The organism is Streptomyces rugosispiralis, from assembly GCF_024505145.1.
GTDB lineage: Bacteria > Actinomycetota > Actinomycetes > Streptomycetales > Streptomycetaceae > Streptomyces > Streptomyces rugosispiralis.
In genome coordinates this window covers 1-55241 of record NZ_JANIAA010000046.1, presented here as the reverse complement: position 1 = coordinate 55241, position 55241 = coordinate 1, and the positions used below count along the sequence as shown (strand labels likewise).

General features: G+C 71.4%; 57 protein-coding genes and 2 riboswitches (1 of these 59 running past the window's edge). Of the genes, 25 read left to right on the top strand and 32 right to left on the bottom strand.

Features of this window, described 5'->3' with window-relative positions; all coding sequences use genetic code 11:
• A protein-coding gene (locus NP777_RS40395) for an FAD-dependent monooxygenase (RefSeq protein ID WP_256655157.1) crosses the window boundary here: on the bottom strand, positions 1-139 show its start. It extends 1061 nt beyond the left edge of the window; 139 of the gene's 1200 nt are visible here — the first part of the coding sequence; its start codon is at positions 137-139; the stop codon falls past the left edge of the window.
• Between the two features lie 86 nt (positions 140-225).
• Here NP777_RS40395 and NP777_RS40390 point away from each other — a divergent pair, with 86 nt between their 5' ends.
• The 13 genes from NP777_RS40390 (at position 226) to NP777_RS40330 (ending at position 13333) form a co-directional block, all read left to right on the top strand.
• A complete protein-coding gene (locus NP777_RS40390; protein ID WP_256655156.1) occupies positions 226-891 on the top strand; it encodes a TetR/AcrR family transcriptional regulator in 666 nt (221 codons plus the stop codon).
• A gap of 40 nt (positions 892-931) precedes the next feature.
• Positions 932-1438, top strand: coding sequence for a DinB family protein (locus tag NP777_RS40385; protein ID WP_256655155.1), 507 nt, complete (start codon positions 932-934; stop codon positions 1436-1438).
• Positions 1439-2015: 577 nt separating this feature from the next.
• Positions 2016-3047, top strand: coding sequence for a hypothetical protein (locus NP777_RS40380; protein ID WP_256655154.1), 1032 nt, complete (start codon positions 2016-2018; stop codon positions 3045-3047).
• A 31-nt stretch (positions 3048-3078) separates the two neighbouring features.
• Positions 3079-4350 carry an FAD-dependent oxidoreductase gene (locus tag NP777_RS40375; RefSeq protein ID WP_256655153.1) on the top strand — a complete coding sequence of 424 codons (1272 nt, stop codon included), beginning with the start codon at positions 3079-3081 and terminating at the stop codon, positions 4348-4350.
• 150 nt (positions 4351-4500) lie between these two features.
• Entirely contained in the window at positions 4501-5904 is a 1404-nt protein-coding gene (locus tag NP777_RS40370; protein WP_256655152.1) for an MFS transporter, read from the top strand.
• Positions 5905-5961: 57 nt separating this feature from the next.
• Positions 5962-6810: an FAD binding domain-containing protein gene (locus tag NP777_RS40365; protein ID WP_256655151.1), complete on the top strand. Its 849-nt coding sequence runs from the start codon at positions 5962-5964 to the stop codon at positions 6808-6810.
• Positions 6807-9179 carry a xanthine dehydrogenase family protein molybdopterin-binding subunit gene (locus tag NP777_RS40360; protein WP_256655150.1) on the top strand — a complete coding sequence of 791 codons (2373 nt, stop codon included), beginning with the start codon at positions 6807-6809 and terminating at the stop codon, positions 9177-9179. The genes NP777_RS40365 and NP777_RS40360 overlap by 4 nt, the downstream gene beginning before the upstream one ends.
• Positions 9176-9715, top strand: a complete 540-nt coding sequence (locus tag NP777_RS40355; protein WP_256655149.1) for a (2Fe-2S)-binding protein — start codon at positions 9176-9178, stop codon at positions 9713-9715. Before NP777_RS40360 ends, NP777_RS40355 begins: the two co-directional genes overlap by 4 nt.
• Positions 9706-10347, top strand: coding sequence for an SRPBCC family protein (locus tag NP777_RS40350; protein ID WP_256655148.1), 642 nt, complete (start codon positions 9706-9708; stop codon positions 10345-10347). Before NP777_RS40355 ends, NP777_RS40350 begins: the two co-directional genes overlap by 10 nt.
• Positions 10344-11051 carry an isochorismatase family protein gene (locus NP777_RS40345; RefSeq protein ID WP_256655147.1) on the top strand — a complete coding sequence of 236 codons (708 nt, stop codon included), beginning with the start codon at positions 10344-10346 and terminating at the stop codon, positions 11049-11051. Before NP777_RS40350 ends, NP777_RS40345 begins: the two co-directional genes overlap by 4 nt.
• Positions 11048-11899 (top strand): alpha/beta fold hydrolase, encoded by an 852-nt coding sequence (locus NP777_RS40340; protein WP_256655146.1) that lies wholly within the window; start codon positions 11048-11050, stop codon positions 11897-11899. The genes NP777_RS40345 and NP777_RS40340 overlap by 4 nt, the downstream gene beginning before the upstream one ends.
• Positions 11900-11935: 36 nt before the next feature.
• Positions 11936-12772, top strand: a complete 837-nt coding sequence (locus NP777_RS40335) for a maleate cis-trans isomerase family protein (protein ID WP_305890626.1) — start codon at positions 11936-11938, stop codon at positions 12770-12772.
• A gap of 81 nt (positions 12773-12853) precedes the next feature.
• On the top strand, positions 12854-13333 hold the full coding sequence (locus tag NP777_RS40330) for a MarR family winged helix-turn-helix transcriptional regulator (protein ID WP_256655145.1): 480 nt from the start codon (positions 12854-12856) through the stop codon (positions 13331-13333).
• 61 nt (positions 13334-13394) lie between these two features.
• Here the strand turns inward: NP777_RS40330 and NP777_RS40325 are convergent, their stop codons facing one another.
• Positions 13395-13859, bottom strand: coding sequence for a hypothetical protein (locus NP777_RS40325; protein WP_256655144.1), 465 nt, complete (start codon positions 13857-13859; stop codon positions 13395-13397).
• A gap of 262 nt (positions 13860-14121) precedes the next feature.
• Positions 14122-15111: a helix-turn-helix transcriptional regulator gene (locus tag NP777_RS40320; protein WP_391858673.1), complete on the bottom strand. Its 990-nt coding sequence runs from the start codon at positions 15109-15111 to the stop codon at positions 14122-14124.
• Between the two features lie 86 nt (positions 15112-15197).
• Between NP777_RS40320 and NP777_RS40315 the strand changes: the two genes are divergently transcribed.
• Complete coding sequence (locus NP777_RS40315; RefSeq protein ID WP_256655142.1) at positions 15198-15602, top strand: DUF3224 domain-containing protein; 405 nt, start codon at positions 15198-15200, stop codon at positions 15600-15602.
• A 44-nt stretch (positions 15603-15646) separates the two neighbouring features.
• Here NP777_RS40315 and ung read toward each other — a convergent pair whose 3' ends face one another.
• From ung to NP777_RS40275, 8 genes are all read right to left on the bottom strand, one after another.
• A complete protein-coding gene (gene ung / locus NP777_RS40310; RefSeq protein WP_256655141.1) occupies positions 15647-16327 on the bottom strand; it encodes a uracil-DNA glycosylase in 681 nt (226 codons plus the stop codon).
• A 139-nt stretch (positions 16328-16466) separates the two neighbouring features.
• On the bottom strand, positions 16467-17228 hold the full coding sequence (locus tag NP777_RS40305) for an SDR family oxidoreductase (RefSeq protein WP_256655140.1): 762 nt from the start codon (positions 17226-17228) through the stop codon (positions 16467-16469).
• Between the two features lie 18 nt (positions 17229-17246).
• A complete protein-coding gene (gene fabG, locus NP777_RS40300; RefSeq protein WP_256655139.1) occupies positions 17247-18008 on the bottom strand; it encodes a 3-oxoacyl-ACP reductase FabG in 762 nt (253 codons plus the stop codon).
• Positions 18009-18169: 161 nt separating this feature from the next.
• Positions 18170-18565: a DUF3037 domain-containing protein gene (locus NP777_RS40295; RefSeq protein ID WP_256655138.1), complete on the bottom strand. Its 396-nt coding sequence runs from the start codon at positions 18563-18565 to the stop codon at positions 18170-18172.
• Positions 18562-19386 (bottom strand): HipA family kinase, encoded by an 825-nt coding sequence (locus NP777_RS40290; RefSeq protein WP_256655137.1) that lies wholly within the window; start codon positions 19384-19386, stop codon positions 18562-18564. The genes NP777_RS40295 and NP777_RS40290 overlap by 4 nt, the downstream gene beginning before the upstream one ends.
• Before the next feature lie 86 nt (positions 19387-19472).
• On the bottom strand, positions 19473-20015 hold the full coding sequence (locus NP777_RS40285) for a haloacid dehalogenase type II (RefSeq protein WP_256655184.1): 543 nt from the start codon (positions 20013-20015) through the stop codon (positions 19473-19475).
• A gap of 241 nt (positions 20016-20256) precedes the next feature.
• Positions 20257-20901 (bottom strand): helix-turn-helix transcriptional regulator, encoded by a 645-nt coding sequence (locus NP777_RS48320; protein WP_256655136.1) that lies wholly within the window; start codon positions 20899-20901, stop codon positions 20257-20259.
• A 68-nt stretch (positions 20902-20969) separates the two neighbouring features.
• Complete coding sequence (locus tag NP777_RS40275) at positions 20970-21362, bottom strand: response regulator transcription factor (protein WP_256655135.1); 393 nt, start codon at positions 21360-21362, stop codon at positions 20970-20972.
• On the opposite strand from NP777_RS40275, the gene NP777_RS40270 reads away from it, so the two are divergent.
• A complete protein-coding gene (locus NP777_RS40270; protein WP_256655134.1) occupies positions 21333-21752 on the top strand; it encodes a hypothetical protein in 420 nt (139 codons plus the stop codon). The genes NP777_RS40275 and NP777_RS40270 overlap by 30 nt on opposite strands.
• Positions 21753-21928: 176 nt before the next feature.
• Here NP777_RS40270 and NP777_RS40265 read toward each other — a convergent pair whose 3' ends face one another.
• Positions 21929-23548, bottom strand: a complete 1620-nt coding sequence (locus NP777_RS40265; RefSeq protein ID WP_256655133.1) for an ATP-binding cassette domain-containing protein — start codon at positions 23546-23548, stop codon at positions 21929-21931.
• A gap of 144 nt (positions 23549-23692) precedes the next feature.
• Here NP777_RS40265 and NP777_RS40260 point away from each other — a divergent pair, with 144 nt between their 5' ends.
• Complete coding sequence (locus NP777_RS40260) at positions 23693-24199, top strand: Rieske (2Fe-2S) protein (RefSeq protein WP_256655132.1); 507 nt, start codon at positions 23693-23695, stop codon at positions 24197-24199.
• On the opposite strand, the gene NP777_RS40255 is transcribed toward NP777_RS40260, so the two are convergent.
• Positions 24183-24959 (bottom strand): cysteine hydrolase family protein, encoded by a 777-nt coding sequence (locus NP777_RS40255; protein WP_391858672.1) that lies wholly within the window; start codon positions 24957-24959, stop codon positions 24183-24185. The genes NP777_RS40260 and NP777_RS40255 overlap by 17 nt on opposite strands.
• Before the next feature lie 56 nt (positions 24960-25015).
• Between NP777_RS40255 and NP777_RS40250 the strand changes: the two genes are divergently transcribed.
• Positions 25016-25483: a pyridoxamine 5'-phosphate oxidase family protein gene (locus tag NP777_RS40250; RefSeq protein ID WP_256655131.1), complete on the top strand. Its 468-nt coding sequence runs from the start codon at positions 25016-25018 to the stop codon at positions 25481-25483.
• A 46-nt stretch (positions 25484-25529) separates the two neighbouring features.
• On the opposite strand, the gene NP777_RS40245 is transcribed toward NP777_RS40250, so the two are convergent.
• Positions 25530-26435: a LysR family transcriptional regulator gene (locus NP777_RS40245; RefSeq protein ID WP_256655130.1), complete on the bottom strand. Its 906-nt coding sequence runs from the start codon at positions 26433-26435 to the stop codon at positions 25530-25532.
• A gap of 73 nt (positions 26436-26508) precedes the next feature.
• On the opposite strand from NP777_RS40245, the gene NP777_RS40240 reads away from it, so the two are divergent.
• Positions 26509-27516 (top strand): DMT family transporter, encoded by a 1008-nt coding sequence (locus NP777_RS40240; RefSeq protein ID WP_256655129.1) that lies wholly within the window; start codon positions 26509-26511, stop codon positions 27514-27516.
• A gap of 147 nt (positions 27517-27663) precedes the next feature.
• Here the strand turns inward: NP777_RS40240 and NP777_RS40235 are convergent, their stop codons facing one another.
• Complete coding sequence (locus NP777_RS40235; protein WP_256655128.1) at positions 27664-28992, bottom strand: aminotransferase class I/II-fold pyridoxal phosphate-dependent enzyme; 1329 nt, start codon at positions 28990-28992, stop codon at positions 27664-27666.
• A gap of 36 nt (positions 28993-29028) precedes the next feature.
• Between NP777_RS40235 and NP777_RS40230 the strand changes: the two genes are divergently transcribed.
• Positions 29029-29730 (top strand): pyridoxamine 5'-phosphate oxidase family protein, encoded by a 702-nt coding sequence (locus tag NP777_RS40230; RefSeq protein ID WP_256655127.1) that lies wholly within the window; start codon positions 29029-29031, stop codon positions 29728-29730.
• A 94-nt stretch (positions 29731-29824) separates the two neighbouring features.
• On the opposite strand, the gene NP777_RS40225 is transcribed toward NP777_RS40230, so the two are convergent.
• The gene (locus NP777_RS40225; protein WP_256655126.1) at positions 29825-30814 is read right to left on the bottom strand and encodes an EamA family transporter; all 990 of its coding nucleotides are present in this window, start codon (positions 30812-30814) and stop codon (positions 29825-29827) included.
• A 43-nt stretch (positions 30815-30857) separates the two neighbouring features.
• Positions 30858-31373 (bottom strand): Clp protease N-terminal domain-containing protein, encoded by a 516-nt coding sequence (locus tag NP777_RS40220; protein ID WP_256655125.1) that lies wholly within the window; start codon positions 31371-31373, stop codon positions 30858-30860.
• Positions 31374-31609: 236 nt separating this feature from the next.
• Here NP777_RS40220 and NP777_RS40215 point away from each other — a divergent pair, with 236 nt between their 5' ends.
• Positions 31610-32038, top strand: coding sequence for a type II toxin-antitoxin system Rv0910 family toxin (locus NP777_RS40215; protein ID WP_256655124.1), 429 nt, complete (start codon positions 31610-31612; stop codon positions 32036-32038).
• 62 nt (positions 32039-32100) lie between these two features.
• On the opposite strand, the gene NP777_RS40210 is transcribed toward NP777_RS40215, so the two are convergent.
• Positions 32101-32772, bottom strand: a complete 672-nt coding sequence (locus NP777_RS40210) for a PadR family transcriptional regulator (protein ID WP_256655123.1) — start codon at positions 32770-32772, stop codon at positions 32101-32103.
• Between the two features lie 864 nt (positions 32773-33636).
• Here NP777_RS40210 and NP777_RS40205 point away from each other — a divergent pair.
• A complete protein-coding gene (locus tag NP777_RS40205; RefSeq protein WP_308405360.1) occupies positions 33637-34488 on the top strand; it encodes a class I SAM-dependent methyltransferase in 852 nt (283 codons plus the stop codon).
• Positions 34489-34985: 497 nt separating this feature from the next.
• Here the strand turns inward: NP777_RS40205 and NP777_RS40200 are convergent, their stop codons facing one another.
• The gene (locus NP777_RS40200; RefSeq protein ID WP_256655122.1) at positions 34986-35588 is read right to left on the bottom strand and encodes a hypothetical protein; all 603 of its coding nucleotides are present in this window, start codon (positions 35586-35588) and stop codon (positions 34986-34988) included.
• A gap of 203 nt (positions 35589-35791) precedes the next feature.
• Between NP777_RS40200 and NP777_RS40195 the strand changes: the two genes are divergently transcribed.
• Entirely contained in the window at positions 35792-36613 is an 822-nt protein-coding gene (locus NP777_RS40195; RefSeq protein WP_256655121.1) for a PhzF family phenazine biosynthesis protein, read from the top strand.
• 28 nt (positions 36614-36641) lie between these two features.
• On the opposite strand, the gene NP777_RS40190 is transcribed toward NP777_RS40195, so the two are convergent.
• Together NP777_RS40190 and NP777_RS40185 are read right to left on the bottom strand one after the other, a co-directional pair.
• Positions 36642-37382 (bottom strand): CPBP family intramembrane glutamic endopeptidase, encoded by a 741-nt coding sequence (locus NP777_RS40190; RefSeq protein ID WP_256655177.1) that lies wholly within the window; start codon positions 37380-37382, stop codon positions 36642-36644.
• A 147-nt stretch (positions 37383-37529) separates the two neighbouring features.
• On the bottom strand, positions 37530-39032 hold the full coding sequence (locus NP777_RS40185) for a glutamate--cysteine ligase (RefSeq protein ID WP_256655120.1): 1503 nt from the start codon (positions 39030-39032) through the stop codon (positions 37530-37532).
• Positions 39033-39479: 447 nt separating this feature from the next.
• Here NP777_RS40185 and NP777_RS40180 point away from each other — a divergent pair, with 447 nt between their 5' ends.
• Complete coding sequence (locus tag NP777_RS40180; protein WP_256655119.1) at positions 39480-40067, top strand: hypothetical protein; 588 nt, start codon at positions 39480-39482, stop codon at positions 40065-40067.
• A 263-nt stretch (positions 40068-40330) separates the two neighbouring features.
• Complete coding sequence (locus NP777_RS40175; RefSeq protein WP_037964925.1) at positions 40331-40537, top strand: DUF5999 family protein; 207 nt, start codon at positions 40331-40333, stop codon at positions 40535-40537.
• Between the two features lie 89 nt (positions 40538-40626).
• On the opposite strand, the gene gcvP is transcribed toward NP777_RS40175, so the two are convergent.
• Positions 40627-43542 carry an aminomethyl-transferring glycine dehydrogenase gene (gcvP, locus tag NP777_RS40170; RefSeq protein ID WP_256655118.1) on the bottom strand — a complete coding sequence of 972 codons (2916 nt, stop codon included), beginning with the start codon at positions 43540-43542 and terminating at the stop codon, positions 40627-40629.
• A 65-nt stretch (positions 43543-43607) separates the two neighbouring features.
• Positions 43608-43732, bottom strand: a riboswitch (glycine riboswitch).
• Between the two features lies 1 nt (position 43733).
• A riboswitch (glycine riboswitch) is annotated at positions 43734-43831 on the bottom strand.
• Between the two features lie 146 nt (positions 43832-43977).
• Here gcvP and NP777_RS40165 point away from each other — a divergent pair.
• Positions 43978-44295 carry a PRC-barrel domain-containing protein gene (locus NP777_RS40165; RefSeq protein WP_256655117.1) on the top strand — a complete coding sequence of 106 codons (318 nt, stop codon included), beginning with the start codon at positions 43978-43980 and terminating at the stop codon, positions 44293-44295.
• On the opposite strand, the gene NP777_RS40160 is transcribed toward NP777_RS40165, so the two are convergent.
• The 10 genes from NP777_RS40160 to NP777_RS40115 all read right to left on the bottom strand — a co-directional run bounded on the left by NP777_RS40160 (position 44271) and on the right by NP777_RS40115 (position 55096).
• Positions 44271-45875: a DNA polymerase IV gene (locus tag NP777_RS40160; protein ID WP_256655116.1), complete on the bottom strand. Its 1605-nt coding sequence runs from the start codon at positions 45873-45875 to the stop codon at positions 44271-44273. The genes NP777_RS40165 and NP777_RS40160 overlap by 25 nt on opposite strands.
• Before the next feature lie 105 nt (positions 45876-45980).
• Positions 45981-46607: a MerR family transcriptional regulator gene (locus tag NP777_RS40155; RefSeq protein WP_256655115.1), complete on the bottom strand. Its 627-nt coding sequence runs from the start codon at positions 46605-46607 to the stop codon at positions 45981-45983.
• A gap of 187 nt (positions 46608-46794) precedes the next feature.
• On the bottom strand, positions 46795-47268 hold the full coding sequence (locus NP777_RS40150; RefSeq protein WP_014058684.1) for a bifunctional nuclease family protein: 474 nt from the start codon (positions 47266-47268) through the stop codon (positions 46795-46797).
• A 52-nt stretch (positions 47269-47320) separates the two neighbouring features.
• Positions 47321-48073, bottom strand: coding sequence for a transcriptional regulator FtsR (gene ftsR, locus NP777_RS40145; protein ID WP_256655114.1), 753 nt, complete (start codon positions 48071-48073; stop codon positions 47321-47323).
• A gap of 17 nt (positions 48074-48090) precedes the next feature.
• The gene (locus NP777_RS40140) at positions 48091-48918 is read right to left on the bottom strand and encodes an FHA domain-containing protein (protein WP_391858671.1); all 828 of its coding nucleotides are present in this window, start codon (positions 48916-48918) and stop codon (positions 48091-48093) included.
• 130 nt (positions 48919-49048) lie between these two features.
• The gene (locus tag NP777_RS40135) at positions 49049-49942 is read right to left on the bottom strand and encodes a DUF881 domain-containing protein (RefSeq protein WP_256655176.1); all 894 of its coding nucleotides are present in this window, start codon (positions 49940-49942) and stop codon (positions 49049-49051) included.
• A gap of 563 nt (positions 49943-50505) precedes the next feature.
• Positions 50506-50838, bottom strand: a complete 333-nt coding sequence (locus tag NP777_RS40130; protein ID WP_014058688.1) for a small basic family protein — start codon at positions 50836-50838, stop codon at positions 50506-50508.
• On the bottom strand, positions 50835-51761 hold the full coding sequence (locus NP777_RS40125; protein ID WP_256655112.1) for a DUF881 domain-containing protein: 927 nt from the start codon (positions 51759-51761) through the stop codon (positions 50835-50837). The genes NP777_RS40130 and NP777_RS40125 overlap by 4 nt, the downstream gene beginning before the upstream one ends.
• A gap of 116 nt (positions 51762-51877) precedes the next feature.
• Positions 51878-54373, bottom strand: a complete 2496-nt coding sequence (locus tag NP777_RS40120) for a mannose-1-phosphate guanyltransferase (RefSeq protein WP_256655111.1) — start codon at positions 54371-54373, stop codon at positions 51878-51880.
• A gap of 114 nt (positions 54374-54487) precedes the next feature.
• Entirely contained in the window at positions 54488-55096 is a 609-nt protein-coding gene (locus tag NP777_RS40115) for a CDP-alcohol phosphatidyltransferase family protein (RefSeq protein ID WP_256655175.1), read from the bottom strand.
• Between the last annotated feature and the right edge of the window lie 145 nt (positions 55097-55241).

The following is a 55241-nucleotide window of genomic DNA, read 5'->3' as shown; positions in this document are numbered from 1 at the left end:
GGGAGATTCCGGCGCCGACCGGCTCGAGGCGGGCGGCCCGCTCCAGGACGGTGATGGACCAGCCGCGGCGGTGCAGGGCCGCGGCGGCGGTGAGCCCGCCGACTCCGGCACCGATGACGACGGCACGGGGCTGCTGCATGACTCCTCCAAAGACACTACAGGCGTAGTACTCACTTACGTTACTACATCCGTAGTGCGAGTGGCGGATGGGCTTAGGTTGGCCCCATGACCGCTGATCGAACCGCCGCCTCCGCTTCCGGCGCCGCCGCGGCCGGCACCTCGCCCGCCGCCGCGTCCGGCACCTCGCGCGCCGAGCTGATCGCCGACACCGCGCTGGCGCTGCTGGCCGAGCGCGGCATGCGGGGGCTGACGCACCGCGCGGTGGACGAGGCGGCCGGGCTGCCGCTCGGCTCGACCTCCAACCACGCCCGGACCCGCGCCGCCCTGCTCAAGGCGGCGGTCCGGCGGCTGGCCCAGCGGGAGGCGGAGGTACTGGCGCCCGACGAGATGCCGCGCCCCGCGGGCGCGGCACCGGACGAGGCCGATCCGGTCGCGGAACTGGCCGACGCGCTCACACTCGCCCTGCACCGCTCGCTCACCACTCAGCGGGATCTGCTGATCGCCCGCTACGAACTCGCGCTGGAGGCGACCCGCCGCCCCGAGCTGCGGGAGTTCTACGACGCCACGGGACGCGGCTTCCGGGAGCCGCTGGAGGCGATGATGACGGCGCTGGGCTCCACCGAGCCCCGGCGGCACGCGCGGTCGCTGGTCGCCTGGTGCGAGGGGCTGATGTTCAGCTGCGCCGCGGGCGCCGACCACGACGCCGTCCCCGGCCGCGCGGCGCTGCGCACCGGCTTCGAGGAACTGCTGCGCGGAATGCTGCACGAATAACGCGTGGCGGTCCGTCCGGCGGCGCCGCATCATGACCGCCATGACAACCACAGAACGCCCCGATCCGCCCCGGACCGCCGATGAACGCACCAGCCTGGAGGGGTGGCTGGACTTCCACCGCGCGACCCTCGCCCTCAAATGCGAGGGGCTGGACGACAAGCGGTTGCGCGAGGCGTCGGCGCCGCCGTCCGGGCTGACCCTGCTCGGCCTCGTACGGCATATGGCCGAGGTCGAGCGGAGCTGGTTCCGGCGGGTGCTCGCCCGGCAGGACATAGCGCCGATCTGGTACAGCGACGAGGACCCGGACGGGGAGTTCCACCTCACCGACGAGGACACCCCGGAGGCCGCCTTCGCCATCTGGCGGGAGGAGATCGGCAAGGCCAAGGAGGCCGCCGCGGGGCACTCCCTGGACGAGGTCGTCAGCCGTCCCGGCCGCGGGGACTACAACCTGCGCTGGATCTATCTGCACATGATCGAGGAGTACGCCCGCCACAACGGTCACGCCGACCTCATCCGCGAGCGGATCGACGGCGCCACCGGCGAGTAGTGACGCCGCGTCAGCCGGGGCCGCGGAGCACCTGCCCCGCGGCCCTCACGCGTTCCCGCGAGGGCACCGGTCGGGTGCGGTGACGCGACAGGGTCCCGCACACCGCGACGACGGTGCGCGAGGGGCGCCGGGGGTGGCCATCGGAGCCCTCCTTGGAGGCGGCACGCCGCCGAGAACCAGCCATCGCGGGGCAGTCCAGGGCGCGCGATCCGGATGCGAACAGAAACCATCCGAGCACGTACGAACTCTCGGCGCAAGACTTCGCACCAGCCGCCATCATCTCTCGTTCATCTTCGTGAAGCCGGGAAAGACGGCCGACCCCTGGGGAAAAGACGAGGTCAGCGAGCGTGTTCCGGCCGCCGCGACCACCCCGGGAGGCGGAGTGATCACAAAAAAGTTTGGCCGCACCCCTTGCCAGACCCAGATCGTACGCGTTCGGATTAATTACGTCGGCGGCACTCGTGAGACCCACGTCTCCGCATGAAGCCGCCTGGCCACCTGGCTGGATCTATACCCCTACGCCTGCCCGGACCGCGCGGTCGCCGTCTGCCACCTTCCCCTTCCCCAGGAGCGAGACATGCTCGACCTCACCTCCGTTGACCTGCTCGACGCGTTCACCCAGGAGCTGAAGCTGTGCAAGCTCAAGCCCGATGAGCACGTCGTCGTCCTGTCCGAGCCCACCAGCCGCGGCGACTATGTGGCGGCCGCCTTCGGCGCGGCCAAGGCCTGCGGCGCGCATGTCATCGCCGCCACGGTCCCCGGTGGCAACCCGTCGCCTTCGGACAGCACCCGCACCGGTGCCGGCCCCGGCCTGAGCGCGGTGCTCGGCGACACCGCCGCCCAGGACCTGCTCAAGGCCGCCGACCTCGTCGTGGACCTCACGCGGGAGGGCTTCATCCACGCCCCGCTCCAGCAGGAGATCATGCGGACGGGCACCCGCATCCTCTTCGTGTGCGACGCCCCCGACGTACTCATCCGCAACCTGCCCAAGCCGGAGGACAAGGCGGAGGTGCTCAAGGGCGTCAACCTGCTGAAGAGCGCGTCCGTCATGCGGGTGGTCTCCGAGGCGGGCACCGACCTGACCATCGAACTGCCGGGCTCCAAGCCGGAGTTCCAGGTGGGCTTCGCCGACGACCCGGGCCGCTGGGACCACTGGCCGAGCACCATGGTCCTGTGCTGGCCGCGGTTCTCCGAGGGCCGGATCGTGCTCGCCGAGGGCGACATCCTGCTGCCGTTCAAGGAGTACGTGCGTCAGCCGGTCACACTGGAGATCGCGGGCGGGAACATCGAGAAGGTGTCCGGTGGCGCCGAGGCCCACCTGCTGAACACCTTCTTCGACGACGCGGACGACGAATGGGGCCGCAGCCTGTCCCATATGGGCTGGGGCCTGATGCGCACCGCCGACTGGTTCGCCACCGCCCTGTACGGCAAGGAAGAGCTGATGGGCATGGACGCGCGGGCGTTCGCCGGGAACTTCCTGTGGTCCACCGGGCCCCACCCCGTACTCGAGCGCGAGTCGTATGCGCACGTCGACATCGCCATGCGCGGCTGCACGGTCTCCGTCGACGGCCAGGAGGTCGTCACCGCGGGCCGACTCGTCGACTTCTGATCCCGCCGCCGCACCTGCATCTGGAGAGAAGATGGCATCCACCCAATCCCTCGACGTCGTCATCGTCGGCGGCGGGCTCGGCGGAATGACCGCCGCGCTGTCGCTGCGGCAGCGCGGCCACCACGTGACCGTGCTGGAGCAGGCACCGCGGTTCGGCGAGATCGGCGCGGGTATCCAAACAGCTCCCAACGCGAGCCGAGTCCTGCTCGGGCTGGGGCTGCGCAAACAACTGGAGGCCATCCACACCGAGCCCCAGGACCAGGTGCGGCGCCGGTGGAAGGACGGCAGCATCATCGGGCTGACCCAGCTCGGTGACCACTGCAAGCAGCAGTACAACGCGCCGTACTGGCACTACCACCGGGCCGATCTGCACGGTGTCCTCACCGACGCCTGCGTCGAGCCGGCCGGCCCCGGCCCGGTGGTCGCGCTGCACACCTCGAGCCGGGTGGGCGAACTGGACCGGAGCGACCCGCGCCGCCCCGCGGCCGTGACCGAGGACGGCCGGCGCTTCGAAGGCGATGTGCTGATCGGCGCCGACGGCATCCGGTCCCGGGTCCGCGACCTCATGGGCCTTCCGGACACCCTGCTGTTCTCCGGCGAGATGGCCTTCCGGGCCCTCATCCCCGGCGACCTCATCGCCGCCGACCCGGCCACGCGCTTCCTGATGGACCGGTTCCAGAGCACCATCTGGTACGGCCCCGACCGGCACCTGGTCCACTACATGATCCGCGGCGGCGAGTACCTCAACGTCGTCGGCTGCGTCCCGTGCACGGACGAGGTCGCCGAGAAATGGACCGGCTCGGCCACCGCGGAAGACCTGGTGAACGCCTACGAGGGCTGGGACGACCGGGCGGCGGCGATGCTGTCCAAGGCCAAGGAGGACGTGCTCTCCTTCGCCCTCTACCACCGCCGCCGCGACCCGGTCTGGATGGACGGCCGCACAGCCCTCCTCGGCGACGCCTGCCACGCCATGCTGCCGTACCAGGCCCAGGGTGCCTCCCAGGCCATGGAGGACGCCGCCGTACTGGCCGAGGAACTGGGCCGGATCACCGCCGACGGCGTCGAGGGCGCGCTGCGGGCTTACGTGGACCGGCGAGCCAAGCACGCCGGCATGGTCCAGGACGCCTCACTGCAGAACAAGACCTTCTACCACTACCCCGACGGCCCGCAGCAGGAGGCCAGGGACGCCCTGCTGCGGCGCGGCTTCGACGGCGAATCCGACGTCTCCTACCACTGGTTGTGGAGCGGCAGCCCGCTCGAGGACCCGGACCTGGGCGCCTTCGACTACCGCTTCGCCCGCTGACCGGACCCTCCACTCCCCCTCCCCTCACACCCCTCCCCGTCTCCCCACCCCCCATCCCGCTCATCACTCGCCCCCTTCGGGCCACTTCCCGCTCATCCACCTCGGTGTCGCCCCGCGCGGGCACATCCCCGAACACCCCGTGGAGCGACAGTGAAAACAGGCGACCAGATCGTCCAGGACCTCCCATGGAGATGGGGGGTCCAGGGCAGGATCTTCATCATCGGCGGCCTCGGCTACCTCTTCGACGCCTATGACATCGCCCTCAACGGCTTCCTGATGCCGCTGCTGGGCGACCACTTCCACCTCTCCCTCTCCCAGCGAGGTCTGGTGGCCACCGCCAATCTGGTGGGCATGGCCGTGGGCGCGGTGACCTGGGGCGCCATCGCCGACCGCATCGGACGCAAGAAGTCCTTCAGCGTCACCCTGCTGATCTTCGCGGTGTTCTCGGTGGCCGGTGCCCTGGCCCCGAACTACGGGATCTTCCTCGCCCTGCGCTTCATCGCCGGTGTCGGACTGGGCGGTTGTGTTCCCGTCGACTACGCCCTGGTGGCGGAGTTCTCCCCGACGAAGTACCGCGGCCGCGTACTGACCGCGCTGGACGCCTGGTGGCCGATCGGCGTCACCCTGTGCGGTCTGGTCTCGACGGCCATGCTGTCCATCGAGGGCAACTGGCGGTGGATGCTCAGCGTGATGAGCGTTCCGGCGCTGCTGCTGTTCTGGGTGCGAAGGGGTGTGCCCGAGTCGCCCGTCTACCTCAGCAGGAAGGGCAGGGAGGCCGAGGCGCGGGAGGTCATCGACGATCTGGTCGCCCGCACGGGCGCGCCTGTCGAGCCGTACGTCATTCCCGCCCCGGTGCACGAGGCCGGGGGGAACGGCCCGCGCGCCGCGCTCGAACAGCTGCGCGCGGTCTGGAAGTTCAGCCCGCGCGTCACCTCCGCCGCCTGGCTGCTCTTCGCCACCGTCATGCTGGTGTACTACGCGGCCCTGAGCTGGCTGCCGTCCATCCTCAAGGAGGAGGGCCTCGGCGACACGGCCGCCTTCATGAGCACCACGCTGATGAGCGCGGTCGGCATCGTCGGCGTCCTGACCTCCACGATGCTGGTGGACGCGGTCGGCCGGAAGTGGCTCATAGGGGTCTCGGCCCCGGTCGCCTCGCTGGCACTGGTGGTGTTCGCGCTGGTGATGCGCATGCCGACGGGTTCCGTCGTGGCCATCGGCGTCTTCGGCTTCCTGATGCAGCTGACCATCCCCGCCATGTACGCCTACGTCTCCGAGCTGTACCCGACAACGCTGCGGGCCAGCGGCTTCGGCTGGGCGTCCTCGTTCAGCCGGGCGCTCACCGGCTTCGCCCCGATGCTGTTCGGCTCGGTGATGTGGCCGCTGCTGGGGCTGCCGCTGACGTTCGGGGTGCTGGCCGTGGCCGTCCTGGGGGCCGTCGTCTGGACGGCGTTCGCGGCGCCCGAGACCAGGGGACGCGACCTCGACGAGGACGACCCGACCGCGGTGCCCGCCCCCGCGTCCCCGGAACCGGCCGTCGGTCAGCCGGTGCGCTGAAGGGCGGCCCGCCCCGACCGGACCGCCCGGACCGGCCTTCGAAACGACAGGAGAAACATGAAGCCCGCTCCCTTCCAGTACCACCGGGCGCGCGACGTCGAGGGCGCCACGGCGCTCCTGGCCGAACTGGCCGACGAGGCCAAGGTCATCGCCGGCGGCCAGAGTCTGGTCGCGATGATGAACTTCCGGCTGGCCCGGCCGGGGCACCTGGTCGACATCACCGGTCTGCGCGAACTCGACCAGCTGGGCGTCGAGGCCGACGGCGGGCTGCGCATCGGTGCGCTCACCACCCATCACACGGTGGAGACCGCGCCCGCGGACCGGCTCGGGGCGGGTTTCGAGGTCATCCGCGATGCCATGCGGTGGATCGGCCATCTGCCCATCCGGACCCGCGGCACCGTGGGCGGCAGCATCGCGCACGCCGACTCCACCGCCGAGTGGTGTCTGCTGGCCGTGCTGCTCGACGCCGAGTTCATGGCCCACGGCCCGCGCGGGCGGCGGCGCATCCCGGCCGGTGAGTTCTTCTTCGGCTACTACACCACCGCCCTGGACCCCGACGAGATCCTCGTGGAGATCGTCTTCCCCCGCCCCGCGCCCCATGCGGCGCTCACCGAGTTCGCCGAGCGTCGCGGAGACTTCGCCATCGTCTCCGCCGCGGTCGATCTGGCAACCGAGGGCGAGGACGTCCTCGGCGGCCGGGTGGCGCTGGGCGGGGTCGCCGCGATGCCGGTACGCGTGCCCGAGGCGGAGGCCGTGCTGGCGGCCGGCGGCTCGTTCCGGGACTGCGCGGAGGCGGCGGCCGCCGCCGTGGATCCGCCGAGCGACGGACACGGCAGCGGCGACTACCGCAAGCACCTCATCCGCAATCTGATCGAGCGAGCCTGTGAGGAGGCGATGTCACGATGACGTCCGCCAGGGACGACCGGCTGGTCGGCCGGTCGGTGGCGCGCCGCGAGGATCCCCGGCTGCTGTCCGGACGTGGCCGTTTCGTCGACGACATCGAGCTGCCCGGCATGCTGCACGCGCAGTTCGTCCGCAGCACGGTGGCCCACGGGACGATCACCGGGATCGATCTGACGCGGGTGCGTCAGGTCCCGGGTGTCGTCGCCGCGTTCAGCGCCGCCGACCTGGAGCTGGGTGACATCACCGCCCAGCTCGGCCGCCCGCTCTCGGAGTTCGTGCCGACCGCCATGCCCGTCCTCGCCCGCGACCGGGTCCGCTACGTCGGCGAGCCCCTCGCCGTGGTCGTCGCCCGCGACCCCTACCTCGCCGAGGACGGCCTGGAGGCCGCCAAGGTGACGTACGCGCCCCTCCCGCCCCTCACCTGCGAGGAACAGGCCCTCGCCGCCGACGCGCCGCGGGTGCACGCGGAGGCCGCCGGGAACACCCTGGTCGACGTCGGCCTGTTCGCCACCGAGGGCATCGACGAGATCTTCGACCGGGCGCCCTACGTGGTCCACGTCGATGTGCGCACCGGCCGGCAGAACGCCCTGCCGCTGGAGACGCGTGGCGCGGTGGCGCAGTGGGACGCCCGGGAGGAGCAGCTCGTCCTGCACACCTGCACCCAGACTCCGCATCAGGTGCGGACCGTGGCCTCCCGCTGCCTGCGGCTGGACGAGCGCGCGGTGCGGGTGATCGTCCCGGACATGGGTGGCGGCTTCGGCCTCAAGTGCGTGGTCGGCCGCGAGGAGATCGCCACCGCGGCGGCCGCGCTGCGGCTCGGCCGGCCCGTCAAGTGGATCGAGGACCGCAAGGACGCCCTGTCCGCCTCGTTCCTCGCCCGGGAGCAGCACTACACCGCACGCGCCGCCTTCGACGCCGACGGCCGGATCCTCGGCCTCGACGCGGACGTGGTGTGCGACATGGGCGCCTACTCCTGCTATCCGTTCACCGCCGGTATCGAGCCGCTGATGGCCTCCGCCGAGATGCCCGGCGTCTACAAGGTCCCCGCCTACCGGGTGCGCGGCCGGGCCATCACCACCAACAAGGCGCCCACCGCCCCCTACCGGGGCGTGAGCCGCCCGCAGTACGTCATGGCCATGGAGCGGCTCATGGAACGCGCCGCCCGCGAACTGCGCCTGGACCCGGTGGAGATCAGGCGCCGCAACGTCATCACCGACTTCCCGTACACCGGCGTCAACAACATCACCTACGACCCCGGCTCATATCTGGAATCCCTCGACCTGTGCGAGCGGGCGGTGCGCGAGGCGGGCTGGTACGACCGGCAGACCGCGGCCAAGGCCGAGGGCCGGCACATCGGGATCGGCTACAGCTGCTTCAGCGAGCGCACCGGCTACGGCTCCGCCGCCTTCGCCCAGCGCAAGATGGAGGTCGTTCCCGGGTTCGACCTCGCCGAGGTCCGCATGGACACCAGTGGCGCGGTCACCGCCACCACCGGCACCATCAGCCACGGGCAGAGCCATGAGACGACCATGGCGCAGATCGTCGCCGACACCCTCGGCCTCGACATCGCCAAGGTCAAACTCCACCAGGGCGACACCGACCGCATCACCTACGGCTGGGGCACCTTCGCCAGCCGCTCGATCGCGGTCGGCGGCAGCGCCGTACGGCTGGCGGCGGGCAAGCTCGGCGACAAGCTCCGCGCCATCGCCGCCGCCGAGTGGGGCATCCCCCCGGAGGAGACCGAACTGGACCGGGGCCGGGTCCGCCGACGCGACGACCCGGATGCCACGCTCGGCTACGAGCACCTGGCCGACATCGCCTATCTCAAGTCGCATCTGCTGCCCAAGGACATCGACCCGGGCCTCACCGCCACCGCCGTCTTCGACGTCCACAACGACGGCACCTTCTCCAACGCCACCCACGGGGTGGTGGTGGAGCTGCACGAGGACACCGGGCAGGTGGAAATCCTCGCCTACTTCTGCGTCGAGGACTGCGGTGTCGCCGTCAATCCGCAGGTGGTGGAGGGGCAGTGCCGGGGCGGTATCGCGCAGGGCATCGCGGGGGCGCTCTTCGAGCAGATCACCTACGACGCCCAGGGCGAGCCGTCGGCCACCAGCTTCATGGACTACAAGGTGCCCACCGCCCATGAGATCCCGGAGGTGGTGATCCACCATCTGGAGACCCCGTGTGCCTTCACCGCGACAGGAGCCAAGGGCGCCGGCGAGGGCGGCACCATCGGGGCCCCCGCCGCCGTGCTCAACGCCGTCAACGACGCGCTGCGGCCCACCGGCGTCGAACTGGACGACACGCCCATCACACCGGAGACCGTCCACCGTGCCCTGACCCCCCGCACACCGGAGCAGACACCATGAACGACACCACCGGCCTGGGCGACGACGTCCAGCTCATCACGCTCGACGTCAACGGCGCGTCATACGAGGTGATCACGGCGCCGCGCCGCACCCTGGTGGACGTGCTCCGCCACGATCTGCGGCTGACCGGCACCCACGTCGGCTGCGAGCACGGGATCTGCGGCGCCTGCACCGTGCTCGTCGACGGGCTCCCGGTCCGGGCCTGTCTGATGTTCGCCGCCCAGGCGGAGGGGGCGCGGATCACCACCGTCGAATCCCTCGCCGACTCCGGCACCGGCGAACTCAGCGATCTTCAGCGGGCCTTCACCGAACACCACGGCCTGCAGTGCGGCTTCTGCACCCCCGGCTTCCTGATGCTGGCCCAGGGCTTCCTCGCGGAGCGGCCGGAGGCGACCAAGGAGGAGATCCGGGAGGTCGTGGCCGCGAACCTGTGCCGGTGCACCGGCTACCAGACCATCGTCGAGGCGATCGACGCCTGCGCGACCGCCCGGCGCGCTCAGCGGGCCATGGGCGCCGAGGAGGACTCATGCAACTGATCAACACCGTTTCCGTCAAAGCCGAACCCGACGCGGTGTTCGCGCTGCTCGGCGACGTCCAGAGGGTGGCGTCCTGTATGCCCGGCGCCTCTCTCGAAGGCCGTGACGGCGATGCCTGGCGTGGCGCGGTCAAGATCAAGGTGGGCCCGATCTCGGCCGCCTACGCCGGTACCGTGCGCTTCCTGGAGGTCGACGCCGAAAAGCGGAGGCTGCGTGTCCACGCCAGCGGCGCCGACACCCACGGCAGCGGCGACGCCGAGGCCGAGGTCTCCCTGGAGGTCGTCCCGGCCGAGGACGGCGCCCAGCTGAACCTCGCCACCGACCTGGTGATCCGGGGCAAGATCGCCCAGTTCGGCAAGGGAGCCATCGGGGCCGTGTCCGACAAGATCCTCCAGCAGTTCGCCCAGAACCTCGGCAACCTGCTCCTTCAGCAGGGCGGCGCGGAAGCGCCCCCCGCCTTCGGCGCGGCGCCCGCCGCGTCCGCTCCCGCGGCCGGCGCACCCGCCGAGGCGCCCGGTGAGCTCAACGGAATGGTGCTGATCGCGGGCCCGCTGCTGAAGAAGTACGGCCCGGTCGCGGCCGCGTTCCTGCTCGGGTTCGTCCCCGGCTGGCTGCTGGGGAGGCGCCGATGAGCGGCGGACTGTACGGCGCCACCACCAACCGCACCTACCAGCGGGCCGGGTTCGGTGCCACGGTGCGGCGCGGCAGCCGTCCGGCGATCGTCGTGGTGGACCTGACCCGGGGTTTCACCGAGGACTCGTACCCCTCGGGTGCCGACCTCTCCGAGGTCGTGGCCGCCACCACCCGCCTGATCGAGGCGGCCCGGCCGGTGGAGGTGCCGGTGATCTTCACCGCGATCGCCTACACCGAGGCCGAGGCGTCCGGTGACGCGGTCGCCTGGCTGCGCAAGGCTCCCGGTCTGCGCACCCTGGTCGAGGGCAGTGATGCCGTGGCCATCGACCCGCGGCTGCCCATGCGGCCGGGACACGATCAACTGGTGGTGAAGAAGGGGGCCTCGGCCTTCTTCGGCACGAGTCTCGCCGCCACCCTGACCGGTCTGGGCCGCGACTCCGTCGTGGTGTGCGGCGCCACCACGAGCGGCTGTGTGCGGGCCACCGTGGTCGACGCCGTCCAGTCGGGCTTCCCGGTGCTGGTGCCCCGTGCCTGCGTGGGCGACCGGGCCGAGGGACCGGCGGACGCGGCGCTCTTCGACATCCAGGCCAAGTACGGCGACGTCGTCACCCTCGAGGACGCCGTCGGCTACATCACCTCCGTTCCCGCCCCGGCGGCTCCTGACGCGGCCCGGCGTTCCCATCGACGAGGAGACAGCACATGACATGGCGTTCGGTCCCGCAGAGCGCGCTCGCCGATCTGGCCGATGTGCCGGCCACGAGCCGGTGGGCGCGTTCCGGAGAGGTGCGGCTGCACGCCCTCGACTACGGCGGCGACCTGCCGCCGCTGGTCGTCCTGCCCGGTATCACCAGTCCCGCGATCACCATGGACTTCGTGGCACGCGAACTGACCGGCCTGGTCAGGCCGGTGGTGCTGGACGTGCGCGGCCGGGGCCTTTCGGACGAGGGCGACGGCTACGGGCTGGAGGAGTACGCCGAGGACACCGAAGCCCTCATCGCCCACCTCGGCCTCGACCGTCCACTGCTCCTCGGCCACTCCATGGGCGCGCGGATCGCGGCGGCCGTCGCCGTGCGCGCCAAGGTGTCCCCGCGCGGCACCGTGCTGGCCGACCCGCCGATGAGCGGCCCGGGGCGCGGACCCTACCCCACCACCCGGGAGGTGTTCCTGCGGCAGCTCTCCGAGGCGCGGCGCGGAACGGACGCCGACGAGGTGGCCGCCTCCTGGCCCACCTGGCCGCGAAGGGAACAGGAGTTGCGGGCCCGCTGGCTGTCCAGTTGCGCCGAGGAGGCCATCGTGGCCACCCACCACGGCTTCGAGCACGAGGACTTCTTCGACTGGTGGCCCCGGGTGCCCGGACCGGCCCACCTGCTCTACGGAGCCGACAGTCCCGTCGTGACGGCGGAAGGGGCGCGGGAGGCCGCGGAGAGCAATCCGGCGGCCCCGCTGCACAAGATCCCCGGCGCCGGCCACATGATCTTCTGGGACGCCCCGGCGATCGCCACCGCGACACTCCGCGACGCGCTGCGGACCATCCTCTCCCCGGCCGCCTGACCGGTGCCCGCTGTCCCGTTTCGGAGGACCAACCCCATGGCAGACCATCACATCGGGCTGATCGTGCCCAGCTCCAACCTGACGATGGAGACCGAACTTCCCCGGATGCTCAACGCGCGGGCGGCCATCGCGTCCGACGACCGCTTCGTCTTCCACACCAGCCGGATGCGGATGAAGCACGTCACCCCGGACGAGCTGCGCCAGATGAACGCGCAGACCGAACGGGCCGCCCTCGAACTGGCCGACGCGCGGCCGGACGTCGTCGCCACCGCCTGCCTGGTCGCCATCATGGCGCAGGGGCCGGGCCACCACTGTGTGGCGGAGGCCGGCATCACCTCCGCGCTGCGGGCCGAGGGCTCCCGGGCGCCCGTGGTCTCCAGCGCCGGCGCCCTGCTCAGCGGGGTCGAGGCGGTCGGCGCCCGCCGGGTCGCGATCATCACGCCGTATATGAAGGAGCTGACCGCCAAGGTGGCCGAGTACATCGAGGACGCCGGGATCGAGGTGGTCGACGCGCTCAGCCTCGAAGTTCCGGACAACCTGGCGGTGGCCCGTCTGGACCCGGCCGATCTACGTGACCACTGGCGCCGGCTGAACCTGGGCAGGGCCGACGCGCTGGTGCTGTCGGCCTGTGTGCAGATGCCGTCGCTGGCGTCGATCCAGCCCGTCGAGGACGAGGCGGGGCTGCCCGTGCTGTCGGCGGCCACCGCCACCGCGTTCCGCATTCTGACGGAGCTCGGGCTGCCGCCCGTCGTGCCCGGCGCCGGGAGCCTGCTCGGCGGCCAGGTCTCCGGCCCCGCCGGGAGCGGCGCCGGGACGGTGGCCGGGCCGCGCTCCGGCGATACGGGACCGGTCCGCCTCGGTACCGGTCGGTGAGGCCGCGGCCGGGGCCGGAGGGTGCCCCGGCCTCCGCCCCGCTGTCCCTCGGCGTCAACCGTGCGTGCTTAAGTAGGTTCTATGACTGATCCCACCCCGCCCGCCCAAACCGGGCCGGAGGCTCCCACTGCCCTGACGGCCGCGCCCGGCTATCAGGTCCGCCGTCTCTACCAGGCGTATCTCGCCGCGTGGGCACGGGAAGTGGACCCAGTCCTCACCGGCCCTCAGTTCGCGGTGCTGCAGACGGTGGAGGCCCATCCCGGCCAGGACCAGCGTTCCATGGCCGCCGCCGTCGCCCTGGACACCTCCACCATGGCCGATGTGGCTCGCCGGCTGGAGAACCGCGGGCTGCTCGCCCGGAAAACCGCGGCCGCCGACGGCCGCCGCAAACTGCTCTATCTGACCGAAGCGGGCCAGGAGGCCCTTCGGGAGGCGAACGACCGGGCGCGCAGGCTCGACAAGATCCTCCTGGAGTCCTTCGACGAGGCGGAACGCGAACGGTTCGTGGTCAGGCTGAAGGCGCTCGCCGACGTCTGGGAGGAGCTGGTGGAGGCGGCCTAGCCGCCCGAAGTCCGTCCGGCGCCATGCGCCCGCCCGCGGCTGCCGGAAGGACGCTGGGCCCTCAGTCCTCGACGGGGCCCTCCAGGACCAGCGTCAGCCGCAGGATGGCCGCCCGCACCCGGTCGCCGTACGGATCCTCACCGAGCGCGCCGGCGGTCTCGCGCGCCAGCGCCAGCTGGCCCCGGGCCGCCTCCTCCTGGCCCAGCTTCAGATGGCCCGCGGCCACGTTGAGGTGGAGGGAGGGCAGGAACGCCCGCGGCGCCAGCGCCCCGGTGAGCGCGTCGGCGGCGGCGAGCGCCCGCAGGTCCCAGATCAGCTCGTCGAGCGGATCGTCCTGGGTGTCGGCCAGATAGTGGGCGAGGGCGCAGCGGTGGAAGGGGGCGCCGTCCCGTTCGATCTCGCGCCACAGCGCGGCGAGGCGATTGCGCGCCTCCTCCCGGTCGCCGCCCCGGTGCAGCATGACCGCCTGCCCGATCCGGGTCAGTACGGCATCGCCCTCCGGCGTCTGCTGCCGCGCTTCCGCCATCGCCGCCTCCCGTGTTTCGGACGACGCCAGGCCCTGTCGCCAAAGGGGGCGTCCTGCTCCCGACGCCTGGCACGGCCGCTCACCGCGTTGTCGCATCACCCGAGTACGCCCAGTACGAGGGCGACGCTCCGCCTCGCGATCGACCGGCACCGGACTCCCCCAGCTACCGCTGGGAGGTGCCCCCTGCTCGCGGCCGGGCGCCCCCTTTGACGACAGACCCTAGCCGCTCGCGCCCGCGCCGCTCGGCGTGTCGTGGCGGGCCTCAAGGGGTGTCGTCCGGCGCGCCGTAGCGGCGGGCCAGTTCGGCGGCGGCGCGGGCGACGGCCGAGCGCAGCTCGGGCGGGCCCAGCACCTCGGCGTCGGTGCCCAGCCGCAGCATGTCGTGGACCGCGACCGGCAGCGGCTCCACGGGGAGGACGACACGCCGTCGCCCCTGGCCGTCGGGCGGGCCCGCCGCGGCCACCGCCTCCGCGCCCACCGCCCCGAACTGCATCGGGAGCAGCTTCACCCCGCGCTCGGAGAGCAGGAGCTCGGCCTCGCCCTGGAAGCGCTGGGACTCCAGCCTGCGGGACGACTCCGCCCAGGAGGCGGCGAGGTCGAATCCGGCGGGCCGCTCGAAGACCTCCGCCAGCACCTCGGCGTCGAGGATCCGCGCCACCCGGTAGCTGCGCACGGACTCCTCGACCCTCGCCACCAGGTACCAGATGCCGCCCTTGAGGACGAGGCCCAGCGGGCACAGCTCCCGCCGCACCTCGCCGCGCCAGCGGCGGTAGTGCACCCGCAGGACGCGCCGCTCCCATACGGCCTCGGCGGCCGCCGCCAGATGGGGCACCGGCTCGGCGTCCCGGAACCAGCCCGGCGCGTCGAGGTGGAAGCGCTCCTGGATGCGCCGGGACCGCTCCCCCAGCTCGGCCGGGAGCGCGGCCCGCAGCTTGAGCTGGGCCGTGGTGAGGTCGGCGCCCAGGCCCAGCTCGGCGGCCGGGCCCGGCATCCCGGCGAGGAAGAGCGAGTCGGCCTCGTCGCCGGTGAGCCCGGTCAGCCGGGTGCGGTAGCCGTCGAGCAGCCGGAAGCCCCCGGCCGGGCCCCGGTCGGCGTAGACCGGCACCCCGGACGCGCCCAGCGCCTCCACATCGCGGTAGACGGTGCGCACCGAGACCTCCAGCTCGGCGGCGAGCTCGGGCGCGGTCATCCGGCCCCGGTTCTGCAGCAGCAGGAGCAGTGAGAGGAGGCGGTCGGCGCGCATGCGGTCCATTGTGGCCGCCGTACCTGACAGGAGATGTCAGGTACGGCGGCCAGAGTGGCGTCCGCAGCCGATCCCGGCCCCGGAAAGGACCCACCATGACCACGCACACCACCGGCCACTTCACCTACGCCGACTGGCAGGAGACGGCCCTCGAGGAGACCGAGGGCGGTGCCAAGCTGGCCCGGGCCGTGGTCACGAACGCCTTCTCGGGCGGTATCGAGGCACCGCGGACCAGCTGTCAGTACGCCATCACCTATCTGCCCGACAAGACCGGCGTCTGCTGCGGCTACGAGCTGCTGACCGGCGACCTCGACGGGCGCGCGGGCAGCTTCGTCGTGGTGCAGCACGGCAGCTGGGGCGCGGACGCCATCGTCCGCTGCACCTTCGAAGTGGTGCCCGGATCCGGCACCGGCGAGCTGACCGGGCTCACCGGATCAGGCGGCTTCTCCGCCGTCCAGGGGAAGTCCGAGATCCCCTACAGCTTCGACTACACGCTCTAGGGTCCTTCTTCCACGGAGATCCGTCGGAAGGACCCCAGCCCCGGTCAGGCGCCGAGGTCCGGGATCCGCCAGTCGATCGGGGTGTGGCCCTGGGCCTTGACCGCCTCGTCGATCTGGGTGAAGGGGCGCGACCCGAAGAACTTCTTCGCGGACAGCGGGGACGGGTGCGCCCCCTTCACCACCGCGTGCCGTGACGCGTCGATGAGCGGCAGCTTCTTCTGGGCGTAGTTCCCCCAGAGCACGAAGACGGCCGGATCGGGGCGCGAGGCCACCGCGCGGATCACCGCGTCGGTGAACTTCTCCCACCCCTTGCTCTTGTGGGAGTTGGCCTCGCCGCCCCGGACCGTCAGCACCGCGTTGAGCAGCAGCACACCCTGCTCGGCCCAGGGCATCAGATAGCCGTTGTCGGGCACCGGGTGGCCCAGCTCCTCCTTCATCTCCTTGAAGATGTTCCGCAGCGACGGCGGGGTTTTGACGCCCGGCCGCACCGAGAAGCACAGACCGTGGCCCTGCCCCTCGCCGTGGTACGGGTCCTGCCCGAGGACGAGCACCTTCACCTGGTCGAACGGCGTGGCCTCCAGGGCGGCGAACACCTCCTCGCGCGGCGGGTACACCGGCCCCTCGGCCCGCTCCTCCTCGACGAACTCGGTGAGCTCCTTGAAATAGGGCTTCTCCAGCTCCTCGCCGAGGACCCCGCGCCAGGACTCGGGCAGCACATAGGGCACGTCTTCAACCTCCGGTAGGTGTTTCCGTCTTACGGGCACAGAACCTACCGGCGGCCACTGACAACGCCTCACACGCGCCCGGGGCCACGTCAGCGGCGCGGGGCCGGACCGGGACGGCGCGGGGCCGGACCGGCGCCGGTCAGCCGAGCCCGGCGCCCAGGAGGATGCCGCCGTCCACCACGAGCGTCTGGCCGGTGACCCACGCCGAGTGGTCGGAGGTGAGGAACGCGGCCGCGCCCCCGATGTCCTCCGGCACGCCGAGCCGCTTCAGCGGATAGGCCGCGGCGGCCTCCTCCTCCCGCCCCTCGTACAGGGCGGTGGCGAACTTGGTCTTCACCACCGCCGGGGAGATGGCGTTGACCCGCACCCGCGGGGCGAACTCCTGGGCGAGCTGCACCGTGAGGTTGATCATGGCGGCCTTGCTGACGCCGTACGCGGCGATGAACGGCGAGGACGACATCCCGGCGAGCGAGGCGATGTTGACGATCGTGCCGCCGTTCTCCTGCTGCCAGGCCTTCCAGGTCCGCTGGGCGAAGCCCAGTGCCGAGACGACATTGGTCTCGAAGACCTTACGGATCACATCGAGGTCGAGATCGGCGATGGGCGAGTAGACCGGGTTGGTACCGGCGTTGTTCACCAGGTGGTCGACCCGGCCGAACGCCTCCATCGTCCGCTCGACGGCGGCCGCCTGGTGCGCCTGGTCATGGGCCTTCCCGGCGACGTAGATCGCGCGGTCGGCCCCGAGCCGCTCCACGGCCTCCTTGAGCGCGTCCTCGTTGCGCCCGGTGATGCACACCTTGTCGCCACGGGCCACCATCGCCTCGGCGATGGCGTAGCCGATCCCCCGGCTCGCCCCGGTGATGAGCGCGGCCTTGCCGCTGTCCTGTATCTGCGCGGTCATGTGGTGCGTGACTCCTGATCAGTTGAGCGGGCCGCCGGCCACGTACAGGACCTGGCCGGAGACGAAACCGGCCGCCTCGCCGGTGAAGAAGGCGATCGCGTTGGCGATGTCGGCGGGCTCCCCGACGCGCTGGACCGGGATCTGGCTGGCGGCCGCCTTCTGGAAGTCCTCGAAGCCCATGCCGACGCGCTCGGCGGTCGCGGCGGTCATGTCGGTGGCGATGAAACCGGGCGCCACGGAGTTGGCGGTGACGCCGAACTTGCCGAGCTCGATGGCGAGGGTCTTGGTGAAGCCCTGCATACCGGCCTTGGCCGCGGAGTAGTTGACCTGGCCGCGGTTGCCCAGCGCCGAGCTGCTGGAGAGGTTGACGATCCGGCCGAAGCCCGCGTCCACCATGTGCTTCTGGCAGGCGCGGGACATCAGGAACGCGCCCCGCAGATGCACGTTCAGCACGGTGTCCCAGTCGGACTCGCTCATCTTGAACAGCAGGTTGTCGCGGAGCACACCCGCGTTGTTGACGAGGATCGTCGGCGCGCCGAGCTCCTCGGCGACACGCGCGACGGCGGCCTCGACCTGCTCGGCGTCCGACACATCGCAGCCCACGGCGATGGCCTTGCCGCCCGCCTCGGTGATCTTCTCCACGGTGGCCGCGCAGGCCCCCTCGTCGAGGTCGAGCACGGCGACGACGCGGCCCTCCTCGGCCAGGCGCACGGCGGTCGCCGCGCCGATACCGCGGGCCGCGCCCGTCACGATGGCAACACGCTGCTCGGTGGTGGACATATGCGGGTTCTCCCTCGCATCGATGGCGGCTCACCGTCCCGGCCCCGGGAGTGAGCAACCGCTTAGTCTCTCCTGCGCACGAGACGCTATGAGGCCCGCCACCGCCTGTCAACGACCGCCCGTATGTGCTCGCTCACCTCCGCGCGCTTTGCGCCGATGCGTCACCGCACCAGCAGGTCGAGCAACCGCTCGACCTCCGCCTCCGCGTCCGCCGTCAGACCCGTGTGCACCGGCCCCGGCTGGACGACCGTGGAGCGCGGCGCCACGAGCCAGCGGAAGCGCCGCCCCGCGTCCTCCCCGGCCGCCTGACCGGCCCGCTCTCCCCCGCCGCAGACGCACTCCACCGCGCGCAGCGCGGCCCGTACCGCGGGCACGTCCGCTTCAGGGTCCAGGGCGCGCAGCCGGTCCTCGTCCAGATGGACCCGGGCCGCCACGAAGGAGGTGGCGCGGCAGTAGACGAGCACGCCCGCGTTGATCTGCTCACCCCGCTCGACCCGGGGGACGACCCGCAGCACGGCGTATTCGAAGACATCCCGGCCGTTGTGGAACCCGCTCACCGCGATGCCTTTCCGTCGACCCACACCCGCAGCCACTCGGGGGCCTTGGACGGCCCCTCACCGGCGCGCTCCCCGAGCGTGATCCTCCGCTCCACCGTGGCCGCCCGCTCCAGCAGCACCTCGACATAGGCGCGGCGCACCGCGTCCGGGCCGTCGAAGCCCGGCTCGTCGGTCAGCCATTCGTCGGGGACGTCCGCCACCACCTCGGTGAGCAGCTCCTCGGTGATCCGCGGCGCCAGGGCCCGGCCGGCCGCGGCGATGTCCGGCGCGAACGGCGCGAGGACGTGGTCGGAGGCGTCGTACGGCTTGGTGGCGGCCTTGTCCAGCCCGCGCCAGCCGTGGTGCCAGATCATCGTGGCGCCGTGGTCGATGAGCCACAGCCGCCCGTGCCAGACCAGCATGTTGGGGTTGCGCCAGGAGCGGTCCACATTGCCGATGAGCGCGTCGAACCACACGACCCGCCCCGCCTCCTCCGCGCCCACCTCGAAGGCGAGCGGATCGAAGCCGAGCGAACCGGGGAGGTAGTCCATGCCGAGGTTGAGCCCGCCACTGGCCTTGAGCAGCTCCTGCACCTCTTGGTCCGGTTCGCTCAGACCGATCACCGGATCCAGCTGGATCCGCACCAGATCCGGCACCCGCAGCCCAAGACGGCGGCCCAGCTGACCGCAGACGACCTCGGCGACGAGGGTCTTGCGGCCCTGCCCGGCGCCGGTGAACTTCATGACATAGGTGCCCAGATCGTCGGCCTCGACGATGCCCGGCAGCGATCCGCCCTCACGCAAGGGCGTGACATACCGGATCGCGGTGACTTCGGTCAGCATTCGCCCAGGCTATCCGGCTCGCCGACCTCGCAATCCACGCCGCCACCGCGCCGCCTCAGCCCGCGGCCGGACTCGAGCACACGCCATCACCCGCCCGTTGACGGCCTCGGCGCGGCCGATGGCCCCGAGCAGACCGGTCTGCCGGCTTTCGCCGATCGCCGCAACGCGGACCGGGATGAGTCCAGCACCGCCACGGGAACCCCGTCCGCGGCTCCCGCAACGCCATCTCGCGGGTCGGCCGGGCGCGCCGGCCCCAGGCTCCGCGCCAGATCCGCCACCCCGGTCGCCCGGTCCAGTACCGCACGCGTGGTGTCCGCCGAGCCGTTCGTCAGGGTGACCGGGCGGTGTCCGGCCGCGTGCAGCGCCCGTACGCCCTCGGGAACATCCGGCTGGACGGGCAGGTCCGGCAGACCGGAGAGCACATGGTCCACGGCCGCCGCCGGGTCCGCTCCCCCGGGCCCGTGCCGGGCCCGGAGTGTGCGCAGGACGTCCCCGCCGACCTCGACGAACGTCGCCCGGCCGCCCGCGAGGGACAGCGCGATGCCGTCGCGCAGGACACCGGCGAACCACACCGGCAGCAGATGGCCGGGGAGACCGATGGCCTCCAGGTGCGCGGCGAGCGGGGACATGTCGGTGAGCGTCTCGTTGACGTCGAAGAGTTGACGTCGAAGACCAGGACGCCCGGGGGGTCGTCAGCAGCCATGGGGATCACCGTACGCATATGGCTCGCCTCCTGGCCGGTCCGACGCCGGCTCACGGGACGGACCCATCGGGCCGCGGGGCCGCCGCCGCGGGCGCCGGCCCGGCCCACCGCCCGGACCGGGAACACATCGGCGCACCCGGCCGGTGGCACCGGCCGGGTGCGGTCCGTCAGTGTCTCTCCGCCGGGGGCGGGAGCATGTCCAGCTCGGCGGCGAGCAGCCCGGCCTCGAAACGCGATCGCGCGTCGAGCCGTTCCATGATGTCCGCGACATGTCTGCGGTAGGTCCGCACGGAGATGGACAGCGATCGGGCGGCGACCTCGTCGGTGGCTCCGACGCGGAGCATCCCGAGGATCTCGGCGGCCAGCCGGGTGCGGCGGCGGTCGCCGAAGTCGGGCCGCGCCAAGAGCGGGGCCGACCTCTTCCAGATGGAGTTGAACGGCGTGTGCAACGCCTGGACTGGCAGCGCCTCCTGGGTGGTGAAGATCTGCGAGCCGGCTTCCGCCCGCAGATTGGCCAGCGCCGTACGGCCGTCCGCCATGACCGCCTCGATCGGATCGAGACGGGCCAGTCTCACCTCCGGCCCGGCGCCGTCGCCGCCGATGGCGGGCAGCAGGTGCCGGTCATAGGTGTGCCGGGTGCACAGGATCCGCACCCGGACATCCGGTTTCGCCTGGTCCAGGAGGCCCGGGAGGAGCGACCGCAGCACCTCGCGCCGCGTCCCTTGAGGCAACGCCAGGATGATGGACACATGCTGCCCGGCCTCGCGCACGATCGTCCGGGCGTCCTCGGCCGGGCCGGGGCCCTGGCTCACGGGTGAGGCGGGCGGCCGCGGAGGGGAGCCGAGCGGAATCGGGAGAGCCGCGGGAAGGGGAAGAGCCGTCATTGGGCGTCCTCCAGCGGCGACAGCAGCCCGAGCTCACTGGCCCGTACCCCGGCCTGGAAGCGGGACTCCGCGCCCAGCCGCTCCAGGATCTCCGCGACCCGGCGGCGATAGGTGCGATAGGAGATGCCCATCTTCTGCGCCGCGACCCGGTCCGTGTGCCCGTCCCGCAGATGCCCCAGGACCTGCCGCTGGTCCTCGTGCCGGACCAGCTCCCGCCGCTTCAGGAATTCGGCCAGCGGTATGGCACTTCCCCACGCACCGAGGAAGAGGGAGCCCAGTGCGCCGATCTCCGCGGATTTGTCGAAAAGCGCCGCACTTCCGCCCTTGAGGGCGATCGGCGACCACAGGGCCCGCTGAGCGTGCGTTCCTGCTTCGCCCCGGCCTACCACCGCCTGGCCGGGGACGACCGCCGTCTGTTCCGCATGCTCGGGCTGTCCGGTGTCCGGGTGCTGTCCGCGTCCCCGGGGACCGAGCTGCCGAGCCTCGCCGTGCCCGACGTGGCGGAAGCGCTGGAACGGCTGGCGGACACCCGGCTGCTGAAGGTCGTCCACACGGGCGCCCCCGGCGCCGTACCGCGGTTCTGGCTGCACGGCCTGGTCTCCGCCTACGCCCGGGAGCGGGCGGAAGCGGAGGCGTCGGAGATCGAGCGCGCGGCGGCCCAGGAGCTGCGGCGTCTCGAGGACCGGGAAGCCGCCGTCCCGGTCCTTCCGGCGGCGATCGGCCGGGTCCGGGTCGGCCGGCACGGGGCATGGGGCCCGGTGGGGAGGGAGCCCCAGTAGCCCGGGAGGGTGCACAGTGGAAGACCTGGGAACTCACCCATCCGCCGGCCCGGCGGCTCGCGCGGTGACGCGGCTCCGGCCCCGAGGGGCCGCTGTCCCACCAGCGGGTGACGAAGCTGGTGCCGGTCAACTCCGCCAACCGCTGACGCCGTGTCCGGCCCGGGGCCCGGTAACGGCTAGCGGACCCGGTCGACGCGGCGTTCGTCCCAGACCGGCTCCGCCGTCTCGCGGACGACGCCGTCCGACCCGAAGACCAGGAAGCGGTCGAAGGACCGCGCGAACCAGCGGTCGTGGGTGACCGCGAGCACCGTGCCCTCGTAGGCTCCGAGCCCGTCCTGGAGCGCCTCGGCCGACTCCAGGTCCAGGTTGTCCGTGGGCTCGTCCAGCAGCAGCGCCGTCGTCCCGGCCAGTTCGAGCAGCAGGATCTGGAACCGGGCCTGCTGACCGCCCGAGAGCCGGTCGAAGGACTGGTCGCCCTGGCGGTCGAGCTCATAGCGCCGCAGCGCGCTCATCGCGCGCCCCCGGTCCCGGGCGTGTTCGGTCCACAGGATGTCCACCAGCGTGCGCCCGAAGAGCTCCGGATGGGCGTGGGTCTGGGCGAAGTGGCCGGGCACGACCCGTGCGCCGAGTTTCCACTCCCCCCGATGGGCGACGTCCCCTCCCGCCAGGAGCCGCAGGAAGTGGGACTTGCCCGAGCCGTTGGAGCCCAGTACGGCCACCCGCTCGCCGTAGAAGACCTCCAGGTCGAAGGGGCGCATCAGCCCCTCGAGCTCCAGCGCCCGGCAGGTCAGCGCCCGCACCCCGGTGCGTCCGCCCGCGAGCCGCATGGTGATGTCCTGTTTGCGCGGCGGCTCCGGTGGCGGCCCGGCCTCCTCGAACTTCCGCAGCCGGGTCTTGGCGGCCTGGTAGCGGGAGGCCATCTCATCGCTGCGGGCCGCGTACCGCTGCATGTCCAGCACCAGCCGTTTGAGCTGGGCGTGCTTCTCGTCCCAGCGCCGCCGGAGCTCCTCGAAGCGCTCGAACCGCTCCTCGCGGGCGTCGTGGTAGGTGGCGAAGCCGCCGCCGTGCACCCACACATCGCTGCCCGCCGGGCTCGGCTCGACGCTGACGATCCGGGCGGCCGCGCGGGCCAGCAGCTCCCGGTCGTGGCTGATGAACAGCACGGTCTTACGGGTCTCGCGCAGCCGCTCCTCCAGCCACTGCTTGCCCGGCACGTCCAGATAGTTGTCCGGCTCGTCCAGCAGCAGCACCTCGTCGGGCCCGCGCAGCAGCGCCTCCAGCACCAGCCGCTTCTGCTCGCCGCCGCTGAGCGTGCGCACCTCGCGCCACTGGGCCCGTTCGTACGGCACGCCGAGGGCCGCGGTGGTGCACATGTCCCATACCGTCTCGGCCTCGTAGCCGCGCGCCTCGGCCCAGTCGCTCAGGGCCTGGGCGTAGGCCAGCTGGGCGGCCTCGTCGTCCCGCTCCATGATCGCCAGCTCGGCCTCGTCCACCGCGCGGGCGGCCTCGCGGATGCGGGGCTGGGCCACCGACACCAGCAGGTCGCGCACCGTCCGCTCATCGCGCACTGAGCCGATGAACTGCGGCATCACCCCCAGGGAGCCGCTGACCGTGACCGTGCCGCCGTGCGGCTCCACCTCGCCGGAGACCAGCCGCAGCAGCGTGGTCTTGCCCGCCCCGTTGGGCCCGACCAGGGCGGCCACCGTGCCCTCGGCGACGCGGAACGACACATCGCCGAGCAGCAGCCGTCCGTCGGGCAGGAAGTAGGCGAGGTGCGCGGCCTCCAGATGTCCCATAAACCGGCATTCTCATGGCACGGCAGGGCGATCGGCAAAGCGATTTTCCGGCCCGCGGCCCGCGTCTGCCCGGGAGCGGCTGAACACGGCGGCCCCGGCGTCCGTATGGAACGGTGAAACGTCCCCCGAGCAGGAGGCACCACCATGACGCAGTCGGCAATCCCCGGGCAGGGCACCACCCGCCGTGCCGTCGTCACCGCGGCCGGAGCGGCCGGGCTGGCCGCCACGCTTGCCGCATGCGGCAAGGACGACGACGGCGGTTCGGGCGGCGGCAGCGCGGACAGCGCCCAGGACACCGGGGGCTCGCAGCCGTCGCAGGGCGCGTCGCAGAGCGCGGAGGGCGGCCAGCCGGGCGGCGGGGACGGTATGGAACTGGCCAAGACCTCCCAGATCCCCGAGGGCGGCGGCATGGTCTTCAAGGACCACAAGGTCGTGGTGACCCAGCCCAAGGCCGGTGACTTCAAGGCGTTCTCGTCGATCTGTACCCACCAGGGCTGCTCGGTCGGCGATGTGAGCGGCGGCACCATCAACTGCCCCTGTCACCAGAGCAAGTTCGACATCACCGACGGCAGTGTGAAGGGCGGCCCGGCGCAGAAGCCGCTGCCGGGCGCGCAGATCAAGGTGCAGGGAAGCTCTATCTGGATGGCGTGACGGCCGTCCGCCGCCAGCAGGCGGCCACCTCGTCGGCCGTTGTGACGGCGGCCACCAGGGCGAGGGTGTGGCGGACCATCGCCGGGGTGTACGAGGCGGGCACCCCGGCGATCGCGTCCTCGGGCACCACGGCCGTGTAGCCGAGGTTGACGGCGTCGAAGACGGCGGCCGGGATCGCCACATTGGCCGACACGCCGGTGACGACCAGCGTGCGGCGGTCCAGATTGCGCAGCAGCGCGTCCACCTCGGTCCCGGCGATCGGCGAGAGACCGTGCAGCCGCCGTACGACCAGGTCCTCGGCCGCCACCGGAACCGGTTCGGCGATCTCCACCGCCGCGCTTCCGGTGAGCTGCCGGACCGGCAGTCGCTCGACGGCCCGGAACAGCGGTGCGTTGCGGCTCGCGCCGCGTCCGTCGGCGCGCCGCTCGGCCACCGCGTGCAGCACCTGGACGCCCGTGTCGTGGGCGGCCGCCACCAGCTGGGCGACACGCCCGAGCGCACCGGACTCCCGGGCCGCGGCGGCCAGTTCGGGTAGCGCGCTGTCCGGCCCCACCACACCGCGCTGGCATTCGACGGTGAGCAGGGCGCAGCCTTCCGGCCTGAGCAGTTCCACGAGGTCTTCGCGGGGGCGCGGGGGCGCGGCATCCTCGTGCGGGGGCGCGGCGTCCTCGCGCGAGGTCACGGCGTCTTCGCGCGAGGTCACGGCGTCTTCATGGGGGCTCGGGGTCACGGCGCGGGAGAGTAGCGCCCCTTGCGTCATCAAGGAAGAGCCACCATCCTGTGCCGGACAACGGGTTACCGGGAGGTACAGGTCGAATGACCGTCACCCAGCGGCGCGGGCGCCGCATCATGATGAGCCAGGACGAACTGGACGCCTTCCTCGCCGAACAGCGCACCTGCCGGGTGGCGACCGTGTCCGCGGACGGGCGGCCGCATATCAGCCCGCTGTGGTTCTGCTGGGACGGCACCGTCCTGTGGCTGTACTCCCTGACCCGCAGCCGCCGCTGGGCCGAGCTGCGCCGCGACCCGCGGATCGCGGTGGTGGTCGACGACGGGCACGACTACGGCGAACTGCGCGGGGTGGAGCTCTCCGGCGAGGCGGTCCCTGTCGGCGAGGAGCCGCGCACCGGCGTGTCGTGCCCCGAACTCGACACGCCGGAGCGGATGTTCGCGGCGAAGTACTTTGGCCTGGACGCCATGCCGCACGACGGGCGCCACGCCTGGCTGCGCCTGGTCCCCGAGGCGATCCGCTCCTGGGACTTCCGGAAGATGCCGCAGGGCTGAGAGGCCCGGGAGCGGGCCCCGGGCCGGGCCCCTGGTCGGCCGGCGATCAGTCGATGATCTTCTCGCCGACCGACCGCAGCACCTCGACCGCCGCCCGGATCGACGGCCTGCGATCGGCGTCGGCGCGCCAGATCGCGTAGATGTGCCGCCGCATCGTGGGCTGGCTGACCGGCACCATCCGCACCCCCTCGGGCACCGGGCCGCGGCCCAGCCGGGGCACCACGGCGATGCCCAGCCCGGCGGCGATCAGTGAGAGCTGGGTGTGGTGCTCATGCGCGGTGTGCCGGATCCTCGGCTCGATGCCCTTGCCGCGCAGGGTCACCATCAGCCAGTCGTAGCAGAACCCGCCCTTGGGCCAGGAGATCCACTCGTCGTCCACGAAGTCCTCCGGCTCGACCGCGTGCCGGTCGGCGAGGGGGTGGTCGGCGGGCATCGCGACATCCACCGGGTCGTCCAGCAGGGCGGCCTTCACCAGCCCGCCGGGCATCGGCAGCGGTTTGTTGTACCAGTCCAGGACCACGGCCAGATCGATATCGCCGCGCACCACCGAGGGCACCGACTCATCGGGCTCCATCTCCTGGAGCCGCACGTTCAGCTGCGGATGCTCGGTGCGCAGCCGGCTCAGCGCGTCCGGGAAGAGACCGCGGACCGCGGTCGGGAACGCGCCCAGCAGCAGCTCGCCGACGGCGTGGCCGCGCTGCGCCTCCAGATCCGCCTGGGCCAGCTCCACCTGGGAGAGGATGCGCGCCGCGTGGTCCGCGAGCAGCCGCCCGGCGTCGGTGAGCCGGATCCCGCGCCCGTTCTTGGCGAGCAGTTGCTGTCCGGTCTCCCGCTCCAGTTTGGCGAGTTGCTGCGAGACGGCGGAGGTGGTGACATGCAGCCCCTCGGCCGCCCCGCTCACGGATCCGTGGCGGGCCACGGCGTGCAGCGTGCGGAGGCGATCCAGGTTCATATAAGGAATACTACGTGATACCGCGAATGAATTCTCGCTTGTCCTAAGAGGTTGTAACCCACATCGTAATGGCATGACCTCAGCCGCCACCTCGGCGCCCCCTGCCGCCGCCTCCACCGCGGAGCCCTCCTCCGCACCCGCCCGCCGACCGCTCCTCGACTGGCGCGTCCGCTTCGGCGCGCTCTCCCTGGTCTGGGGTTTCAGCTTTCTCTTCATCAAGGTGGGCAATGAGGCGTTCGCCCCCTTGTACGTCACGCTCGGGCGGATGCTGTTCGGCACCGCCGTGCTGCTGGTGACGCTGGCGGTGAAGCGGGAGCGGCTGCCGCGCGGGGCGCGGGTCTGGGGCCATCTGGTGGTGGCCGCGTTCTTCCTGAACGCGCTGCCGTTCTCGCTGTTCGCCTACGCCGAGCTGACCATCCCCTCCACCCTGGCCGGGATCTGCAACGCCGCCTCGCCGCTGTGGGGGATGCTGCTCGCGGTGGTCGTGGTCTCCGACGACCGGCCGACCCGTCAGCGTGTCGCGGGTCTCGGGCTCGGCTTCATCGGCGTGTTGATCGTGCTGGGCGCCTGGCAGGGCTTCTCCGGCCAGGATCCGCTGGGCACCGCGCTGGCGCTGATCGCCTCGGCCAGCTACGCGGTCGGCTGGCAGTACGTCCGGCGCACGCTGAGCGACACGGGCCACTCCCACCTGTCCATGTCCAGCGGCCAGCTGCTGCTCGGCACGGTGCAACTCGCGCTCGTGGCACCGGTGTTCGCGCCGACGCCCACCTCCTTCCCGGTTCTGCCCCTGCTCTCGGTGCTCGCCCTGGGCGCGCTGGGCACCGGGGTGGCGTTCCTGGTCCAGTACGGGCTCGTCGACGAGGTCGGCCCGACGACGGCGATGATGGTCACGTACTTCGTCCCGGTGATCGCCACCACCGCGGGCGTGGCGATCCTCGGGGAGCATCTGACCTGGAACACGCCGGTGGGCGCCATGATCGTCCTCATCGGCGCGGCCCTGACCCAGCGGCGCTCCGGCACGCCCAGGGCCCCGTCCGGCGGGCGTTCGCGGACCGTACGGATCCATCGCACGGGCTCCTAAGCGAGTCGGGCGAAGACCGCTACGGTTCGGCAGCGCCCCGAAGGGGCGCGGGGCTGTGTCGATGTGCGGCTCCGCCGCGTGGGCGCGACCGGCCACAATGGCGCCGCGGACGGCCGACGACGCATCGCGGCACTTCCAGCGGAGCGCCTAGGCCAGCCGTCCCGACACCGTCGCCCCCGCCGCCGCGGCCACCGCGTCGGCGACCGTTCCGATCTCGTCGGCGGCCAGCGGCGAGACCGTCAGCCGCACCCCCGGTGGCGAGGCCACGCGGAAGCGCGCCCCCGGGGCGACGGCCCAGCCCGCCGCCAGCAGCCGGGCGACCGCGCCGGTCTCGTCCGGGACCGGCACCCACACATTCATCCCGCTGCGCCCGTGCGCGGCGACCCCCCGGGTACGCAGCGCCCGCACCAGCGCCGCGCGCCGCGTGTCGTACGACGCCGACACCGCCGCCGGGTCGACCGCGCCCGTCCGCCACAGCCAGGCGACCGCGTCCTGCAGCAGATGGCTGACCCAGCCCGGGCCCAGCCGCTGGCGGCCGCGCACCCGGTCCAGGGTGACGGCGTCGCCGGTGAGCACGGCGAGCCGCAGATCCGGGCCGTACGCCTTGGCGGTGGAGCGGACCAGCACCCAGTGGTCGGTGCCCCCGGCCAGGGGGCGCAGGGGGACGTCCACGATGCCGTGCCCGTGATCGTCCTCGATCAGCAGCACATCGGGGTGGGCGGCGAGCACGATCCGCAGCTCACGTGCGCGCGTCGCGCTCACCGTCGCGCCCGTCGGGTTCTGCGCCCGGTCGGTGACCACCAGCGCCCGCGCGCCCTGGGCCAGCGCATGCTCCACCCGCTCGGGCAGCGGTCCGTCGTCGTCGAGCCCGACCGGGACGGCGCGCAGCCCGAGCGCCGGGATCAGGTCGAGCAGACTGCCCCAGCCGGGATCCTCGACCGCGACCGCGTCACCTGGCCGCAGATGCGCGGCCAGCACCCGCTCGATCGCGTCGAGCGAGCCGGAGGTGACGGCGACCGGCCCGGGTGGCACCCCGTCCGCGTCGAGGGCGGTCCGGGCGAGTTCGGCCACCTCGGGGACGATGTCCGGCGCGCCGTACAACGTGGGGCGCTCCGCCGCCCGCGCCGCGGCCGCCGCGAGCGGCGCGCCGAGCGGCGGCAGCAGCGCGGGGTCGGGGTTGCCGCTCGACAGATCGCGTGCGCCGGCGGCGTCGACGCCGATCCACTCGCGGGGCGTACTGGAGGGGCGGGAGCGCACTCGGCTGCCCCGGCGCCCCGCGGTCTCGATCACACCTCGTTCGCGCAGCACGCGATAGGCGGCCGCGACCGTATTGGGATTCACCTCCAGCCGCTGGGCCAACTCCCTCAGAGGCGGCAGCAGTTGGCCCGGTGGCAGCTCACCGGCGCCGACCGCGCGCTCCACACTGGCCGCGATCTCGGCTGCGCGACGACCTACGATCGGATATTCTCCTAGCACAAACGCCATTTTGCACTAGTGCAATGGAGGACGCAAATGCCCGCCCCGGACGCCACCGCCGCGACCAACGCGCCCGACAACGCCTACCCGCCGACCGACCGCACCGTGCCCACCCGCTCCCGCGAGCGCGCCTCGTACGACCGGGAGGTGGTGCACGCGATCCTCGACGAGGGCTACGTCTGCCACCTGGGCTTCATACGCGATGGCGCCCCCGTCGTCCTGCCGACCCTCTACGGCCGGGTCGGGGAGCGGCTGTACGTACACGGCTCGACGGGGGCGCGGCCGCTGCGGATGGCGGGCCGGGCGGGCGCCGAGGAGCCGGGGCTGCCGGTGTGTCTCACCGTCACCCATGTCGACGGGCTGGTCCTGGCCCGCTCGGCGTTCCACCACTCCATCAACTACCGCTCGGTGGTGGTGCACGGCACCGCCCACCCGGTGACCGATCCGGCCGAGCGCACCGCGGCCCTGGACGCCCTGGTGGACCATGTGGTGCCGGGCCGCGCCGCCGACTCCCGGCCCGCCAACACCAAGGAGCTGGCCGCCACCGCCGTGCTGCGGCTGGACCTCGAAGAGGTCTCCGCGAAGCTCCGCACCGGCGGGCCCAGCGACGACGACGAGGACCTGGAACTCCCCCACTGGAGCGGCGTGGTGCCGGTCGCCCGCACCTACGGCGCGCCGGTCCCCGCCGACGACCTCGCGCCCGACACGCCGGTGCCCGACTACCTCACCCGGCTCTGACCGGGCCGCCCCGCCGTCCTCCGGGCTTCGTTCATGTCGTCGCACGCGGGGCGGCGGGGCCGGTCACCCTCTCGTCGCGGGGCGGCGGGGCCGGTCACCCTCCCGCCGTGAACTCCCGCTCCCCCTCCACCGGAGCCGAGGCCGCCACCGGCTCGGCCGGGGCGGCCTTCGGGGTGGAGGTCTGGGCGATCAGGGCGCCGGTCAGCACCACGGCACCGCCGACGACCTGCGCCACGCCCAGGTGCTCATCCAGCAGCACCCACGCCAGAACGGTCGCGATGACCGCTTCCAGACAGGCCACCACCCCGGCCACCTGCGGTGAGAGCCGGCGCACCGACACCACCCCGGTGAGATACGCGAGCACCGTCGCCACCAGCACGACCCAGGCGAGCAGCGCCGGCGCGGGGACACTGGCGCCCGCCAGATCGGCGCGCCCGGTGAGGACCGTCCAGTCCATGCCCCAGGGGCGGCTGACCACGGTCAGCGCCACGGCCCCGATCAGCAGTCCGTAGGCGATGACACCGAGCGGATCCGCCGGGTCCTGGCCGTCGCTGCCGTGGTCGGAGAGGACGAAATAGCCCACCTGGCAGAACGCCGCGCCGAAGGCGAGCAGCACTCCGAGGGGGTTGAAGCTCAGCCCGGACCAGACCTCCACCACACACATGAGCCCGCCGACGGCCAGCACGACCCCGACCGCCGCGGCCCGGCTCACCGGCCTGCGCTGGACGAACCGCACCCATCCCAGGACCAGCGCGGGCGCGAAGTACTCGATGAGCAGCGCCACGCCGACGGGGATCCGGGAGAGCGCCGCGAAGTAACACGCCTGCACCCCCGCGACGGCCAGCAGACCGAACCCCACCAGCAGTCCGGGGCGGCGGGTCAGCAGCCCGCGATGGCGCCAGGCCAGGGGCAGCAGGACCAGGGCCGCGCCCGTCACCCGCAGCCAGGTGACCTCGAGCGGCGCGAGCCCCGCCTCGATCAGCGGTTTGGCGGCGACACCCGATCCACCGAATGTGAACGCCGACACCAGGGCGAGCCCCAGACCGACGTTCCTTGGCTGTGAGTGATCTCCGGATACGCGCACCGGGCCATCATGTCAGCTCACGTCAGCACCGTCACCCCTATGACTACTGTCCGATTTCCCCCTCCAACGCGGTGACCAGTGGCGCGACGGCGACACCCGCGCGCCGCAGCACCTCCATGGCACGACACTCCCGGTCACGGACGAACGCGGCGAGGAGATCGAGGCCGTCGGCGCGGTACACGCCACGGGAGGCGGCGCGGCGGACCGCCGTATCGAGGGCGGCCGCCGCGGCGGGCGACCATCCGGCCATCCCGCTCCCCGCCGCCGACGCCACCCCCGATCCCTCGACGCTGCCGCTCCACCGGAGCCCGTAGCCGATGGCCCGCTGCGCCAGATACCCCAGCAGCCGGATCACCTGGGGCGAGCCACCGGGGAACGCGTCCCGTACGTCCGGGTCGGACTCGAGGAGGCCATGCAGCAGATGGGCGGTGTCGATCCGCGTGTCACCATCACGCACGGCACGCCGACGGGCTCCCGTGATCACGGTGGCCACCACGTCGCTCACCCGGTCCTCGCATCCGGTGTCGTCCGGGCCGACGGAAAGGGTAGGACTTCGCACACTCTCACCCCATCAGTCCCATGAGGCCGAAGCATCCTCGCCGGGAAGCATGTGCGCATCCCACCATGGTTGTGTGCGGATGACCGGTTCTCCTCCTCGGGGAGGAGGGGGGCGGAGACCGACCCTGATGGACGGGAACTGATGACCCGTCAGTATTGAATGTTCCGCGGCCCGGGGCTACGTTGCCCGGCACCGTCGCACCACACCCCGCAGCAACGTGCCGAAGGGACTCCCCCATGGCCGAGGTCAGCGCGCAGACACGCATCGAGGCACCGGCCGAGAAGGTCTGGGCCCGGCTGACGGACTTCTCCACGTACGGCGACTGGAACGCCACCCACACCAGCTTCCCGCAGGGCGGCCCGGCCGGCTTGGAGGTGGGGGCCACCTATCAGGAGAACATGAAGCTGATGGGCTTTCCGGCCGAGGTGACCTGGACCGTCGAGGAGTACCAACCGGCCCGGCTGCTGACCACCCGGGGCAAGGGCCCGATGGGCGTGAACCTCGCCATGCGGTACTCGCTGACACCGGACGGCGATGCCACGACCGTGCGCGTCGACGGGGATTTCACGGGGGCGGCGATCTCCCTGATGGCCGGGAAGCTGAAGGACTCGGCGACCACCGCACTCAATGAATCGCTGCGCAAGCTGAGCGCACTGGTCGTCTGAATCCCCTCGATCCCGGGCCCCGCCCCACCGCCCCCGTGCGGCCGCACCCCCGTACGACGGGATCAGTTCCCGCCGCCGTGCTCGGCGCCGCCGCTCGCCTCCTCCTGCTCGGCGAGGATGAGATACAGCCGCTTGCGCGACTCATTGATGACGGAGACGGCCTTCTGCCGCTGCTCCGCGTCGCCGGTCCGCCAGACCTGGGCGAACGCCTCCATCAGCCCGAAGCCCGCCTGGCGGACCTCCTGCATGGCCTCCCAGTCGATACCGCGTCCGGCCTCCTCCCACGGGGCGGCGGGCCCCGCCTCGGCCTCGGTGCGGCCGGCGTCGGTGAGCGCGAACAGCTTCTTGCCGCCCTCGCTCTCGCTGCCGATCAGCCCCTCGTCCTCGAGCAGCTGAAGGGTGGGGTACACCGAGCCGGGGCTGGGCCGCCAGGCTCCCCCGCTGCGCTCGGTGATCTCCTGGATCATCTCGTAGCCGTGCATCGGGCGGTCCTTCAGCAGAGCCAGGATCGAGGCGCGCACATCGCCGCGCCGCGCCCGGCCGCGCATCCCCCGGCCACCCGGTCCGCCGCGGCCACGGCCGCCGAACGGGGGGCCGCCGAAGGGCGGACCCTCGAAACCGGGGCCGAACGGGCCGAACGCCGCGCGCCGCCCCTCACGCCCCCCACCTTCGCCCCAGCCGCGGTGGCCGGGTCCGCAGTGCTCACGTCCGTGTCCATGTCCTTGAGAACGCATCGTGACGCTCCTTTCTATCGTCGATCCATCACGACACTTCAACGATATATCGGAACCGATCGGATGCCAAGCCCTTTCCCATGGGGGGCAGCGGCTCATGCGTACGGTGATCCGGCGTTATCGGCCTTTGAGCTGGACTTTTTCGAGTCCGGTGAGCGTTGTCGCGGACCGATGGGCCAGTTGTGGGGTACGCGGTTCGAGGGCATCCAGCCGATACGTGAGTTCCGGTGGGCGAAGGGAGGGGAGAGTTTCCCGGGCTGGTACTTCGCGGCGACGACCAGCGGCCACGATCGTCCGCCTGGCCCACGCCACCCGGAGATCCTGGTGACCACCCTGGAAACGAGACGCTGCCTGGAGTGCGACGCGGAGATACCGCCCACCGACATCATCGGCCGCCAGGCCCTGCGCTGTTCCCAGGCCTGCCACAAGGAGGCATACCGGAAACGGCATCCTCGGGCTCCAGCACAGATGGCTCCCTGCAGAGAGTGCGGCAAGAGCATGAAGATCCAGCCCGGACAGCGCTACCGCCTGTGTTCATCCGCCTGCCGACGGGCCAACTACCTCAAACACAAAGAAAAGTGGTTAGCCGAAGCAGACCCGGCCGACCCATCCGGACCACGCCTCTGCCCCGTCTGCGACGGCCCGATGTTCTCGGCAGCACGCCGGACACGCTCAGACCGATGCCGCCAGCGAGCACGTCGCCAACAGCTCAGGCAGCCTCCCGCGAACCCACCTTCTCCACCGCCGGTGACATCGCCGACACCACAACCCGCACCACCATCCCAGCCACCCGAACCAGCCCCCACGGCGCCAGAAGGCATATCGGCAGCGGAAGGCGCAGCCGTCTTCTTCTAGGCTGGCGCGGTGACTGATGAACAGGAACAGGTGCAGCCGTCGGGAGTGTGGGCCACGGCGGTGGGGGTGGCCAGAGTGAGAGCGCTGGAGACCGAACGGGAGAACGCCCTGTTCCGCGACCCACTGGCACAGGCCTTCGCCACCGCCGGCGGCCTATGGCCCTCCTCGCCGCCGCTGCCCGATGACGAGGCCGCGCGCCGCCGCCGACTGGCCGTGTCGTTCTCCATCGTCATCAGGACGAAGTTCCTCGACGACCTGTTGCAGCAGGCCTCCGCGTCCGGTGTCCGGCAAGTCGTGCTGCTCGGCGCCGGCATGGACAGCCGGGCCTTCCGGATGGACTGGCCCGAGGGCACCCGACTGTTCGAGGTCGACACCGCCGCGCCACTGGACTTCAAGGCATCGGTGCTGCGCCAGGAGCAGGCCGTCGCACGCTGCGAGCGGATCACCGTCGCGGTGGATCTGCGTGAGGACTGGCCAGGCGCGCTGGCCGCCGCAGGGCACGACCCGGCCGTGCCGACCGCGTGGATCGCCGAAGGACTGCTGATCTATCTGCCCGAGGACGCGGTGGAGCTGCTGCTGGACCGGATCAGCGCGCAGTCGGCGGCAGGCAGTCGGATGGGGCTGACGTTGGGCTCGCGGGGCGTGATCGAGCGCTTCGGCGCGGACGCCGTGCCGGGATCGGCGGCGTCCATGTGGGTCTCGGAGATGCCCGACGACCCGGTGGGCTGGCTGGCCGGACACGGCTGGAAGGCCGACAGCCACACCCTGCGCGAGCGCGCTGCCACCTACGGCCGCCCGATCAGCACCCCTCCGCAGCGCGAGGAGCGGCCCGGCGGACTGATCTCGGCGGTCCGCCGGTAGAGCGCCTCCAGACGGTCAAACTTCAGTGGCAATCGGTCAAGGTTCACTGTCACAGGACAGCGCCGAGCCGAAGAGCCTCGGCGCCCGCCAGGCGGAGGTGGGGAGGCAGGAGAGGGCCACGGCCGCTCCCGGTGGCCGATCCGGTATCGACGCGCAGGGCCGCTCCACGGGCAGCGAGAACCAGCGCGATCTCAGCAGCGGCGGTACTCGGCGCGGGCGACGGGCCACTCGTTCTCGTGAAGGACGAGCGCGGCGCCGTTGCCGGACCGGATCTCCAGGCGCACGGGCGGGGCCGCCATGCGCCGTCCGGGAGGGCGATCAACCCGATGCCGCCGCGCTGCAGGCGATGCCGCGCGGAGCGGTCTCCAACGAACGGGCGAGCACACAACTCCGAGAGTCTGATCGGCATCGGTGCGGGGCCTCGGCGTTCGCCGAGATTCGCCGAGATTCGCGGAATCGTCGCCGAGACAGGTCGAGCGTGACGCGGTCGGCTGACGTCAGTGGCCGTAGGGCGGCTCGAAACAGCCGGTCTCCATGAATGGCCCGTTGGTCTTGACCTCGTAATTGGTCTTCTGCACGAACGCCGTGACGCAGGCGTCGTCATGGACGCGAAGGCCGATCCGGGCGCCTTCGGGCGTGACGTAGTGGTCGACCTCGTAGCGCGGATCCATCGCCCGCACGGTGAGCGTCCCGCCGAGGCGCTCCCCCTTCGGGCCGATCCGCTCCTCCTCGTACCCCAGCCCGAGCAGCGCCGCGCGCACATTTTCGGGGTCCCACTTCTTCTGTCCCCACAGTCGCTTGAGTACGGGCTCGATGCGGTCGGCTTCCTTCCGCGCCTCCTTGGCACTGGCGGGGGACATCTCGCCGGAGCGACGGTAGGCGTTGTTGTCGCCCTGGTGCGGGGCACCGTCGACGGTCCCGGGCTCCACATACGGAGAAGCGGCAGCGGAACTGGGGCCGGCACTCGGGGATGTGGTCGGGGAGCCGGCCGCCACGTCCGTGCCGCGCCGCTCACCGCAGGCGGTCAGGGACGCGGCAACACCCAGGAGGAGAGCGGTCGCAACGACGTGTCTGCGCGCCCCCGGCATTGAGATCAGCATGTGTATGACTCTGCCATGACATGGGCGGAGTCGGGTGTTCCGTCACAACGGACCAGAACCCACGGCTCTGAAAGTCCCGCTCACCCCAAAGAGCCGATTCCCACCCTGCGGCTCCCTCTCCACCGGACAACCTCACCCAAGAAGGAGCCACATCCGGGCGATTGGCCATGGCTCACCCTCCCACCGCCGTCTACGGTCGGCTTATGCGGATACGAATCGTCGACGCGTTCACCGACCGCCCCTTCGCCGGGAACCCCGCCGGGGTCGTCCTCCTCGACTCCGACGGCTTCCCGGACGACCACTGGCTCCAGCAGGTCGCCGCCGAGGTCAACCTCGCCGAGACCGCCTTCGCCCACCCCCTCCCCCGGGCCGCGGAGGCCGACTGGGCGCTGCGCTGGTTCACCCCGGTCACTGAGGCGCCCATGTGCGGCCATGCCACGCTCGCCACCACCCATGTCCTGAAGACCACGGGGGCCGCGACCGGCACGGTCCGCTTCGCCACCCTCAGCGGGGTGCTGTCGGCGACGGCCGACGACGGCGGCTCGATCACCCTGGACTTCCCCACGGCGTCACTCACCGAGCTGCCAGCGCCCGAGAAGACGGCCGAGGTCGGCGCGCTCGGCGTCGAGATCGTGGCCGCCCATCACGCCGGCCCGTTCATCGACGACCTCCTGATCGAGGTGGCCGACGAGAAGACCGTGCGCGCCCTGGCCCCCGACATCGCCGCGCTCAAGCGGATCAGCCACCGGGGCGTCATCGTGACCGCGGCCGCCGAGGACCCCGGGCGCGGCTATGACTTCGTCTCGCGGCTGTTCGCCCCGGGCGTCGGCATCGACGAGGACCCGGTCACCGGCAGCGCGCACACCGCGCTGGCGCCCTACTGGTCGGCCCGGTTCGGCCGCGACGAGCTGACCGGGCTCCAGGCGTCCGCGCGCACCGGCCTGGTCCGCACCGCGCTGCGCGGCGACCGTACGCTGCTGACGGGCGGCGCCGTCACCGTCATCGACGGCGAGCTGCTGACCTGAGACCGGACCGGACGCGCCGGACGGCGGGTCAGGCCGTGGGCAGCCAGTCCACCCGGCCCGCCAGCGCGGCGTATCCGACGAAGGCCACGATGTCGATCAGCGAGTGGGCGGCGACCAGCGGCCCGACCCGCCCCCAGCGGCGGTAGAGCAGCACGAAGATCACGCCCATCGCCAGATTGCCGAAGAAGCCGCCGATCCCCTGGTAGAGGTGGTACGAACCGCGCAGCACCGAACTGGCCAGCAGGGCGGCCATCGGGGTCCAGCCCAACTGCCCGAGCCTGCGCAGCAGATAGCCGACCACGATCACCTCCTCCAGCACCGCGTTCTGCACGGCGGAGGCGATCAGTACGGGGATCTTCCACCAGACGTCCGGCAGCGACTCGGGCACCACCGTGAGGTTGCCCCCGGCGGCCCGCGCCCCGAGGTAGAGCAGCAGCCCGGTGCCGCCGATCGTGGCCGCGATCGCGGCACCCCACGCCAGGTCGAACCGCGGCCGGTCGCGGTCGAAGCCGATCGCCCGCAGCCCGGCGCCCTCGCGCAGCAGCAGATGGGCCACCAGCGCGACCGGCACCAGCGCGGTGGAGATGCCGAACAGCTGCCAGGCGAGATCCAGCCAGGGCCGCCCCGGCGCCGCGGAGGAGTTGAGATTGGCCGCCTGGTGCTTCAGCCCGCCCGGTTTGGTCACCGAGCCGATAAAGCTGATCAGCGCGGACAGCGCGCTCGCGCCGAGGGACAGCGCCAGCACGAGCAGCGTCTCATTGCGCAGCATCCGCCGCGAGAGCCCGTCCTCGACCACGGGCAACCCCGAGCCCCGCGCCTGTGACCGCACTCCTGTCCCCACTTCCGTCTCTCCGCCTCATCGGTGCACCCGCCCCGTTCACCGGACAATACGGGGTCATGGTCCACGGTGGGGGTGTCACCCGGAGAGATCGGTGGGCCAGGTGTGCACCGGCGCGTCGGTCCGCATCAGCGCGCAGTAGCGGCGGGTCATCGCCGCGAGGGCCGCGTCCCGGTCCAGTCCGCCGCCCAGCGCCCGACGGTAGGTGGCCGTCTGCCAGGACGCGCCGTTGACCCCCAGCTTGCAGCGCTCCTCGATCACGCCGAGATAGCGGTCGCGGTCGGCGGGCTCCACGCCCCAGGAGTCGAGGCCGGACGCGGCGAGCGGCAGCAGCTCCTCGCGGACCAGCCGTACGGCGGAGGTACGGGTCAGGGACGCCGACCGGCCGGACTTGGGCCACTGCAGGACGGCGTCGATGCCATGCCGGCAGGCCGCCTCGAAGTTGGCCGCGGCGGCCGCGAACGGCAGCCGGGTCCACACCGGGCGGGGCTCCTCGGCGAGCGCCCTGACCAGCCCGTAGTAGAAGGCGGCGTTGGCGATGACATCGGTGACCGTGGGTCCGGCCGGGAGCACGCGGTTCTCCACACGCAGATGCGGCACACCGTCCACGACGGCGTAGACGGGCCGGTTCCAGCGGTAGATCGTGCCGTTGTGCAGCGCCAGTTCCTGGAGCTCGGGCACCCCGCCGTCGTCCAGCGCCCGCAGCGGGTCCTCGTCCTGGCCGGTGGAGAGCAGCGGCGGGAAGTAGCGCAGGTTCTCCTCGAACAGCTCGTACGCGGAGTCGATCCAGCGCTCGCCGAACCAGGTGCGCGGGCGCGCCCCCTGGCCGGCGATCTCCGGCGGGCGCACATCGGTGGCTTGCAGGAACAGCGGCGGCCGGGATTCGCGCCACGCCTCGCGGCCGAAGACGAACGGCGAGTTGGCGCCCACCGCGATCTGCGCGGCGGCCGCCGCCTGCGCCGCGTTCCACGCGTCCGCGAAGCGGCCCGGGGTGACCTGGAGATGGAGCTGGACGGAGGTGCAGGCCGCCTCGGGGGCGATGGAGGAGCTGGCGTAGGTGAATCGCTCCCGGCCCTCGATGTCGATGAGGAAATCCTCGCCGCGGGCGGCCAGCATCTGCTCATTGAGAAGTTTGTAACGGTCGTCATAGGAGAGGTTCGTGGATCCCAGATCGTCCGCGGCGAGGGTTGGCAGAATTCCGATCATCACGATCTCGGAGGACACTTCCCGCGCCTTGCGATCGGCATATGACAAACCGGTTCGCAACTCTTCGGAGAGCTGATCGAGAACGCGTCCGTACAAACGGTGGGGCACGATGTTTACTTCAAGATTGCACTGCCCGAGTTCGGTCTGGAAATCATGACTCCCGATGCGCTCCAGAACCTCCGCGTTCATCATCCTCGGCAGCCCGTCGGCCCCGGCCAGATTCAGCTCGATCTCCAGCCCCATCAGATTCTTCGGGCGGTCGAATCGCTTGTCGTCCAGGAGCCGGCCCAGCCCGTCGAGGCACTGCCGCAACCGGACGCGCTGCCGTCGCCGGCCGGACGGGTCGAACTCACCGGCTATGAGCTTCTCCCCCATCGAAGCGTCCCTCCTCGAGTGGATCATCGGCGCCAGCCGTGTGCACACCACGCTCGATGATGCCCACCAATGTGATCGATAACGCCCCGCGATCCCGACTCAGCCGGTACGCTCTGTGGAACTGCGCATTGCGCCAGGGAAATGGACCAACGAGTTCCAGCCTACCGCGCGGGCCTCAAAATGCCAGGTCATATCCGTTCATCTGGCACTGAATCGGGGAAAATCCCCGCCTTCCCGGGGTCTGGATATCCTCTTGTCGGCGATATCGGCAGCGGCTAGATGAAACACAACGGGAACACTTGTCGTATAAACTCGGCTAACGAGGCAGAGAGATAACGCCCGAACGGTCTGTTCCGGCTCCCCTCTGACCCGTGTTCCACCGACAGCGCCGCCCAAACCCGGCCCGCTATCGCTTCACCGTGTCTTCAAAGCGAGAGGCGACCCACTATGCCGCTGCATGTGCCCCAGGCCCCCGCGCCCGCCCTGCGCAGCGTCCTCACGGCCCTTGATTCCCCCACTGCCGTCCGCGAGGCCCGCACCCCCGTGCTCTCCACCCTCACCGGCCCCTTCGAACCCGAACTCCCGCTCCCCGTCCATGTCCTGGACGACATCACCGCCCCCGACGGCCCGCCGCGCGCCCGGCTCACCGGCTGGCGATTCCTGATCCGCGACGGCGACCTTACGGTGGCCGCCGCGGAGGCGATGCTCACCGCCGACGGCTGGGCCTTCTCGCACTTCTCCGAGGGCCCCTACGTCAGCTCGGCCGAACTCGCCCTGAGCCAGGCCGAGTCACTGCCCTCGGCGTACCAGCCGCGGCTGCTGTCCATCCCCGAGCTCTACATGGTCACGCTCTGGCTGCACGGCGACCTGACCGCGGACGGCGCCGAAGGCGGCCTCGGCGCCGGGGACCTGCTGATGCCGCTCGCCCCGGCCCCGCCCGGTATCGCGGCCCACCGGGCGCACCGCGCAACCGATCTGCTGCCTCTCCTCACCCACCGGCTGACCCGCGTCCCCTTGCTTGGCTCACCCGCCTGACCTGGGCCTTCATCAGGTTGGGAGCGCCCCGTGACCGCCGGGTCACGGGGCGCTCCGCAGCATCCTCGTAACAGTCCGGCCGCGATGAACCGTCCGGACGGGTGATGCGTCATTATCTAGCGAGACCGGTACCGCGAAATCCCTGCGGTTTCCAGGCCGTAGGGCAACACTGGAGCAATCGACCGACTCAACCACGGGGGGCGGCCATGAACGCCGCAGCGAGCCGCAGGACCTTCACCACTCCGCAGCGAAAGAACCCTGTCATGTGCCAGCATCAACCACCCTGCCCGTCAGCCGACTCCGCCGACCGGGAGGCCGCCCACCTCGTGGCGCACCACCCGGAGCAGGGATGGAGCCTGCTGTGCAACGGCGTCCTGCTCTTCGAGGACACCGGTGAGCTGCTGCCGGACGGGCGCGTGATCGCACCGTGCCGACCGCTGGGTTCCGAGCACGTCGTCACCGCGGCCTGACGGCCGCCGTCGACGGCACGTACCTATCGGGGCCGGCCCGGCGCATCCGCCGCACCGGCCCCACTGACGCATCGCCGGGCTGAGCCCTCTCAGCCCTCGTAGGACTCCAGCGGCGGGCAGGAGCAGACGAGGTTACGGTCCCCGTAGGCCCCGTCGATCCGCCGCACCGGCGGCCAGTACTTGTCGGCCGCCGAGACCCCGGCCGGAAAGACCGCTTCGTCCCGGGAGTACGGGTGCTCCCACTCCCCGGTCAGCGACGCCGCCGTGTGCGGGGCGTTCCGCAGCGGATTGTCCTCCTTGGCCCACTCGCCGGAGCCGACCTTCTCGATCTCGGCCCGGATGGCGATCATCGCCTGGCAGAACCGGTCCAGCTCCGCCAGATCCTCGCTCTCGGTCGGCTCGATCATCAGCGTCCCGGCCACCGGGAACGACATCGTCGGCGCGTGGAAGCCGTAGTCGATCAGACGCTTGGCCACATCGTCCACGGTCACCCCGGTGGCCTTCGTCAGCGGACGCAGATCCACGATGCACTCATGCGCCACCAGCCCGCCGGGGCCGGTGTAGAGCACCGGGTAGTGCGGCTCGAGGCGCTTGGCGACGTAGTTGGCGCCGAGCACCGCGACCTGGGTCGCGCGGCGCAGCCCCTCGGCGCCCATCAGCCGGATGTACGCCCAGGAGATCGGCAGGATCCCCGCCGAGCCCCACGGCGCGGCCGAGACCGGGCCGACGCCGGTGGCCGGGCCGGCGGCGGGCTGCAGCGGATGGTTGGGGAGGTAGGGCGCGAGATGCTCGCGCACCGCGATCGGGCCGACGCCGGGACCGCCGCCACCGTGCGGGATGCAGAAGGTCTTGTGCAGGTTCAGATGCGAGACATCGCCGCCGAACCGGCCCGGCTCGGCGAGCCCGACCAGCGCGTTGAGGTTGGCGCCGTCCACGTAGACCTGACCGCCCGCGTCGTGCACGGTCGCGCAGATCTCGGTGATGTGCTCCTCGAACACCCCGTGGGTGGAGGGGTAGGTGACCATCAGGACGGCCAACTGGTCGCCGTACTGCTCGATCTTGGCGCGCAGGTCGTCGGTGTCCACCTCGCCGTCCTGGCCGGTTTTTACCACGACGACCTTCATACCGGCCATCACGGCGCTGGCGGCGTTGGTGCCGTGCGCGGAGGACGGGATCAGGCAGACGGTGCGCTGGGTGTCCCCGTTGGCCCGGTGGTAGGCGCGCACCGCCAGCAGTCCGGCGAGTTCGCCCTGGGACCCGGCGTTCGGCTGCAGCGAGACCTTGTCGTAGCCGGTGACCTCGGCCAGCCGCTCCTCCAGTTCACGGATCAGGGTCAGATAGCCCTGGGCCTGCTCGGCCGGTGCGAAGGGGTGCAGCGCGCCGAACTCCGGCCAGGTGACCGGCTCCATCTCGGTGGTCGCGTTGAGCTTCATGGTGCAGGAGCCCAGCGGGATCATGCCCCGGTCCAGGGCGTAGTCGCGGTCGGCCAGGCGGCGCAGATAGCGCAGCATCGCCGTCTCGGAGCGGTGCTGGTGGAAGACCGGGTGGGCCAGATAGCCGTCCTGGCGCAGCAGGTCCGCGGGCAGCGCGTCCGGCGCCGAGGCGTCCAGCTCGTCGATCCCGGGGATCCCGGAGGCGTCGCCGTTGCCGCCGTCCACCCCGAAGGCGGACCATACGGCGGCGAGCTGAGCGCGGCCGGTGGTCTCGTCGCAGGCGATGCCGACGTGGTCGGCGTCGGTCGGCCGGAGGTTGACCCCGGCCTCACGGGCTGCGGCGACGACCTCGGCGGCCCGGCCCGGCACCCGCGCGGTGAGGGTGTCGAAGAACGCGCCGTGCACCACCTCGACACCACCGGCCCGCAGTCCCTCGGCGAGCACGGAGGCGTAGCGGTGGGTGCGGCGGGCGATCGCCGCGAGCCCGTCCGGGCCGTGGTAGACGGCGTACATCCCGGCCATCACGGCCAGCAGCACCTGAGCGGTGCAGATGTTGCTGGTGGCCTTCTCCCGGCGGATGTGCTGCTCACGGGTCTGCAGCGCCAGCCGGTACGCCTTGTCGCCGTCGGCGTCCACCGAGACCCCGACCAGGCGGCCGGGCAGGTTGCGGGCGTAGGCGTCGCGCACCGCCATGAAACCGGCGTGCGGCCCGCCGAAGCCCATCGGGACGCCGAACCGCTGGCTGCTGCCCACCGCGATGTCCGCGCCCAGCTCGCCGGGCGAGGTGAGCAGGGTGAGCGCGAGCAGATCGGCGGCGACGGTGACGACGGCGCCGAGCTCATGGGCGCGCTCGATGACCGGGCGCGGATCACGCACCACACCGGAGGCGCCCGGGTACTGCAGCAGCACGCCGAAGACCCCGCGCTCGGCGATCTCGTCCGGGATGCCCTCGGCCAGGTCGGCGACGACGACCTCGACACCGGTCGGCTCGGCGCGGGTCCGTATGACCGCGACGGTCTGCGGCAGACAGTCGGCGTCGATCAGGAAGACGCCCTCCTTGACCTTGCCGACGCGCCGCGACAGCGCCATCGCCTCGGCGGCCGCGGTGGCCTCGTCCAGCAGCGAGGAACCGGCCGTGGGCAGCCCGGTCAGATCGGAGACGACGGTCTGGAAGTTCAGCAGCGCCTCGAGCCGGCCCTGGGAGATCTCCGGCTGATAGGGCGTGTAGGCGGTGTACCAGGCGGGGTTCTCCAGCACATTGCGCAGGATCACCGGCGGGGTGTGGGTGCCGTAGTAGCCGAGGCCGATCATCGACGGCAGCACCTGGTTGCGGTCGGCGAGCGCACGCAGCTCGGCGAGCACCTCCGGCTCGCTGCGGGCCGGCGGCAGGGCGTCCAGCGCCTCGGTGCTCTTGATGACGTCCGGTACGGCGGCCTCGGTGAGCTCGTCCAGCGAGCCGAAGCCGACCTGGGCGAGCATCTTGGCCTGTGCCTCGCCGTCCGGGCCGATGTGGCGCCGCTCGAACGGAGTACCAGGTTCCAAGTCGGAGAGTGCGATGCGATTTACGGTCATCTGCGGGGGCCTCCTGGTCTGTGACGACCTTCGAGGGGCACCGTGACTCGGGTGCCCGGACGGCCTCCCCCTCTGTCATCTCAACCTGAGAGCTTCACCGGCCCACAAACCGCCTGACCGGTTTTCACCGTCGGTGAGGAGGGGTTCCGGAACTCTGCTCGCCCGTGGCCCACCCTGCTTTCCAGAGTGACCTCACCCGCACGGTACGTGTGCCTGAGAGATTCCGGGGAGGGTTTGCTCCTTCGGCGCCTCCGACAGCGTCGGCGGAGGACTCTCCCGCACGGGGTCTGCAGCCACAGTCAGCGTACCAGCGGTTCTGCCGCGGGGGACGGCCGCGGGCGTTCGAGTGGCCGAGTGCGTCGATGTGGCTTTTTGTAGGTAGCAATGGGCACTTGTCACCTGCTTGTCATCTGTTTGCCACCTGTGGGAGAGAGCGTGCAGACCGATATCGACCCGCGGACCCTGATCGGCCGCAAGGCATTCGACCGCGAGGGCGCCAAGATCGGCACCGTGGACGAGGTCTATCTCGACGACGCGACCGGCAAGCCCGAATGGGCGGCGGTGCGCACCGGGCTGTTCAGCCGGGACGTCTTCGTACCGCTCGAACCGAGCGAGGTCGTCGGCGACACCCTGCGAGTGCCGTACGACCGGTCCCTGATCAAGGACGCCCCGGACTTCGGGGTGGGCCGCCACCTCTCCCCCGAGCAGGAGCTTCAGCTCTACCACCACTACGGCCTGGACGTCACGGGCTGAGCCCGTCCCGGCCCACCGGCCCCCGGGGCCGGTCCGTCCGGGCCCTCGGCCACGTCCGGACCCGGGCCTATGCCCTCACCCGGGGCCGGGCCCGTGGTCCGGCCCGGGTCCGGGCCCTCGGCCTCCTCCGCGTCCGCTTCCACGTCCGCGTCCGGGCGCAGCAGCGGCAGCGGGTCGGCAGGCCGTAGCGCCGGGTCGTCCACGGGAAACGTCCGTACCCGGCCCGGTGGCGACCATGGCTCCTCGAAGCGCACGGTCACCCGGCCCACTCCGCTCCCCTGCACCCAGCCCGCCCCGTACTCGGCGTGCCGTACATCGGAGCCCGGGAGCCAGCGTCGCGGCTTCTCAGCGTCCTCAGAGGCCTCTCCCGCGCCCTCTCCCACCGGCTCCGGCCTCTCGGGGCCCGGCGGGCGCCCGGCGTCCCCCAGGCCCCCGTGAGCGGCTTGGGCGGCCTGAACCGCTTCCGCGGCTTGTGCGGCCTGGGCCGCCTGGGCCGCCTGGGCCGCCTGGGCCGCCTGGGCGAAGAGATCCTCCTGCGTGTAGTCCGCCAGACCGCTGACGCCGACCCCCAGCAGCCGCACACCCGCCGTGGTGTCCACCCCGTCGATCAGCCGCGCCGCGGCCTCCCGCACCACCGCCGGGTCGTCGGTCGGCCCGCGCAGGGTCTCCGAACGGGTGAGCGTGGAGAAGTCGTACCGCCGCACCTTGATCACGACCGTCCGCCCCGAGCGGCCCGCCTCGCGCAGCCGTCGCACACAGCGGTCGGCGAGCCGCGCGATCTCCAGCTGCACCCGGGTGCGGTCGGTGACGTCGACATCGAAGGTGTCCTCGACCGAGATGGACTTGGCGTCCCGCTCGGCGACGACGGGCCGCTCGTCCCGGCCCTCGGCCATCAGGAACAGCGACGCGCCGTGGGCCCGGCCCAGCAGCCGCACCAGCTCGGCCTCGCCCGCCTCCCGCGTCTCGGCCACGGTGTGGATCCCGGCCCGGCGCAGCGTCTCCGCCGTGGCCGGGCCGACGCCCGGGAGCGTCCGCACCGACATCGGGCCGAGCAGATCGCGCTCCGTCCCGGGCTCGATGACCACCAGGCCGTCCGGCTTGGCCTGCTCCGAACCAATCTTGGCGAGCATCTTGGATCCGGCGAGCCCCACCGATCCGGTCAGCCCGGTGACGGCCCGGATGTCGGTCCGCAGCCGCTCCGCCACGGCTCGCGCCGCCGCCACGGTGGGCTCGGTGCCGCCCGCCTCCAGATCGACGAACGCCTCGTCCAGGCTCAGCGGCTCCACCAGGGGCGAGAGCGTGTGCAGCAGGGTCATGACCGCGTCGCTCACCTTGCGGTAGAGCGCGAAGCGGGGGATGAGGAACGCCGCGTTCGGACACAGGCGGCGGGCCTGGCCCATCGCCATGGCCGAGTGCACCCCGAACACCCGGGCCTCGTAGGAGGCCGTGGCCACCACGCCACGCGGCCCCAGCCCCCCTACGATCACCGGCTTTCCGCGCAGGCTGGGCTTGGCCGCCTGCTCCGCCGAGGCGTAGAAGGCGTCCATGTCCAGATGGAGAATCGTCGGCGCACCCCTCACACCTCCGATGCTGCCGCACACCACTGACAATGGGGCGGCACAACGGCCGGGGGCGGGCCCGGGGCGCCACTCGGTTCACCACCGGGGCGCCCAGCGGAAGGGCCGCTAACCGGCCCGGTTGCGACGCGCCGCGAGTTCGTCGGTCGGGTTGTGCCGGACCAGCGTCTCGCCGGTGTCCACCCGCTCGCCGTGCAGCTGGGAGAGCGCGCTCTCCACATCCCGCCAGACGACGCCCACGGCGATCCCGAAGACACCCTGGCCGCCCTGGAGGAGGTCCACGACCTCATCGGGCGAGGTGCACTCGTAGACGGTCGCGCCGTCGCTCATCAGCGTCATCTGCGCCAGATCGTCGAGCTCCCGGGCGCGCAGGTGCGCCACCGCCGCCCGGATGTTCTGGAGCGACACACCGGTGTCCAGCAGCCGCTTCACGATCTTGAGGACGACCACGTCCCGGAAGCTGTAGAGCCGCTGGCTGCCCGAGCCGTACGCCGGCCGGACACTCGGCTCCACCAGCCCGGTGCGGGCCCAGTAATCCAGCTGGCGGTAGGTGATCCCCGCCGCCGCGCACGCCGTGGGGCCGCGGTATCCGATCTGCTCCGTCCCCCCCGCGGCGGGCTCACGCGGCGGTGCGGCCTGTGCCGCGACCCGAGCCTTCAATGCCGGATCGGCCGATCCGCCCCCCTGGAGCGCATACGGACCTCCGGCCGCCGTGCCGTCGCCGGTGCTTCTCACGCCGACCTCCGTCCTCGACCTGCCATCTTGAAGGTAGGCAGTCACCCGGGGTGCGTCAACGATCGCCACACTCGGCACGCCGAGTGATAATCACCCTAAGAGTGGTTTCCCGTGTCCCTCGTCCGGGAAAGGCTACTCGAATGCGCGAGCGAGGACCGGCATTCGGTTCAGAGGACCGGCATACGGCTCACTGACTGCTGGTTCCGAAGTCCTCGGGCGAGATCTGGTCGAGGAACTCGCGGAACTTCTCCACCTCGTCCTCCTGCTCGTCCGGGATCGCGATACCCGCGTCGTCCAGCACGCCGTCGCTGCCGTAGATCGGCGTTCCGGTGCGCAGCGCGAGCGCTATGGCGTCGGACGGCCGGGCACTGACCTCCACGCCGCTGGCGAAGACCAGCTCCGCGTAGAAGACCCCCTCGCGCAGATCCGTGATCCGGACCTCCGTGAGCTGCTGGCCGACCGCTTCGAGTACGTCTTTGAAAAGGTCATGGGTCAGCGGGCGCGCCGGAGCCATGCCCTGCTGAGCGAAGGCGATCGCGGTCGCCTCACCTGGTCCGATCCAGATGGGGAGGTAGCGGTCGCCTCCCACTTCACGCAGGAGCACGATCGGTTGGTTGGAGGGCATTTCCACCCGGACACCCACGACGTCGAGCTCGTTCACACAGCAACCCTAGGACGTGCCCGGCCGGTTTGGATAGTCGGGGCCCGGTCGGTCACCGCTCCTGGACCCTCAGAGCCGACCGCACCAGGGCCGCGTGCAGCTGTACGGAGAGCGTGGCCAGCTCCCGCACACTGGCCTCCGCATGCGCTCTGGTCTGCGGATTTCTATGCAGCCGCAGCGGGGCGACCACCTGCTCGACCATTCCCGCCTCGCGCTCGGCGGAGGCTTTCATGATTCGCAGATGACGTGGTTCCAGGCCGAAACGACCGAGCTCGGCGATGAGCCGGGCGACGGTCACCGCCTCGATGTCGTACCCGCCGTTCGCGGTCGGCGCAAGCAGCCCGTACGACTCCCATTCGGCCAGCTCCGCCTCGCTGACCTCGGCCGTTGCCAGCAGCTCGGCACGGCCGACCCGGGCGGCCGTGGGGCCGTCCGGGGCCGCGTCGGTGCCGCCGTCGAGCGGCCCGGGCTGCCGCGCCCCCTGCGAAACGGCAGGAAGCTGCAACGGCTCGCCCCGCTCCAGGGCGTCCAGATGCTCCCGGATGACCTTGAGCGGCAGGTAGTGGTCACGCTGCATCCGGAGGATATGGCCGAGCCGCTCCACATCCTGCTGGCTGAATTTGCGGTAGCCGGACGGCGTGCGCCGCGGCTCCACCAGCCCCTCCGACTCCAAGAAGCGGATCTTGGAGATGGTGACCTCGGGGAACTCGTCCCGCAACAGATTCAGCACCGTGCCGATGCTCATCGACCGGCTGCCCGTGGGGGCGGTGCCGGTATCGGCACCGCCCGACGGTGTCTGAAGCATGGACCTCCCCTGACGGGTCAGATGCCGACGCCCCGCTGGCTCGGGTAGAAGACCAGCCGGTACTTACCGATCTGCACCTCGTCCCCACTGGTCAGGACCACCGGGGCGTCGATCTGCTCCCGGTTGACATACGTCCCGTTGAGGCTGCCGACGTCCGAGACGGTGAAGCTGCCGTCCTGGCCGCGCCGGAACTCCACATGGCGGCGGGAGACCGTCACATCGTCCAGGAAGATGTCGCTCTGCGGGTGACGGCCCGCCGTGGTGACATCACTGTCCAGCAGGAAGCGGCTGCCGGAATTCGGTCCGCGACGGACCACCAGCAGCGCCGACCCCAGGGGCAGCGCCTCGACGGCGGCCTGCGCCTCCGGGCTGAGCGACGGCAGCGGCGTCTGCCCGGTCACCTCGGAGTCGTACGCCTCGAGACCCGAGATCGAAATGGTGGAGGTGGTCTCCGAGGCACGCTCGGAGGGCGCGCCGCCGCGCAGCGGGGCACCGCAATTGGAGCAGAACCGGCTGGCCTCCGCATTCCGGTGGCCGCACCGCTGACAGACCGGCAAGCCGAACCCTCCACCACTCTGAGAGGCCGATGAGCCCTCGAAACCTATGGGCCCGGCCGCGGAGGGGTCAACAGACGCGCCCTGCCCGCCGACCTGGTCACGGAAGAGCGGGCGCTCCTCGGTCCCCCCTCCGCTCTCCTCCGCGGCACGCGAGGCGCGGTGGCGGGCGGTGCTGCTGCCGCCGTCCTGGCGGGCACTCTTACCGAACAACTTCCCGAACAACTTCACGGGCGATTCCCCTTGACTGAAACAGACCCGCCCGTGGGGCAGGACAAACCCTCGATGCACACACCAGACGGTCCGGACATCCTCACAACGTCCGTGACCACCAGACAGTTTCCATCACGCGCGGATCTTCCGGTGCGTTGACCCCCCGCGTCCACATGGTCTCCCCGAGAGACCCTCATTTCGAACCGCCTCACCGTGATGACGACCGAGCGTAGTCAGGCCGCTTCGCCGATCGCAAGGCATCCACAACGATCTTCTTCTCCCGCCGCACGGACACAGTGGCCTGCTCCTTCTCCAGACTCTGCACCACCCCGCCCGGGATGTTCAGGGCCGGCTCCAGATCCTCCGGCTTGCCGATCACCTTCACAACATACGGTCGCGTGACTTTCCGTCCATCGATCCGGATCGCGCCACCGCTGTCCGAGAAGTAGGTGCCGGCGACCACGCGCACCGTGTCGATCTGGATCGCCTCGGCGCCCGCCGCACGCAGCTCCTGGACCGTGTCGAGCAGCATGTCCGACTCCACGGAGCCCCGGGAGTCGTCGATGGTGATCGTGATGCCAGGACCCTGTGCCGCCACGGTACCCGCGAGCACGCCGAGCTGCTGCTCCTTCTGGAGCGTCTGCTTCCGGGCCTCCTCGGCCTGGTCCGAGCTGTTCTCCAGCTCGGTGCGCTGGTTCTCGAGGCGGCGCTTCTCGTCCTGGAGCCGCTGGGTGCGCGAGTCCAGCTCGTCGAGGATCCGGACCAGGTCCTCCTGCCGGGCGCCGCGCAGCACGCTGTTCTCGTTGGTCGAGCGCACCTGGATGGCGAGACCCAGGCCGAGGCCGAAGAGCAGCAGGGCGACGATCAGCTGCGCCCGGGTGAGCCGCGGCGGCCATACGCCCTTCAGCAGCCGCTGGCGGCCGGTCAGGGCGCCCTCCGGCCCCCGATCGGCCCCAGGGCCCCCGGGACCGGGCGCAGGGCCGGTGGCGGGCCCGACACGCTCCCCGGGACCGCTCCGGGACCCGTCGGCGGGCCCGGGGCCCTCGGCACGCGCCCCGGGCGTGTCCGCCGTGACGGGCCGGCCCTGGGCCTGCGGCGGCAGGGCCTCGGGCAGTACGGCCTTGGGCAGGGGCCTCCTGAGCGCGAGGTCCTTGAAGCCGCCCGGCGGGGGCGTGGCGGGCCCGCCCGGCCGCTCCGCGGGCGCGTCACGGCGCTCGGGCCTCCGGGCGGGCGACGGGGTGCCCGAGCGCGGCGGTCCGGCCGCCGGCGGCCGCTTGGGCTCGGCGCGCCCGGGCTCGGCCCGCTCGCGGGGCCCCCCGGGGCGCGCGGGCTGTTCGGGCGTGTCCGGCCGACGCTGCGGCTCGGGCGACCGCCGGGGCGGCTCAGCGGCCTTCTCGGGCGTTTCGGCCTTCGCCGCTTGTCCGGGCTGAGCCGCTTGTCCGGGCTGAGTCGCTTGTCCGGGCTGAGTCGCTGGTCCGGACTGAGCCGCTTGTCCGGCCTGCGTCGGCTGCTCGGCCTGCGCGTCCCTCTCGGCCGGCCGCGGCGTGTCGGCCGACTGCTGTCGCGGCGTGTCGGCGGACCGTCGCGGCGTGTCGGCCTGCCGTCGGTTTTCGGCCGACTGTGCGCTCTCGGGCTTCTCCGGGGTGTCGTCGGTCGTCATCGGCCTCACGCCCGGAACACATGGCGGCGGATCGCGGCCGCGTTGGAGAAGATCCGGATACCGAGCACGACCACGACTCCCGTCGACAGCTGGGCACCGACGCCCAGCTTGTCACCGAGGAAGACGATCAGTGCGGCCACCACCACATTGGACAGGAACGACACGACGAAGACCTTGTCGTCGAAGATCCCGTCCAGCATCGCCCGGAAGCCCCCGAATACCGCGTCGAGTGCCGCCACGACGGCGATCGGCAGATAGGGCTCGACCACCGTCGGCACCACGGGTCGGACCACGAGTCCCACCACGACTCCCACGATGAGCCCCAATACGGCGATCACGATGTGCCCTTCCCTGTGTCGGCGTCACCCTTGCCGGAACCACCGGCTATCGGTTCCGCGGTGCGTACGATCAGGCTCGGCGCGGCCGGAAGCCGGAGCGAGTCCTGGGCGGAAATGCTCGTACGGATGTCATAGTTCTGCTGCAGCACATGCAGGTACTGTCCGTCCGCACTGTTCTGGAACGCGGTGCTCAGCCGCTGCCCGTCCCCCACCGCGAGCACCGTATACGGCGGCGCCAGTGGCTTGTTGTCGACCAGTATGGCGTCTCCCGCCGCCCTGATCGCCGAGAGGGCCGTCAGCCGCTGCCCGTTGATCGAGACGGCCTCCGCGCCCGACTCCCACAGGCCGTTGACGACACGCTGCATATCGTGGTCGCGCACCCGGCCGGTGTCGGAGAAGTCGGCGCTCTCCCGTGGTCCCCCACCGCTGCCCGCCGCGCCCTTGGCGTCGTCGACCACCAGCTTCACCCCGGGGCCCGTCACCTCGTTGGCCCCCGAGAGCAGCGCCACCAGGTCGGCCTTGGCCCCGCCGTGCTTCTCCAGTGCCTGCCGCTGCTTCTCCCCCACCTCACCACGGAGCTTGTCCACGCTCCTGGCGAGCTTGTCCGCGTTCGAGTTCCCCGTCTCGATGCGGTCGATCAGCTCTCCCCGCTCCTTGGCCAGCGTCGGCGCCGATATCCGCGCCTCGGCGGCCCCGACGGTGATGACGACCGCGACCAGAACGAGACCGAAGGCCAGCCCCAATTTGGCCCGCACGGTGCGCGGCAGGCCCGAGCGACCGGTCTCCCCGCGCCGCGCGGCGGCCTCGGCGTAGCCGTCGTCGAGGCTGTGGTCCATGACATTGGTCAGCAGCGACATGGACGCGTCGAGGCGCGGGCGCGGGCGCGGCGATGCTGTGCTCCGAACGGGGGGCTGCTGCGACATGCCGCACATCGTCGCACGTGGGGGCCGCCGCCACCGAATGGCCCCTCCGGCGTGCCGGATCCGGGGCCTCGGGACGGCGGCCCCACGCGCTCAGACGTGCTCGGGCGGCCCCGGGATCAGCGCCCCGCGCTGTCCACGACGCTCGACCACTCGTCCAGCAGGGCCTGCGCGGACGCGTCGTCCGGGCCCTCCGCCCACAGATGGGTGACCGCCTCGGCCGGGTCGGGCAGCACCATGACCCACCGCCCGTCGGTCTCCACGACCCGCACCCCGTCGGTGGTGTCCACGGAACGGTCCCCCGCGGCCTCCACGACATGCCGCATGACCAGGCCCTTGACCGCCCAGGGTGTGGCCAGATCGCGCCGCTGGACATGCGCCCGCGGAATCCGCGCGTCGATCTGACTCAGCGTCAGCTGAGTGCGCGCCACCAGCCCGATCAGCCGGACGAAGGCGGCCGTACCGTCGAAGACGCTGCTGAACTCGGGGATGATGAACCCGCCGCGCCCATCGCCTCCGAAGATGGTCGACTCCGACCGGGCGACCCTGGTCAGATCGTCCGCCGCGGTGGTCGTCCACTCCACCTGTGTGCCGTGGTACGCCGCCACCTGCTCGGCGATACGGGTCGTGGTCACCGGAAGCGCCACCCGCCCGCTGCGTCGCTCCGCGGCCACCAGGTCCAGCATCACCAGCAGCGCCCGGTCGTCCTCCACGATCCGGCCGCGCTCGTCGACGAGCGAGAACCGCTCACCGACCGGGTCGAACCGCACTCCGAACGCGGCACGCGCGGAGGCGACGATCTCGCCGAGCCGGGCCAGCCCCGACCGGCGGGCGTCGGCGGTCTCCGTCGGGCGCGACTCGTCCAGGCCCGGGTTGATGGTCAGTGCGTCCACCCCGAGCCGGCCCAGCAGGCTGGGGAGCACCAGCCCGGCGCTGCCGTTGGCGGCGTCCACGACGACCTTCAGGCCGGACTCGGCGATGCCGCTGATGTCCACGGCGCGCAGCAGCGAGCCCGTGTACGAGTCGAAGACGCTCGACGGGAAGCTGAGGTCCCCGATCTCGCCCGGGAACGCCCTGCGGTACTCCTGGCGGGCGTACACCCGGTCCAGCTTCCGCTGACCGCCCGCGGAGAGATCGGCACCCCGCTCGTCGAAGAACATGATGTCGACCGAATCGGGCACCCCGGGCGAGGTCCGGATCATAAAGCCGCCGGCGCTGCCGCGCGCGGTCTGCTGCCGGGCCACCGGCAGCGGCACATTCTCCAGGTCCCGTACGTCGATGGCGCTGGTCTGCAGGGCGGAGATCATCGCCCGCTTGAGCGCTCGCGCGCCCCTGGAGTGGTCACGCGCCGTGGTGACCGTGGAGCCCTTCTTGAGGGTCGTGGCGTACGCCCCGGCGAGTCGCACCGCGAGCTCCGGGGTGATCTCCACATTGAGGATGCCGGAGACGCCGCGGGCGCCGAACAGATGGGCCTGCCCCCGGGACTCCCAGATCACCGAGGTGTTGACGAACGCGCCCGCCTCGATGGTCTTGAACGGATAGACCCGGACGTTGCCCTGGACGATCGATTCCTCGCCGATCAGGCACTCATCGCCGATGACGGCCCCGTCCTCGATCCGGGCGGCGCGCATGATGTCGGTGTTCTTGCCGATGACACAGCCGCGCAGATTGCTCTGCTGACCGACATACACATTGTCGTGCACCACCGCCTTGTGGAGGAAGGCACCGCTCTTCACCACGACGTTGGAACCGACGACGGTGTGCTCACGGATCTCGGCTCCGGCCTCCACCTTGGCGTAGTCGCCGATGTAGAGCGGGCCGCGGAGCACGGCATCCGGATGCACATCCGCCCCTTCGGCGACCCATACGCCGGGCGAGATCTCGAATCCGTCGAGTTCGACATCGACCTTGCCCTCGAGGACGTCCGCCTGGGCCTTCACATAGCTTTCATGGGTGCCGACGTCCTCCCAGTAGCCCTCGGCGACATAGCCGAAGATGGGCTTGCCTTCCTTCATCAGCTGAGGGAAGACATCTCCGGACCAGTCGACCGGAACATCGGGATCGACATAGTCGAAGACCTCCGGCTCCATGACATAGATGCCGGTGTTGACCGTGTCCGAGAAGACCTGGCCCCAGGTGGGCTTCTCCAGGAAACGCTCGACCTTTCCGCCCTCGTCGACGATGGTGATACCGAACTCGAGGGGATTGGGAACGCGGGTCAAGCAGACGGTGACAAGGGCGCCCTTTTCCTTATGGAAATTGATCAGATCCGTAAGGTCGAAATCCGTCAGGGCATCACCCGAGATCACCAGGAAGGTGTCGTCCTTGAGTGCTTCCTCCGCGTTCTTGACGCTTCCGGCGGTGCCGAGTGGCTTCTCCTCATTCGCGTACGTGAGCTCCATGTCGAGCTCCTCGCCGTCACCGAAGTAGTTCTTGACGAGGGAGGCGAGGAACTGGACTGTGACCACGGTCTCGCTGAGACCATGCCGCTTGAGCAGCCGCAGCACATGTTCCATGATCGGCCGGTTGGCCACGGGCAGCAGCGGTTTGGGCATGGTCGAGGTCATCGGGCGCAGACGAGTACCCTCGCCCCCTGCCATCACGACGGCCTTCATATCGGAAGCGTCCTCCTTGAAGAGACGACGGTCATGCCGACCGTGCACGCCCGATGGCCCTTACACCTGAAGTCGCTACGGGCCCCGGCCTCTATGGACGCCGCTACGGCGAGCTCAGTCGGCCGCGGTGTCCGCCATGACGAGTCGGCGGACCTGAACCACGTAGAGGACTCCTGCCCACCAATAGAGTGTTGTACCCCATCCGGCGAACGCCCATCCGAAAATAGCGGCGGTCGTGTGAAGCCAGCCACTTCCCTCACTCAGAAGGAGCAACGGGAAAGCATACATCAGGTTGAAGGTGGCCGCCTTGCCGAGGAAGTTCACCTGGGGCGGCGGATAGCCATGGCGCCGGAGGATGCCCACCATCACCAGCAGGACCAGCTCTCGCGCGAGAAGGGCCGCGGTGAGCCAGAGGGGCAGGATCTCGCGCCAGGTGAGACCGACAAGAGTCGACAGTATGTAGAGGCGGTCCGCCGCCGGGTCGAGAAGCCGGCCAAGGCTGCTGATCTGGTTCCAGCGACGGGCCAGCTTCCCGTCGAGATAGTCACTGATACCGCTCAGCGCCAGTACCAGCAGCGCCCAGCCGTCGCTGTTGGGCCCGCCGAACTCGGGCCGGAGGATCAGCCACAGGAAAAGCGGCACGCCGACGAGGCGCGCCGCGCTGAGGATGTTCGGGATGGTGAGCACACGGTCCGTCTGAACGCGTGTCTCCTGTACCTCCACCCGGGAGCCTCCCGTGAGAAACAGGCCGATGATGCCCCATGACTCTACCGGTAGGCCCGCACAGGCCTCGCACCGGGGCGTAGTGGACATGGGCATGAAAAAACCCCGAGGGGAATGAATTTCCCATCGGGGTTTTTTGGAAGAA

What these genes read in the sequence shown, in the direction of transcription:
- NP777_RS40390 (WP_256655156.1), top strand. Translation starts at nt 226, where the DNA reads ATGACCGCTGATCGAACCGCCGCCTCCGCTTCCGGCGCCGCCGCGGCC.
- NP777_RS40385 (WP_256655155.1), top strand. Translation starts at nt 932, where the DNA reads ATGACAACCACAGAACGCCCCGATCCGCCCCGGACCGCCGATGAACGC.
- NP777_RS40380 (WP_256655154.1), top strand. Translation starts at nt 2,016, where the DNA reads ATGCTCGACCTCACCTCCGTTGACCTGCTCGACGCGTTCACCCAGGAG.
- NP777_RS40375 (WP_256655153.1), top strand. Translation starts at nt 3,079, where the DNA reads ATGGCATCCACCCAATCCCTCGACGTCGTCATCGTCGGCGGCGGGCTC.
- NP777_RS40365 (WP_256655151.1), top strand. Translation starts at nt 5,962, where the DNA reads ATGAAGCCCGCTCCCTTCCAGTACCACCGGGCGCGCGACGTCGAGGGC.
- NP777_RS40360 (WP_256655150.1), top strand. Translation starts at nt 6,807, where the DNA reads ATGACGTCCGCCAGGGACGACCGGCTGGTCGGCCGGTCGGTGGCGCGC.
- NP777_RS40355 (WP_256655149.1), top strand. Translation starts at nt 9,176, where the DNA reads ATGAACGACACCACCGGCCTGGGCGACGACGTCCAGCTCATCACGCTC.
- NP777_RS40350 (WP_256655148.1), top strand. Translation starts at nt 9,706, where the DNA reads ATGCAACTGATCAACACCGTTTCCGTCAAAGCCGAACCCGACGCGGTG.
- NP777_RS40345 (WP_256655147.1), top strand. Translation starts at nt 10,344, where the DNA reads ATGAGCGGCGGACTGTACGGCGCCACCACCAACCGCACCTACCAGCGG.
- NP777_RS40340 (WP_256655146.1), top strand. Translation starts at nt 11,048, where the DNA reads ATGACATGGCGTTCGGTCCCGCAGAGCGCGCTCGCCGATCTGGCCGAT.
- NP777_RS40335 (WP_305890626.1), top strand. Translation starts at nt 11,936, where the DNA reads ATGGCAGACCATCACATCGGGCTGATCGTGCCCAGCTCCAACCTGACG.
- NP777_RS40330 (WP_256655145.1), top strand. Translation starts at nt 12,854, where the DNA reads ATGACTGATCCCACCCCGCCCGCCCAAACCGGGCCGGAGGCTCCCACT.
- NP777_RS40325 (WP_256655144.1), bottom strand. Translation starts at nt 13,859, where the DNA reads ATGGCGGAAGCGCGGCAGCAGACGCCGGAGGGCGATGCCGTACTGACC.
- NP777_RS40320 (WP_391858673.1), bottom strand. Translation starts at nt 15,111, where the DNA reads ATGGACCGCATGCGCGCCGACCGCCTCCTCTCACTGCTCCTGCTGCTG.
- NP777_RS40315 (WP_256655142.1), top strand. Translation starts at nt 15,198, where the DNA reads ATGACCACGCACACCACCGGCCACTTCACCTACGCCGACTGGCAGGAG.
- NP777_RS40305 (WP_256655140.1), bottom strand. Translation starts at nt 17,228, where the DNA reads ATGACCGCGCAGATACAGGACAGCGGCAAGGCCGCGCTCATCACCGGG.
- fabG (WP_256655139.1), bottom strand. Translation starts at nt 18,008, where the DNA reads ATGTCCACCACCGAGCAGCGTGTTGCCATCGTGACGGGCGCGGCCCGC.
- NP777_RS40290 (WP_256655137.1), bottom strand. Translation starts at nt 19,386, where the DNA reads ATGCTGACCGAAGTCACCGCGATCCGGTATGTCACGCCCTTGCGTGAG.
- NP777_RS40285 (WP_256655184.1), bottom strand. Translation starts at nt 20,015, where the DNA reads ATGTCCCCGCTCGCCGCGCACCTGGAGGCCATCGGTCTCCCCGGCCAT.
- NP777_RS40265 (WP_256655133.1), bottom strand. Translation starts at nt 23,548, where the DNA reads ATGGGACATCTGGAGGCCGCGCACCTCGCCTACTTCCTGCCCGACGGA.
- NP777_RS40260 (WP_256655132.1), top strand. Translation starts at nt 23,693, where the DNA reads ATGACGCAGTCGGCAATCCCCGGGCAGGGCACCACCCGCCGTGCCGTC.
- NP777_RS40255 (WP_391858672.1), bottom strand. Translation starts at nt 24,959, where the DNA reads ATGACGCAAGGGGCGCTACTCTCCCGCGCCGTGACCCCGAGCCCCCAT.
- NP777_RS40250 (WP_256655131.1), top strand. Translation starts at nt 25,016, where the DNA reads ATGACCGTCACCCAGCGGCGCGGGCGCCGCATCATGATGAGCCAGGAC.
- NP777_RS40245 (WP_256655130.1), bottom strand. Translation starts at nt 26,435, where the DNA reads ATGAACCTGGATCGCCTCCGCACGCTGCACGCCGTGGCCCGCCACGGA.
- NP777_RS40240 (WP_256655129.1), top strand. Translation starts at nt 26,509, where the DNA reads ATGACCTCAGCCGCCACCTCGGCGCCCCCTGCCGCCGCCTCCACCGCG.
- NP777_RS40230 (WP_256655127.1), top strand. Translation starts at nt 29,029, where the DNA reads ATGCCCGCCCCGGACGCCACCGCCGCGACCAACGCGCCCGACAACGCC.
- NP777_RS40215 (WP_256655124.1), top strand. Translation starts at nt 31,610, where the DNA reads ATGGCCGAGGTCAGCGCGCAGACACGCATCGAGGCACCGGCCGAGAAG.
- NP777_RS40210 (WP_256655123.1), bottom strand. Translation starts at nt 32,772, where the DNA reads ATGCGTTCTCAAGGACATGGACACGGACGTGAGCACTGCGGACCCGGC.
- NP777_RS40200 (WP_256655122.1), bottom strand. Translation starts at nt 35,588, where the DNA reads ATGCTGATCTCAATGCCGGGGGCGCGCAGACACGTCGTTGCGACCGCT.
- NP777_RS40195 (WP_256655121.1), top strand. Translation starts at nt 35,792, where the DNA reads ATGCGGATACGAATCGTCGACGCGTTCACCGACCGCCCCTTCGCCGGG.
- NP777_RS40190 (WP_256655177.1), bottom strand. Translation starts at nt 37,382, where the DNA reads ATGCTGCGCAATGAGACGCTGCTCGTGCTGGCGCTGTCCCTCGGCGCG.
- NP777_RS40185 (WP_256655120.1), bottom strand. Translation starts at nt 39,032, where the DNA reads ATGGGGGAGAAGCTCATAGCCGGTGAGTTCGACCCGTCCGGCCGGCGA.
- NP777_RS40180 (WP_256655119.1), top strand. Translation starts at nt 39,480, where the DNA reads ATGCCGCTGCATGTGCCCCAGGCCCCCGCGCCCGCCCTGCGCAGCGTC.
- NP777_RS40175 (WP_037964925.1), top strand. Translation starts at nt 40,331, where the DNA reads ATGTGCCAGCATCAACCACCCTGCCCGTCAGCCGACTCCGCCGACCGG.
- gcvP (WP_256655118.1), bottom strand. Translation starts at nt 43,542, where the DNA reads ATGACCGTAAATCGCATCGCACTCTCCGACTTGGAACCTGGTACTCCG.
- ftsR (WP_256655114.1), bottom strand. Translation starts at nt 48,073, where the DNA reads ATGCTTCAGACACCGTCGGGCGGTGCCGATACCGGCACCGCCCCCACG.
- NP777_RS40125 (WP_256655112.1), bottom strand. Translation starts at nt 51,761, where the DNA reads ATGTCGCAGCAGCCCCCCGTTCGGAGCACAGCATCGCCGCGCCCGCGC.
- NP777_RS40120 (WP_256655111.1), bottom strand. Translation starts at nt 54,373, where the DNA reads ATGAAGGCCGTCGTGATGGCAGGGGGCGAGGGTACTCGTCTGCGCCCG.